The organism is Amycolatopsis sp. NPDC114484 (assembly GCF_055633755.1).
Genome location: NZ_JBVKDQ010000006.1, coordinates 1 through 57,671, shown reverse-complemented (window position 1 = coordinate 57,671; position 57,671 = coordinate 1). Strand labels below are relative to the sequence as shown.

Below are 57,671 nucleotides of genomic sequence, written 5' to 3'. Positions count from 1 at the left end.
TGACTCGACGAGGATCGTCGTTGGTCCCGCGGGCCCTTGACGACCCTGCCTCGGCTCGAGGAACCTCAGTCCGACCTGAGACGCATGTATCCGTGCAGGAGATCACCCTCCCGCTCGTCCCTCGTGTCACTGCTGCGGCACCTATTGCTTTGTTTCTGCACCGGCGCAGCAACTTTCGCCCGGCACCCCAGCCACAAGCCCCTGGCTGATCGATGACGAAATCCGGGCGACCTGCCCCCACGCCGCCGCTCCGGCCGAACACCGCCCGCTCGAAGCTGGATCCGACGATCGCGCGTGACAAGCCAGACCGACTTAGGTTCTACCCCCGGATTCCGGCTGATTGCCGTGCGGCGTCGGCGGTCGGTCGGTGAACTTCAGCGGCTGCCGCCTTGCCCGGGTGCTTCCTCGTCTGGACGAGTGATGTCAGGGTGCAGGCTTTTGAGTTCGCGTTTGATGTGGGGCGTGCGCACGGCCTTCCTGGCCAGCGCGAGCGTGTCGGCGTCAGGGTAGGCCGGCCACAAGTGCCACGTCATGCCGTCGCGCAGCCGCATTGTCTGTTTCGGCGAGGGCTCGATGGCGATGATCCGGCGAAGGATCCGCGTGAACGGCTCGCGGGTGGCAACTCCGCTGCGTACGGCTTTCGCGTGCAGGGCGTAAGTGAGCACCGTCAACTCGTCCAGTTCGCTCAGCAGTCCGGTGGCCTCGTCCGAACAGAACAGCATCAACAGTTGCTCGACCTCGCCGTCGTCGGCCAGCGCGCAAAGAACCCAGTCGCATCGTCTTGCCGGGCAAACCAGTCCGCGACCAGCCGATGCCCGACAAACCGTGCGTCCTGACCGCCGAAGGGCTCGAACGACGAGAGCCGGTCGCCGCGCACAGCGGCGGCGACCGGCTCTTCGATCAAGTGCGGTCAGACGGGGATGATGGTCCATTGCTGGTTGGGGTGGACGAGGTCCATCCATTGCTGGACGAGTGTCGCGTTTCCGGTTTGATTTCCGGCGGCTTCGATGACCTTGCCGGAGGCGACGTTGCGGAGTGCGACGGCGCTGCCGGGCGCGGTGGTGATTTCCCATTGCTGGGCCGCGCCGTAGTGGCAGGTGTACTGGGCGATGCTCGCGCCGTTGTCCGCGCCCGCGGCGTAGAGGTCGAGGCACTTGCCGGAGTTGCGGTTCTTCAAGGCGTATTTGCTGCCGCCGAGGTCGACGACGTCCCAGATCTGTTTGGGCGCGGCGGCGGAGCAGTCCCAGAGTTCGGCTCCGGCGAAGTCTGCTTTGGCGTCGTTGCCGACTCCGGCGATCTGGATGCAGCGGCCGGATTGGACTCCCTTGAACTCGACGGCCTTGGCGGTGACGGGGACGAGGGAGTAGGCGATGGTGAGGCTGCTTTCGCTGCTGTAGTCGATCCGTCCGCCGGCGAAGGTGTTGCGGCGGCCCTTGGGTAGGGGCAGTTCGTCGCTGGTCGGGAATCCCAGGAAAGACTTCTCCGCGCCGAGGGAGAGCCACTTGTCCCGGATGGCGCCGTAGACGGCGTGTGCTCCGGTGGCGGGGGACCAGTAAATCGAGGCTCCGTTGCTGAGGGTGAGGAATTCGCCCTTGCCGTCGGCGGTCTTGGCGGTGTCGGCAACGGGGTAGCCGAGGATCCCGGTTTCCTTGCCGAATTCCGCGTACTTGGCTCCGATGGCGCCGTAGACGGCCATGGCTCCGCCCGCGGGGGTGTAGTAGATGGATCCGCCGTCGAAGCGCTGGACGACTCCGCCGTCGGAGCCGAACGGGGTGGCTTCGGTGACCGGGTTGCCCAGGGGGCCGCTTTCGTAGTTCAGCGCGGCGTATTTCTTGTGGATCTCCCCGGTCACGACGCGCGTGCCGGCTTGTGCGGGGAGGTAGTAGATCGACGCGGTGCTGAAGTGGTTGTAGAGGACTCCGCCGGTGGGAGAGGCGGTTTCGTCGGTCGTCGGGTAGCCGAAGGCTGGTTGCCAGCGGTTGGCGATCTCGCCGTGGAACTCGTGCGCGCCGCTCTGCTGGCTCCATGCGATGTGCAGCATGCGTTTGTCCGCGGGACGGAGCACGTTGAGCGCCTGGCCCTTGGTTCCGACGAGGTCGAAGTCGTACTGGTCGTACACGGTTTGCTGCAGCAGCGTGTTCCCGAAGACGGCGAGAAGCTTGTCGAGCACCGGGCCGTTGTAGATGACCCCGACCGTGGCGCGTCCGTTGTCGCGGGTCAGGTAGATGCGTCCCTTCTCGTAGGGACGGTAGCCGGTGACGTCGGCGGTGAGGACCGGGTCGCCGGCCGGTTTGCCGAGCTTGGCCTGGATCTGCTTGTCGGCGTTGTAGTGCCGGTCGAACGGCGTGGGCACTTGCGGGACCTCGACGAACCAGGACGCGGGGGTCTCGATGCTGCGGAGCGTGGAGACGCCGGGGACATAGAGCCAGGCGTCGGGTGCGCTCGCGGGGCTGATGACGATCGTCCGGGTGCTGTCCTTGGCGTACTTGACGCACCAGGTCGATTCGTTCCGGAAACCGGGGGTGCCGTCCGTCGGGGCGACGTCCACGTTCGCGTGGTCGCCGGAACCCTCCCCCTGCCGCCAGTGCAGGTAGGAATTGGGGCGGACGGTCGACTCGAACGAGAAGCAGCTCGGGTTGCCCAGGCCCGGTGTGACGTTCCAGGTCATTTCCTGGTGAGTGCCCGGGCTCCATTTTGCGAGAGCGGCGGTGCTGCCGGTGTCGGCGAGGTAGCTGTCTGAGTCGGGCCGGACGTCGGTGCGGATCGTTTGGCGCTGGTGCTGGAGATGACCGGTGGCGACGAACTTGGTCCGGTCGAGGGGCTGCCCGGCGAGGGCGGCGTCGGCCGCGGCGACCAGGTCCGGATGGACCAGGCTCTTGGCGGCCCGGGTCCGGATCTCGGTGATGGCCGTGATGCGCGCGTCGTCTTCCTTCTTCATCTCCTTGTCGGAGTCTCGTTGGAACGCAGCTTGCGCGCCCGTGTCGACGTAGGCTTTCCAGTCGGCCGGGTTGGTGCTGAGGAAGGCTTCGTAGGCGGCGACGTAGACCTCGCTGTCCTTGGGCGCGCGTTTGAGGACTTCGCGCAGGAAGTTCTGGTCGGGCAGCTTCGCCAGGTCGTCGTCGACGGTGATGCTGATCTTCAGCGCGTAGGAGGCCGCGGTGACCCTGGCCTGACGGGCTTTCGCTTCGGCCTTCTGCACCTCGTCGCGGGTCGTGTCCTCGTCGATCAGGCGCTTGGTGTCCTTGGCGTGCTCGGCGATGATGCCGTCAGTGAGGAAACGCCACTGGTCCTCGACACTGCCCTTCAGCGCAGCACGGGCGGCAGCCTTGACAGCCATGTCCTTGTGGTCGTCGGCCTTGAGGTCGAGCAGCACGACGAAGTCGTAGACGGTCTTGTCCAGGTCGGTGTCGGTGACGGCGACGCTGATGGCGTGGGCGGCTCTGGCCTTCGCTTCGCGTTCCTTGTTTTGCTGTTGGATGCGTTCGGCGACGAGTTTCTGGTCGGCTGCGTTGGCGGCGGCCATGCCGGTCTTGATGTAGGCGGCGGGCGCGTCGTCGCCGGAGGTGAGCGCGTCGATGGCGCGTTCGCGCACGGTCTGGTGCAAAGGTGCGAGCGGGAGCGGCTTGTCCAGGTCGTCGGCGGCCCGGTACATCGCGGCGACGAAGTCGCGGTCGGACAGGATCAGCAGTTCGGGTCCGGCGACGATGCCCAGCAACGCGGCCGCGGTGCCTTTCTCCGACTCTGAGGACTGTCCCGCGGGCGCTGGGGCTTTGGCCGGCGCCGGAGTCAGATCGCCGCCGACAGCGAGGCGAATGTCCGGGCCGCCGTCGGCGGCTTTGGGCGCGGCCGCACCCTCGGCGGACGCGCTTGGACGTTGAGGGGTGGCGGTCGCGGCGATCGGAGCCGCCGTGGCGACGACGCCGACTGTGAGAGCGATGGCGGCCGCGCGGGCGAGATGCCGGCGCGGCCGCTCTGAATTCGGGACGGGCAAATGATCTGGTCGGGTCACAAGACTCCCCCTGCCGAAATGAAATAGCACACCAGGAATACGCACATGAACGCGCGACAAAAAATGATTCGATGCCCGTTGATTAGCGAGCGCCGAGACGTGTAATCACACCTTTACCGAGAGTGTGATCGGTCTAGACCATCGCCGCGTTACCCCTTGTGACGGTCGTCACATATACCCGTTCGGGGTGCCGTTTTCCTGCCATTGTTTCCACGTTCGGGTGATCCCGGGGTCGAGGGGAAGCAAAGGGGGACTCGGTGTTTTCACGCGCTCTAGCCGCCGGTGCCGCGGTCGCGGCATTGCTGACAACCGCTGGTGTCACGGATTCCGTCGCGGATCCGCTCACTGGCAGAGGAATTCCGGTTTCCCGGATTTCGGCGATCGAGGATTCGGCCTGGTATCCGATGGTCAGGCAGATTGCCCTTTACAACTCGGAGATATTAGTCCGAGTGGCGGCATGGAATGCGATTCGGTCGCCCGACGGGGAGGCCGCGCTGAAGGCGTTCGTGCTGACCGGCTTGGCGGAGGCCCGGCAGCGGTCTCAGCAGAACGCGGCCCGCAACCGGGACTTCGCGCAGCGGGTGCTGGCCTCCTACAGCGCGGCGTACTCGCCGGAGGTGCATGCTGAGGCAGACCGGGCGCTGCGCGGCACGGACGCGGACCGGGAACGATTCGCGCGCACGGGTTTCGCCGCGGCCAGGGCCAAGGATACGCAGGCTCGTGAGGCCGACGAGGCGCATCGGCAGGTGATTGCGCAGGCCGAGCGGGATTTCGTGGCGTCGTTGGCGCAGAACGATCCGGGCGAGCAGGTCCGGCTGGCGGCGCAGCACGCCCTGCGCCAGGGCAGCACCGACGCCGACATCCGGGAGTTCTACGCGACCGACTGGATGGCCGCGGCGGAACTGGATATCGAGTTCTTCCGGCAGCGCAGTCAGGAAGCGGGAGCGCGCTACTACGCGCTCATCCCGGGGCTGCTGGCCGATGCCCAGGAAGCTGAGAAGGAAGCGCTCGCCGCCAGCGGCGCGGCCGCGGAACAGGCCCGCGCCGTTGCCGCCCGGTCGTGGGCGACCACGAAGGAAAAGGCCGACGCCGCTCGTACGACGTGGGACGCCGAGCAGGCGCTGTGCGCGGAACAAGCCCGCTACTGGCAGTCCATTGTGGACCGCTACCCCGGGGAGACCGACCCGGTCTGGGTATCGATCACCGCGTCGGCGAAGAAGAGCCGCTCTGCCTGGACCGGCGAAGACTCGTTCGCGACCGGGCAAACGGTGCATTGGACCGACGTCTCAGGCCAGGCCCAGGCCGGGGTCGACCGGATGTCGAAACCCGCCTGAACCCGTTCTCCGCTGATCTTCCGCGGCTCCGCCGGGGCGGTGCCGTGCGCTCTGTTCTGTCGACGAGGGGTGCGTTGCTGTGCGCAGACTGTCCAGAAGACCGAGAAGACACGCCGCGACGACCTCCGGATGGCACCGGGGCCTCGTCGTCGCGATGACCGCCGCCCTGCTGGCCGTGACCGCGGGAGAGGGCGCGAACGCCGCCGCCGCGTCCGCGGCCGGGGCGATCCACGGGCAGTGGCAGCCGCCGGAGAAGAAACCGCCCGCTGTCGCGGCGCATGCGGCTGCGGCGGGGGAGCTGGACCCTGAGGACGCCGCGCTGATCAAGCAGATGCAGCGGGACTTGGTCACCGACATCGCCGACCACGACGAGGACCAGGAGGTCCGCGACGCCGCGCGGGAGACGCTGCGTCGTACCGATGCTGGCGACGCGGGCGCTATCGACGAGTTCTTCGCGCACGGCAACATGGACGCCAGGGCCAAGGCCAGGAAACGGAAAGCTGATGCGGACGCGGCCAACCGCGCGCTGATCGAGCCGCTGGCCGGGCAGGGCGGCCCTGAGTTCAACGCCGCTGTCGAGCGGGCGTTGAAGGGCGACGCTCACGATCGGGAGGCCTTCCTCGACTACGGGCGCGACATCGCAGCCGAGCGGGACCGCAAGAACGACGCTTTCGACAAGGCGTACAAGGCCCGGCGTCGCGCATACGTGCAGCTGGTCGCGGACCGCGGCGGGCCGGAAGTGTCGGCGGCGGCGAAAGCCGCGCTGGCGCAGGGGGATGCCGCGATCGAGCAGTTCTTCGCGACCGGGTATCTCGAGGCCGCGAAACGCGACGCCGACGCCCGCGAGAAGCATCTGGCGGATTTGGAGAGGCAGCGCAAGGAGGCCGAGGCCGCGTCCGATCTCGCTCAGCGCACGGCGCGGGCGATGACCGCGCGCCGGTACCTGCTGTCCGCCCACGCCGACGGCGTCCGCGCGCTGGAACGGGCCGCGAACGACATGACCGCTGCCGCCAACACTTCCCGCGACATCGCGAAAACCCTCGCCGCCGACCAGGCCGGGCACAGCTACCACCCGGAGCTGTACCAGCGGGCGAAGGACGAAGTCGCCCGCCATGTCGCCAACGCCGCCACCGACGCGCAGAACGCCCAGGCCGCCGCGGGTGCGGCGGTGGCGCAGGCGAACATCCTGGTGCAGAACGGGATGCCGCACGGGTCGGAATGGGCGAAGGTCGTGCAGGCGATGGGCGCGTCCGCGACCGCCGCGAAACAGGCCGCGGACACCGCCTCGCACGCCGTCGACGCGATCGCCGCCGATGCCGCGGCCACCGACGCTTCTGAGAAAGCCAAGGCGCACGAGGAGAACGCCCGCCAGTGGCGTGCCAACGCCGAGGTGAACGCGGCCGCAGCCAAGCAGTTGGCCCAAGCCGCCGCCGACCAGGCCGCCGCCGCGGCCACCGCAGCCGCGCGGGCCAAGCAGTCACATGCCGACGCGCTCGCCGCTTTGCATCAGGCGCAGCAGCACGCGCAGAACGTCAAGGACTCCCGCGCCGCCGCCGAACGCGAGCGCGACACCGCCGCGGCCAAACGCGCCGAAGCCGAATCCAACCGGCAGCAGGCCGCCGCGAAGCGCGCCGAGGCCGAGGCCAAGCAGCGCGAAGCCGCCCAGCAGCGCGACATCGCGGTGCGCGAAGCCAACACCGCCGCACAGAAACGCCGCGAAGCCGAAGGCCAAGCCGACATCGCCGCACAGAAACGCGGTGCCGCCCAGCAACAGGAACAGATCGCCGCCGACCGGAGCAAAGACGCCCGCCGCCAGGAAGTGGTTGCCCGCGACGCCGACACCGACGCCCGCACCCAGGAAGCCAACGCGAACCAGGCCCGGGACTACGCCGCCGAAGTGTCGAAGTCCGCGGAGACCCTCAAACGTAAGGCCGAGATCCTCGAGGCCCTTGCGCAAAAAGCACAGGGCATGGCCGAGGTGGCTCAGGCCGATAAGGACCGTGCCTGGAACGCCGCGCACCAGGCTCGTGCCGACGCCGACCAGGCTGCTGCGGCCGCGAGGCAGGCACGGTCGGACGCCGATGCCGCCGGCACTGCCGCAGCCAATGCCCGCAGCGCGGCGATCCAGGCGAACTCCGCGGCCAGCAACTCTCGCGCCGCGGCCGACCGAGCCCAGGCCGCGGCATCGCAAGCCCGCGCCGCGGCCGACGACGCCGAAGCCGCGGCCGAACGAGCCCGTGTCGCTGCCACCGAAGCCCAAGCCGCCGCGGCGCGGGCGGACCAGGACGCCACTCGCGCCGAATCCGAGGCCGCGCTCGTCCACCAGGCCGCGATGCGCGCCAACGCCGCAGCCGCCGACGCGACTGCGGCCGAAGCTCGCGCCGCGCAGAACGCCCGCAACGCAGCCGATCTGGCCCAGCAGACCGCGGTCAAATCCGCCCAAGCGTTGGAGGCCGCGCAGCGCACCCAGGACGAGGCCAATGCCTCTGCCGTGGAGGCGTCGACCGCCGCGCTGCAAGCGGGGATCGCTACTCGCGCCGCTGGTGCGGCGGTGCAGTCCGCGTCCGGCATCGCCAACCCGGCCGACTCCGCGATCGGGATGGCCGCGCCGTTCGCCGGCACCGACGTCGACGCAGACTTCGCGCAGAACGTCGCCAACCGGGCCCGCGACACCGGGGCCAGCCAGGTCGACGCCGCCCAGGCCGCCGCCAACGACGCCGCCGAACGCGCTCGTATCGCCGCCGAAGCCGCGAAAAACGCGGCCGGCGAAGTCGCCCCCGCCTACCAAGCAGCTGCTGACGCCGCCAACTCCGCCTCCGCTGCCGCCCGGTCTGCGGCCGACGCCCAGGCTTCCGCAGCCGAGGCCGCGAGGGAAGCCGCTGGTGCTCGCCAGGCTGCGGCCGACGCGAACGTCGTCGACACCCAGGCCCAGGCCGACGCCCAAGCCGCCCGCGCCGCCGCGAACCAGGCCGCCGCCGACGCCGCCCTGGCCGGTCTGTCCGCTGACCAGGCCGAAGCCGACGCCCGTGCCGCCCGCACCGCCGCGGACAACGCCACCCGGGCCGCCAACGAAGCCTCCGCCGCGGCCACCCGTGCCGCCAACGATGCCGCCGCCGCGCAACAGGCGGCAGCGCAAGCCGCTCGGGACGCCGAGGCCGCGCGTGCGGCAGCAGACCGAGCGGAGCAGCATGCCAAGGACGCCAACGACGCGGCCACCAACGCCGAAAACTACGCCCGCGACGCCGAAACCCGCGCGAAGAACGCCGCCAACGACGCCAAGGACATCCAAGCCGAACTCGCCAAACTCCAAGAGGAACTCCGCAAGGCCGACGAAGAAGAGCAGCGCAAGGCCGCGGAAGAGGCGATCAACGACGACAGCGAGGTCCCCGCACTCACCGCGGACGAGGAAACCGCCCTCCGCAAGGAAAAAGGCCAGCAAGGCGTCGACGACTACAACAACAACCGCGCCAAGGCCAACGCCGGCCTCATGGGGTTCATCACCGAACAAGGCGGGCAGGTCCTGCTCGACCTCATCGGCTACACCGACGCCAAGAAATGCTTCACCGAAGGCGACTTCATCGCCTGCATCATGACCGTTGTCAACGCCCTGCCCCTGTTCAAGTTCATCTCAGTCCTCTCCAAAATCCCCGACGCCATCTCCGCCACCGTCCGCATCGTCAAAGGCATCCGGTCGTTCAAGGACGCCGTCATCGCCGCCCGCCGCATCACCACCAACCTCCGCAACTACGTCCGGGGACTGATCAAGTGCCGCGCACCTGCGCTGGCTGGCGGAGGGGGAGAGACCTGCACCGTCGTTGACGCGGAGGAAGAGTTGAAGAGACCTGTTCCTGACGTCAAACCTGATCCTGGGCCCTTGCTCGACCCCGTCAAGGACAAGAAAAAGCTCGATGACTGCGCAGGCGGTACCATGGCCAAGGACGACCCCCAGTATCTGCCGCTGGAGTCGTTCACCTATCTCGGTACACCGAAACAGCGCGCACGCGGAGGCACCGTATGCATTACCAAGAGTGTGGAGGGAAGCGATTACCGGGCGACCCCGCCCGGATTCGACGGGAGCTCCATGCAGCGCGGCCATCTGATCGCCAACCGGTTCAGCGGCTCCGGATCGCTGATCAATATCGTTAACCAGTACATCGATGTAAACCAGATAGATGTCAAAGGGATTGAGAACCGCATCGCGGCGGCGTTGCGCACCAACCGTGAGATCATCTACCAGGTGCGTGCCCAGTACCCCAGCGATACCGCAGCAGTGCCACTGTGGATCTTCATCGACGCCATTGGCGACAACGGCTACGTCTGCTACGCCAACATCAAAAACGTGCGGCTGGGAGGCAAGGTCGAGCGTAAGGGATGCTACTGATAGCGTATTCACGGATTGCTCGTCGTCGAAGAGGTAGAAATCATGGTTCAGTCACGTCCATCGCGATCAATGGATGAGCTAGTCGAGGCTGCTTCTTGGTCTGGCGGTATAAAAAAAGGGCGAGACTGGGGTGTTGTGGAAGAGGGAATTGGGACCGCTCTTCCGGATGATTATAAGGAAATGATGGGTCGGTTTCCCTCTGGATTCTTCAGAAACGCGGTGTCTTTCGAGAACCCGATCGACTCCCGTGTCGACCTGGACGATTTCGTGCGGAACCGCGTCCAGCGGACGATCGGAGCGCTCGGCAATCCTGACCTGGAGTACCTTCAGTCCACCGATTACCATGTTTTCCCTCAGTCTGGCGGCCTGCTGCCGTGGGGAAATGATCTTCAGGGTGGCATCTTTTGCTGGCGGACCGAACCCGATGATCCGAACCAATGGCCGATAGCGTATTACAGTGCAGATCTCCTTAAATGGTTTGAACATGACGGCGGAGTGGTTGAGATAATTTGGGAAGTTCTCACGCATGCGGGTCGCGACAACATTCTCAGGCGCAATCTCGACCATGAGCAGCCCGTCTTTCGGGTTCCGTCGACGTACATGGGGGACGGCGAGTGGGTTGCGAATGCGGGTTACCGCTGATCGTCGAGGGCCGCGAAAGTGCGGTTCGATGTATCGAAGCAGCGATGCTGTGTGCATCCGGTAGGCCATCGGGCGAGAAATCGTTGTTTCCCGCCTATGTCCGGGATCGGGTTCACCGTGCTGTGAACCGTATTGCTGCTGGTTCGCTCAGGTCGCGGACCCGCGGATTGGGCTTTGCCGATCACTGCTCGAACGTGCCGAACGAGTGCTCGCAAGATCGCACGGACGGAATGCGACCGCAGGCTGCCGCCTAGCAGGTCTGTGCCGGCCTGCGGTCCCGGGCGGCAGCTTGCCGAAGCGATTGCGGTACTGGCGGGCGAAACGGCCTGGGTGGTAGAAACCTCTGCCGCCGCCAGTCTCCGGGAGAGCCGATGACCGAAGCCCATCCCCCGTCCCTCGTCGACGAGATCGCTCAAATCCTCGACTGGCACGACGAGTTCACGCCGGAAAAGGAGTGGTCAGACGTTGAACGCGAACTCCGCACACCGCTGCCAGTCGACTACAAAGAGCTTTTAACCCGCTTCCCGGGCGGCGTTTTCCGCAGGATCGTTATTCGCAGTCCGGTCGCGACTGAGAAGGCCTGGATTAAGTACAAGCGCGATCTTGACGAACTCCTAAACATCCTCGGCGACGAAGACCTCGAATACCTCGTCGACGTCGACTACGGTCTCTTCCCCGAACCGGGCGGCTTGCTGCCTTGGGGAAGCGACGGTCAAGGCGGAACCTTCTGCTGGATCACCGCATCGACAGACCCGGACACCTGGAAGATCGCTTACCACAGCCAAGGCGCTGACGAGTGGCGCGAACACCCGGGCCCGACCACGCGACTTCTCTACGAAATCCTGACAAACACCGGTGAAGTCAACCTTCTGAAGTGGGACTTTACCGATCTCCCCGTGGATTTCATCCCATCGCCTACACTCTAGCCGGGACTGTTTCGGGATCGGTGTGTCCGGCTCGACACGCGGGGCAGAATAGGGCGCGCGGCGACTGCTGGAATGGCCGGACGAGGGGCATATCTGGGCTCCGCGCTGGCAGAGCAACCGCAGCGTCGGCGTCCCGGACGGTTGTGAGGTTTCCCCCGCTCGCGTGCGTGGTTGCGGGTGGTCTAGGAGCGGGTGCCGATCTCGGTTTTGAGGGTGGCGAAGAAGGATTCGGCGGCGTTGTCGTAGCAGGACCCGGTCCTGCCCATCGAGGGCCGGATGCCGTGCGCGGTCAGGGTCTGGCGGAACTCGGTCGAGGTGTACTGGGTGCCGCGGTCGGAGTGGAACACCGCGCCCGCGTTGACCAGGCCGCGGTCCGCGGCGAGGGTGATCGCGTCGCAGACGAGGTCGGCGCGCATGTGCGGGGCGAGGGCGTGGCCGACGATTTCGCGGGTGTGCAGGTCGAGCACGGTGGCCAGGTAGAGCCATCCTTCGTCGGTGGGCAGGTAGGTGATGTCCCCGACGAGCCGCATGCCGGGGGCGCCAGCGGTGAACTCGCGACCGATCAGGTCCGGCGCCGGGGCCTGTCTTGTCCTGGCGGGTCAGCGACGGGGGTTTGCGCCGGGTGATCCCGGTGATGCCGCGTTCGTGCATGACCCGTTCGACGCGTTTGTGGTTGGCCGTTTCGCCGCCGTCGGCGCAGCTCGGCGGTGACCCGCGGGCTGCCGTAGGTGCTCTGGTGGCGGTGTGGATCCCGGCGATCTCGCCGGCCAGCCGCTCTTCTTCCCGCGCGTGTTGTTCGCGGGCCGGAGCGGCGGCGAGCCATTCGTAGAACCCGGGGCGGCGGACCTCGAGGACACGGCACAGCCGGGCGGCGGCATCACAGCCATCGGCCCGGACGTCCCGGCCTCATCCGGCGAGCCGAGGACGATCGGCACAGGAACCAGCCGCGCCCGCGCCCGCTCGCTGTCGCTTAAGTGGAACGTCTGGCACTTCGGCGGTCCGTCCCCACGGCCACGACGGACGCCGGAAGCCCGGCTCGGAGGGAGCCAACCAAGCCCGTGCCCCACTAGCACGCGCAGCCGTATCGGAGGCCGCATTGTCGAACCAGGTGCGGCTGGTGAATGTCGCCCCGCCGAACCCGGCGTCGCTGGTGAACGTCACACTGTTGAACCAGCAGGTTCCGATGAACGTCGCCCCCCTCGCAAGTTGTGCAGCGAACGCAGCCTTGTCGCATGTCGAAGAAACTTGGGGGTAATCACCCGATCGGCGACATGCTCTGGAGCAGAATCTGCGCACAATGCGAAATGGGGTCAGGGACTGCTCCAGGATTGCTCCAGCTACTGAACGGTAGCTGAAGTTCGAGACCATAAAACTCAAGATTTGGCGGTACGAAAAAACCGCCCTACCTGGATCATTGAATCCGGCGGGCGGCGTTTCGTCACTGTGGAGCTAAGGGGACTCGAACCCCTGACCCCCTCACTGCCAGTGAGGTGCGCTACCAGCTGCGCCATAGCCCCGAAGCAGAGGTGAACTCCGCATCTCGTATAGACATACAGTACACCCCGCCTTCCGGGCCTTCGGCAGGGGGTCGGTTACGTGCCGCAAGCGTGCTCGAAGGTGGCGACAAGCTGGTTAAACCCGCATCCTCACCTCCCCCTGCTGGCGTATTAGTGCAGGTCGACTGCCCTTCCTGACTTTTCTTCAGGTTTGCGTTGAGTGCAGGTGTGCCCGCGGTTACATTCCTCCGCAGTCACGACGTCGAGCCGACCTCTGCCCCGCAGCGGACCGTATTCCCGGCCGGGGTCGTCCGACAGTCCGTCTCGGCAAGGAGGTGGCGATGGGCCCCGAATCACGGAGAGTGGCTGCTCTAGTGCCGACACCTCCGAACCCGGCTGGCCACCTTCCCGAGCGGAACAGCGGAGCGCTGCCCTGTCCGCCCCGCTCGGCAACCGCTGAAGTGTGGTCCGGCCCAGTCATGGCGGTGAACACTCAGCGAGCCGCTACTCGATCGCCCGTCAGGTCTGTCCCGCTGGCCCGCTCGTACATCGGCAGCGGAACGAACGCGCACGATTGGCACTTTCACCTCACCCGCGAGGGCGATGTGGAGACGACCACCCGGCGCTCCCCGCTTCCTGTTTCGAAGGACGGGAACGCGCCGGGAACGCGCCGCGCCGCGGTCCCGCCGCGATTGCCGTTTCCCGAGGTTGACCCGCGATGGCCAGCGCATCCCGCCGCGGCGGTTGTCGATCTTGACTCCGGCCGGGACCGTGAACCGCGCCCGGCCGGACCGGCTGTCGACGGCGCGAAGCCTCAGCAGCCCGGCCGTCCTGACGACGCCAACCGGTCGTTCACACTGATCTCCGTGGGTGGCACTACTTCTCCGCCGCCGGGACAAGTGGACCTGGGGCCGAACGTCGTCGTTTTCGATCCGTCGATGCCGAGCGCGAGCATCCAGCGCAAGCTGGACGCGATCTTCGCGGAGCAGGAAAAGAACCAGTTCGGTTGCCAGCGCTATGCAGTGCTGTTCAGGCCGGGCACGTACTCCAACGACGTGAACGTCGGCTTCTACACCCAAATCCTCGGACTGGGCAGCACACCCGACGCCGTGACGATCAACGGTGCGGTGCACGTGGAGGCGGACTGGTTCCCCCCGAACAACGCGACCCAGAACTTCTGGCGCGGCGCGGAAAACCTGTCAGTGAACCCCGTCGGGGGCGCGGATCAATGGGCCGTCTCGCAGGCGAGCCCGTACCGGCGGATGCACGTCCGCGGCGACCTCCGCCTCGACCACGGCGGCGGCTGGTCGAGCGGCGGCTGGATCTCGGACACGAAGATCGACGGACAGGTCCGTTCCGGGTCGCAACAGCAATGGATCTCGCGCGATTCGCAGTTCGGTAGCTGGAGCGGGTCCACTTGGAACATGGTGTTCGTCGGAGTGGACGGCGCACCCGACGGCACCTTCCCGGACCCGCCCTACACGACGGTCGACCAGACCCCGGTCGTACGCGAAAAGCCGTGCCTTGAGATCGATGAGTCCGGGCATTACCGGGTGTTCGTACCGGCTCTGCGGACCAACGCGTCCGGGGTCACCTGGGAACACGACAGCGCGCCAGGTGTTTCGTTGCCGATCGACCAGTTCTTCGTCGCGAAGCCGGGTGCCACCGCGACTGAAATGAACGCGGCCCTGACGGCGGGCCAGCACCTGCTGATCACCCCAGGCGTCTACCACCTTGATCAGCCGCTGCACGTGACCCGCCCGGACACCGTGGTGCTCGGCCTTGGCATCGCGACCTTGGTGCCGGACGGCGGGATCACCGCGATAGACGTCGACGACGTGGACGGAGTGAAGATCGCCGGCCTGCTGATCGACGCCGGAACGACCTCGTCGGCCACGCTCATGCAGGTCGGCGATCCCGGGGCGGACGGAGACCATTCGGCGAACCCGACCTCGCTGCACGACGTGTTCTTCCGCGTCGGCGGTGCTGCCGCGGGCAAAGCGCGCACCAGTCTCGTCGTCAACAGCAGTGACGTGATCGGCGACCACCTGTGGCTCTGGCGAGCCGACCACGGAACTGACGACAGCGACGTCGGTTGGAGCTTCAACACGGCAGACACCGGCCTGGTCGTGAACGGCGACAACGTGACCGTCTACGGGTTGTTCGTCGAGCACTTCCAGAAGACTCAAGTGGTCTGGAACGGAAACGGCGGGCGCACCTACTTCTTCCAGAACGAGATGCCCTACGACGTCCCCGACCAAGCCAGCTGGATGGACGGTGAGACGGAGGGCTACCCCGCCTACCAGGTCGCCCCGGACGTGACCAGCCACGAGGCTTGGGGCCTGGGCAGCTACTGCTTCTTCAGCACGAACCCGTCGGTGGCCTGTTCGCGCGCCTTCGCCGCCCCGGCCGTCCCGGAAGTGCGGTTCCACGACATGGTGACGGTTTCGCTCAACCACCAGGGAACGATCACTCACGTGATCAACGACGCCGGCGCGACCACCCCGGCGGCCACGAAACCGGCGAACTTGGTGCGCTATCCGTAGCCACCACCTGAGCAACCGGTGCCCGCCGCGGTGGCGGCCGTGGCGGGCACCGGTCCCTGGTTCTGTTGCTCGCCACGAGTGCTGGCGGGACACCGTAGGCTGTGCCGTGTGAGCCAGCCGATCCTGATGACCGTCGACGACGACCCCGCCGTTTCGCGGTCGGTGGCGCGCGACCTGCGTCGCCGCTACGGCAAGGACTACCGCGTCATCCGTGCCGACTCGGGTGCCGACGCCCTCGACGCCCTTCGCGAGATCAAGCTGCGCGGCGACGCCGTCGCGGCGATCCTCGCCGACTACCGCATGCCGCACATGGACGGCATCGTCTTCCTGGAGAAGGCGATGGACCTCTTCCCGAACGCCCGGCGCGCGCTCCTGACGGCCTACGCCGACACTGACGCCGCGATCCAGGCGATCAACGTGGTCGACGTCGACCACTACCTGCTCAAGCCCTGGGACCCGCCCGAGGAGAAGCTGTACCCGGTCATCGACTCTCTCGTCGAGACCTGGCTCGCGGTCGGCGACCGTCCGGTGGAGGAGACGAAGCTGATCGGGCACCGATACTCGGCACCGTCGTTCCGGATGCGTGACTTCCTCGCTCGCAACGCCGTGCCTTACCGGTGGTATTCGGTCGACGACGAGGAAGCTGGCCGTCTCCTCCAGGCCGCTGGCGCGTGCGAGACCGACATCCCGGTCGTGGTGACGCCGGACGGCACGGTGCTGAAACAGCCGTCGGGAAGCGAAATCGCCAATGCGGTGGGCCTTTCCACCCAGCCCGCGCAAGACTTTTACGACCTGGTGGTGATCGGCGGCGGTCCGGCCGGACTCGGTGCCGCGGTGTACGGCGCTTCCGAGGGCTTGCGAACCGTGCTGGTCGAGCGCAAGGCCACCGGCGGCCAGGCCGGAACCAGTTCCCGGATCGAGAACTACCTGGGCTTCCCGGACGGTGTGTCCGGCGCACAGCTCACGGATCGAGCCCGCCGCCAGGCGCAGAAGTTTGGTGCCGAAGTGCTCACAGCGCGCGATGTCGTGGGCTTGGAAGCGCGCGGATCGAGCCGTGTCGTGACTTTCGGCGACGGATCCGAGATCGCCGCGCACTCCGTGATCCTTTCCAGCGGCGTCAATTACCGCGCGCTGGAAGCCGAGGGAATCGCGGAGCTGACCGGCCGGGGCGTTTACTACGGCTCCGCCGCGACGGAAGCACCTGAGTGCTCGAACGACCACGTGTACATCGTTGGCGGCGCGAACTCCGCGGGGCAGGCTGCGGTGTTCTTCGCCCAGCACGCCACTGACGTGACATTGCTGGTGCGCGGCGCGTCGCTGGAGTCGTCGATGTCGCACTACCTCATTGAGCAGATCGCCGCCATCGAGAACGTCCACGTCCGCACGCACACCACGGTGGTCAAAGCTCACGGGGACGATCACCTCGAGTCCATCACGGTCTGCAAAGACGGCGTGACCGAGAAACTGGACACCGAACACCTCTTCATCTTCATCGGAGCCGCTCCGCGCACGGAGTGGCTGGGGAAGGGCGTCCTCCGGGACGCCCACGGATTCGTCCGTACCGGACCAGACCTCGTGGAAGAGGGGCGTAGGCCACCGGGATGGACCCTGGACCGCGATCCGCATTACCTGGAGTCGTCAGTGCCCGGCGTGTTCGTGGCCGGAGACGTGCGCTCGCAGTCGGTGAAACGCGTTGCGTCCGCCGTCGGCGAGGGCGCCATGGCCGTGACCCTGGTCCACCGTTACTTGGAGGAACAGTGACTCAGCCCGCCTTGCCGCGCGAGGAACTGCGCGGCCTGTTCTTGTTCGAGCATCTCTCGGACACCCAGCTCGATTGGATCGAGCAGAACGCGGTGCGCGAGGAGTTCAAGGCTGACTCCGTGGTGATCCGCGAGGGCGATCCGGCCACCTGCTTCTACGTCCTGCTCAACGGCGCGCTGCGGATGACCCGCGTGGTGGCCGGTGCCGAGGTCGAGATGAAGCGGTCCGATCAACGCGGTTCCTATTGCGGTGCAACGCAATTCCTGGCGTACCAGGACAGCGAAGCCACCTACGGCGCGACGATCTATGCGGTCAGCGACCTGACCTTCCTCACGCTTCCCGCCGCGGAGTTCGCCGTCGAATTCCGGCAGTGGTTCCCTATGGCGGCGCACCTGCTGGAGGGGATGTACCTCGGCTGGCGCAACACCGACGCTCTGGTGTCGTCGCGGCGCAGGCTCGTCGCGCTCGGCGAGCTGTCCGCCGGGCTCATGCACGAACTCAACAACCCTGCCGCGGCCGCAGTACGGGCGACCGCCGCGCTGCGGGAGCGAGTCGCGGGCATGCGGCACAAGCTGGCGATCCTGGCGAAGAAAGACATCGACCCGGATCTGCTCGAGCTGCTGCTCGACGTGCAGGAACGCTTGGTCAAGCAGGTCGGCGACGCGCCCAAGCTCTCCGCGATGCAGCAGGCCGACCGTGAGGACGAGATCGGCGACTGGCTCGACGACCACGGCATCGACCAGGGCTGGGACCTCGCGAGCATCTTCGTCGCGGCCGGGCTCACCCCGGAGAACCTCGACCACGTTCTCGAATCGGTGGGCGAAGGACTGCTCGACGGTGCGATCCGCTGGCTCGCGTACGCGCTCGAAACCGAGATGTTGATGGGCGAGATCGAAGACTCGACCAGCAGGGTGTCCACGCTCGTGGGCGCGGCGAAGCAGTACTCGCAAATGGATCGCGCACCGCACCAGTTCATCGACGTCCACGAGGGACTCAACTCGACCCTGGTGATGATGTCGGGCAAGCTCGGCGAAGGTATCCGCGTGGTCAAGGAATACGACTGCTCGATCGACCGGGTGCCCGCCTACGCCGCCGAACTGAACCAGGTGTGGACCAACATCATCGACAACGCTGTGGGTGCCATGGGCGGCGAGGGAACCCTGACCCTGCGCACCTGGCAGGTCGGCAAGCAGGTGCGCGTCGAGATCGGCGACACCGGACCGGGAATCCCGGAAGAGGTGCGCCAGCGCATCTTCGAGCCGTTCTTCACCACCAAAGGCGTGGGCGAAGGCACCGGCCTCGGGCTGGACATCTCGTGGCGGATCGTCGTGGAACGGCATTCGGGCGACATCAAAGTGACGTCGGAACCGGGCGACACCCGGTTCGAGGTCTGCCTTCCGGTGGAGGAACAAGCGTCGCTCTGAACGCGTGCTTGCCTGCGGATACCCGGCATGGGACCGGGGTCTTCGGCTTCTTCGGAGCAGTTCTGCGGTGACTGTCATCGGTGGCATCCCCTCGGAGCGAATTGACGGCTCGATTCCGAGGTTAGCCGACCGCACCGACAGGATTTCCGGCTGATTTCGCGTTTCCCTTGTGCGCCAACGGTTTTCGATCTATCCCCGATCGAGTGATGATTACGAACGGATGTTCGAGCACTCTGGATCACGGCAGTGCTTCATCCATTGCTCGGGCCCAGACGGGGCCCGGTGGGTGCCGCTGCCGGTTCAGGGGAGGGACCGTGATCCGAATCCGGGAAGTGTCAGTGTCATTGCCGCTGTCGTCAGCCAGGTCAGCATGTCCGGCAACGGAATCCGGGCGAGCCGTCCGGGCCATTCGTCGGCTGCGATCGTCAGCACGAGCTCGTCTTCGTCCGGACGGATTCCGGTCAGCCGCAACCCTTTCGGCAGATCCGGGAGCGGAAGCACGATCGGCCGGATCCGCTTCGGCGGACGCCTCGCCCACCGTCCGAGGTGGAGCGCGGCCGGGGTCAGCACTATTGCTTCGTCTTCGATGTCTGCGACGAGGGTCAAATGCCCCCAGCGCGGATGCTTTCGCCAGCGCACCCGGAACCCTTCCGGATGCGGCGTCGCGATCAGATCGGGACGTGCCGCGGCAACCCGATCCCGCACCACAGCCCCGCTCACTTCTATCTCGAGTTCGACAGATCCGGGAATCACCGCTGGGGAAGGCAATCCTCGAAGCCGTACGTCCTTGGCGAGCACGGTTACGCGGCGCAGCGGAATGCGTTCGACGTCTGACTGCACAGGCGTGTCGGCAGTTGGCCGACTCGCCGAGTCGGCTTCGCGGCTGGTGGACGGCCGCCCGGAGTTCCGCCGAGAATTCGGTTGTTCGGATTCGCGCGGTTCCGCGTTTGATGCGTCAGGTGCCGAGGTGGGTTTCCGCGCTGCGGCACCTGGTGTGGCTCCCGTGCTTCGGCGATCACGGTGCGCCTGAACAGAATCCGATGATGCCGTGTTCTCTCGTGGGCCGGATGGGCGCGCGGCAGTTCGGTCGTCGCCGAGGTGCTCGGCGCGACCAGACGCAAGACCAGCCGTGTCCGGTGAGCCGTCCGTGTTCCTCGGCTCGTCGACGGGAGGTCGCGTGCCCTTCTCAGCAGGCGCACCGAATGCACCCGAAGTGGTCGGGGCCTTCGTTCCGCCACGCGCGTTCGACGCTGCTGCGGCCGCTCCGTATCGAGGTGAGCCAGCAGTGCCGGCAGGGCTGCCAGCGCCGTGCTCAACGGGGGCCTCCGAACTGCTCGGAACGGGCCAGTCGACGTCTTCCGCGACAATGCGGACGTCTCCCACCCGGCCGGTGGCCAGGCGAAGCGAGTCCGCCGGGTAATCGAGTTCGGTGAGGGTCAGGCCGACTTCGTGCCCTTGCACGGTTGTCGTAAGGCGACGGCCCACCAGTTGCTCGGTGAAAGTTCGGGCGAGCGCGGCGGGAGTCGCGGGCACCGCAGGCAGCAGTGCCCGGCCCGCGGCGGCCAGGCCCGACAGTTCGGGCCAAGGCACCCAGGCATCGAACCATCGGCCTTCGCTCATCCGGCCATCGTATGGCTGTCCCGTGGCGACCGCTCCTCGCTGTGGCATGAGCCGCGTAACGGAGCGGAAAGGGTTGACCACGCAACAGTCGACACGGCACGCGCAGCGGCCCTGGCCATCCTGGCCACCACCAGCCGGAATCCTGGGGGCGAGACGCTTGACGTCGCGTCCAGCACCCGGTCGGCAGGCGAGCGAACTAGGCTTGGCGAATGTCTGAACACGACCCGGAGCCGCCCGGCATCGAGACGGTCGAAGACCGCGTCTACCGGCGGGAAGACTGGTACGCGGAGGAGTTCACGACGCGGCGGTTCGTGCGCTGTGAGTTCCACCAGGTCGATCTCACCGAGGCCGTCACGCGCGGTGTCACCTTCCTGGACTGTGTGTTCGGGAACGTCCAGTTCAACGCTTCGCGGCACACCGACTCGGCGTTCACCGGATGCGTGTTCAAGGGATGCAATCTCTTCGACGCCGAGTTCACCGGATGCAAGCTGGTCGGCAGCCGATTCCAGGACTGCGACCTGCGACCGTTGCGCGTAACGGGCGGTGACTGGTCTTTCGTCGGATTGAACGGTGCCGACCTGCGTGGAGTCACGTTCCAGGGTGTCCGGATGCGCGAAGCGGACCTCGCCAAGGCGAAATGCTCGGGTGCCGTGTTCACCGACGTGGATCTGTCTGGGGCGGAACTGCAGGACATCGACGTCACGCGTGCTGAGCTGCGAGGGAGCGATCTATCGTCGCTTGACCTGACTCGTGCGTCGCTGACTGGCGCGATCGTGTCCCCGGAGCAGGCAGCGGTTCTTGTCACGTCGCTCGGGTTGAAGGTCCGCGGGTAGTCTCGCGTTCAGAGGGCCGAACTGTCGGGTATGTCTGGAAGGGAGCGCGATGGGAGTCGTCACCCCAGGCTTCACCGGACGCGCCCGTGGCGGCGACCCGCGACTGCCGCCTGGGCAGTATCTCGCCGAAGACTTCCCGGTTCTCTCGGCCGGGCCCACCCCTCGGGTGAGTACCGAGCGGTGGGAGTTCGCGGTGGTAACCGAAAGCGGCGAACGCCGCTCGTGGTCGTGGCCGGAACTGATGGCGTTGCCAAGCGAGAAGATCACCGTCGACATCCACTGCGTCACTCAATGGTCCAAACTGGACACTCGCTGGCGTGGCGTCCCGGTCGACGCGCTCGTTGGGGACCTCGATACGGCCGCTGATTACGTCATGGCGCATTCCTACGGCGGCTACACCACAAACCTTCCGCTCGCGGACCTCCTCAGCGGGCAGGCATGGATCGCCTACGAGTACGGCGGCAAGCCGCTCACCCCGGAACACGGCGGCCCCGCCCGGCTGCTGGTGCCGCACCTCTATTTCTGGAAGTCCGCGAAATGGGTACGCGAGCTGCGACTCGCTACGAAGGACGATCCGGGCTTCTGGGAAACAGCTGGCTACCACGACTACGGAGATCCATGGCGGGAACAGCGGTATCAGGGCGACTAGCGTGGCGCGTCGCCCGGCTCGCGGAGATCCGGCAGGAGACACCGACCGCGCGCACCCTGGTCTTCGACATCCCGGGCTGGCCGGGCCATCTAGCGGGACAGCACGTCGACGTTCGTCTCACCGCAGCTGACGGTTACACCGCGCAACGCAGCTACTCGCTCGCCGCACCGGCGAACGGAGACCGAATCGAACTGACAGTGCAGCGGATAGCCGACGGCGAAGTGTCCGAGCACCTCACCGGCCCATACGCGATCGGAGACCCGGTCGAGATCCGTGGCCCGATCGGGGGCTGGTTCGTATGGCGTCCCACCGATGCGGCACCGGTGCTGCTTGTCGCCGGTGGCGCAGGCATTGTCCCGCTGATGTCGATGATCCGGGCTCGTCGCGAAGCCGGCAGCAAGGCACTGTTCCGACTGGTCTATTCGCTGCGCGCCCCGGCGGAGCTGTACTACGCCGAGGAACTTCGCCGACCATACGCAGGCTTGGACATCACTTACGTCTACACGCGAGAGCTTCCGGAAGGCCAGTCCGGCATTCCGCGGCGCATCGACGTCGCGACGTTGAACACCGCCGCATGGCCGGCTGAATTCGATGCCACCACGTACATTTGCGGGCCGACCGGGTTCGTCGAAACTGCTGCGGACATCATGCTTGCCCTGGGTCATTCGCCGCAGTTGATCCGGACCGAGCGTTTCGGCCCCAGCCGAGACTGAGTCCGGCCACGAGTCAATGCACGGTCGGCTTGGCGAGCAGTTCGCGCAGGGTCGCGAGCAGTTCGCGACGGTCTGCGGCACCGAGTTTGCCTCGGATGCGGGCCATGTGGTGTTCGACAGTCTTGCCGGAGATGAAGAGTTTGCTGCCAGCTTGTTTGTAGGTCAGGCCGTCGACTACCAGGCGGGCGACCTCCAGTTCTCGTTCGCTCAGCGCGCTCAAGCCTGTCGCAGCGCCCGGTGCCGGGGTGGAGGATTCAAGACGTCCGGTCGTGCCTTGGAACTGCCGAGCTGCTTCGAGGAGCTGGACCATCGCCTTGCGGTCCGAGGTGCGGATCGCGGCTTGGCCGGCCAAGCGGGCAGCGTCCCAGCACAAGTCCAGCTCGTGAAGTTCCGCGGCTGCTGCGGAGATTTCTCCCGGATCGAACGTGCCGCTGAGCACGGAAAGCCAGCACCCGGCGGCGCGGGCGAGCGCGGCTGGGTAGCGGCCGCACTCCGCGAAGCGATTCAGCGCTGCCAGTTGGCGTTCGGCAGTGGCGCGGTCTTCCGTGGTGATCGCGGCGTGCAGTTCGTGCCAGCACAGCGAGACCGTCCACAAAGGAGGATTGCCGAGACGGTCCAGCATGGCGTGAGCGCGCTCTAGCCGTCGGGACAGCTTGGCGTGCGCACCGGTTCGAGCTGCTGCGATTGCCAATTCGCCCAACGGCAGCAGCGTGAACAAGTCCACTTGCTGACGCATGGACGCCTGATACGCCCGCTCCCACGACTGTTGCAACCCGACCAGATCGCTCGCTCGCCGGGCGAGGCCGAGTTCCAGGGTTGCGAAGAACAGTTCGTCGCGGGCCTCAAGTTTGGTGCCAGCAACAGCGTCTCGGTGTTCAGTCGCAGCGGCGAGATGGCCGCCGGTCATGGCGACCCAACCAAGCAGCAGCCGATGCCGGGTGGCAAGCAGGTCGCCGCCGACGCTGCTGGCGAGTGCTCGTTCCAGCACCGATTCTGCGAGCGCCAGTTCACCAGCATGCAGACCGGCGAGTGCGGCGAGCGCGGCCGGACTGTCCGGAAGTGGCGCGCCGCCGACCGCCGGTTCGAGCATTGCTGCGGCACCTACGAGTGTCGGCAATGCCTCTGTCCCGCAACCGAACACCGATTCCACGATCCCGTTCGCTGTTCGCGCTGCGGCACCGGTGAACAACGTCGGCGCGACGCCCGGCATCGGGACGGTGGCGACAGCTTGGCCGTCGGTGGTCTGACCGGTTCCGACGAGGGCGATCGTGGCGAACGCATCGACCGCGCCAGGGCCCACCCAGCGATAGCTCTCGCCACTTTGTTGGGGCGACGTCGGGAGAGGGGCATTCCCGTTGGAAAGGTAAGTGCTCGGTGCCGCGGAAGCGGGATCGATGGCGGCTCCGGCAGCGTTCGCGCTGGGGACCGTGGAGGCTTGAAAGTGCGTCGAGCTGGCTGGCGTGGGGTTTGCGGGTTGCCGGCCCGTTGTTGTGGTGTTGGAGTTTTCGTTGCCTGGTGGGGTGAAGTTTGCGCCGTTGCTACCGGCGTCGGGTGCTTGGGTGGCCGCGTGTTGACGCGACCAGTTGTCCGTGGCTGCAGCCCAGCGGTACAGCTCTGCGGTACGGGCCAGTTCGCCGCGGTGGGCCAGGACCGTCGCGGCGATCTCGGCACCGGCTGCCCGCGCTTCGGGGTCTTCGCCGGACAACATGCCGTCGCCTAGGCGGAGGGCGGTGTCCAGGTCACCGGACAGCGCGGCGGCGCGGGCCCAGCCAGTGGTAGTCGCGGCGTCACGGGCACCGGCTTCGGCTGCGGCTTCGAAGAGGCGTGCGGCGTGCTTCGGGTCCGTGGGGAGTGCTTCGCTTGCTGCGGTTGCGAACGCGGCTGCTGCGGAGGCACCGGAGCTGCCGGCGTCGAGGAGCGAGGTCGCGAGGTCAAGTACGGGTAGGCCGCGAGTCAGCTGTGCTTCCACGAGTTGTTGCAACACCGCTAGGCGTCGGGCTGTCGGTCCGTAAGCGCGTACTGCTTCGGCGGCGGCAGGCAGGAGAGTGTCTTCAGCGTCGAGGAGACCGGTAGCGCGGGCTCCGTCGACGACTTCGGGCAATTCGTCTGGTGTGCGCTCCAGCAAGGAACAGAGCAGGTCGAGGTTGCGGGCCGCGCCGGCTTCGGCGGCGATGAGGTAGCGGAGAACGTCGTCGTCTAGCGCGGCGAGTTCGGCGCGGAAGTCGGCGAGACGGGCGGTTACAACGCGTTCGACGAGGCGGGGGACGCCGCCGGTGCTTGCGTGCAGTGCGGAGGCGTCCGCACTGCGGCCGGTGAGTTGTTTCGCGAGCTTGCCGACTTCGTCGACGGTCAGCGGCGGCAGCATCAGCGTTTCGCCGAGCGCCCGCAGTGCTTGTGCGCGAGGGTTCGGGCGGTGTGCCACCACGAGCGGTCCTTCTTTGGCGGTGGCGAGCATGGTGAGCCTGGTCAGGTCTTCGTCGTCGAGCTGGTCGGCGTCGTCGACGACGGTGGCCTCGACGCCTGCCTCGCGGTAGCTGCGGTCGAGGGCACCCAGCAAGGCAGTCTTGCCGTAACCGCCCGGGGCCACGACCACGAGCCGGACTGGGGCCGCGGGGGTGTCGGCGAGTTGTTCAAGGAGGCGGCGGGCTGCGGGGTGGACGGCGTCGTTGCCGGTTTTCGCCAGCAGTGCGTTCAACAGTGACCTTCACCGGAGGGAGTTGTGGCTGGGTGGGCGCACGAACTCAGGACAGGGGGACGGGGAGAAGCGGGTTCCTTGTCCGCGGTCGCTTCGTGTGACGTGAGGACCGCGATCAGGATCGAGGAGCTGATCGCCAGCACCGCCGCGGCGGCGGCGAGTGGTCGCCAGCGACGCATCAGTTTGGCAGCGCCCTCGGGCTCCGGCAGCGTGAACGGAGCGATTTCCACCGGCGGCCGCTCGGGTCTCTCGGGAAGTTCGGGTTCTCGGTCTACTCGCGGCAGCAAGGTGGTTTCGGGGGCGGGGGCCTCCCGTCGCGCGAGGGGCCTCGTCCGTTGGCTGGCGAGGATCCCGGCGCCGATGGCGGCCGTATCCGCAGGCTGAGGGCCGGTGAAAAACGGGCAGGGCAGGCGTCCAGGGCGGGCGCCCTGACCGGGCTCGCCGCAGAACACGATGCCGGCCAGCGACTCTGGGGTGACGTTGGCCGCCTGCGCGAGACCGAACGCGGTCGTGATCGCGGAACCCGGGGCGACGCCTTCGGTGCTGGTCCGGGCGATCCATCCGCTGGCTCCCGAAGCGGTCGCCAAAGTAACGGTGACGCCGTCCGCGCCGAACTCGCACACCGCGGCCGTCCGGTCGCCCGCGCCGGGCTCCGGGAGGTGGGCGTAGAGCGCGGCGATCGCACTGGGAACGAGGGTGACCGCGTTGAAACCGGACTCCGTAAGCGACTGGCGCAGAAGGTCGCGTCGGTAACCGCCCCAGTCACCGGGGTGGGTGACGACGAGCTGGCGCGGCGGCCCGCCGGTCTGGCCGGCCGCTACGTCGGCGATGCCTTCGACGAAGACTGTCGTCAGGGATTCCGGGGTGAAGGGTTCGCTGCCGATGAATACCGGCACGTCGTCGCCGACGCGGCGGTGGAAGCCGGTGATCAGCCGGGACGGCACGGCGGCACCGGCTTGCGTGGCCGCGTCGCCGGTGAGCAGGTAACCCTCGTCGTCGAGGAAGAGTGCGGTCGCGGTCGCCGGGGAGGTCTCGCCCAGCCACAACGGCTCGGGATCGTCCCACCGGTCACCTTGCCTGCGGCGGAGCGCGGCGTGGGTCCGGGCAGCGCCGAGGTCGATGCCGAGCACATAGGGCACCGCCGCTTCCTCCCTTCGTCGCAGTCAGGGTTCGGCCAAGGGGCGTAACTCACTGAACGGATACGCATCCTCACCCGTTCGGGTCAGACGAGCAAGAGTGGGGTGGGATTTAACCCAACCGGGTTCCGCGTGTCCGATCCCCTAACTCCCTAACGATCTCATATCGACCCCCTAACGGCTGAGCGAGGCGCGACTGGGTGTAAACCCCGATGTGAGCGGGGGTGCCCCGTCCCTACCTTGGGCGCCACGCCCGGCCGGGGAGGGCCGGGCATTCCCCGTAATCACGACAAGTGGAGATCCCCCAATGGATTCGGTGCAGACTCTGCACGACTTCACGCTCACCTTGCTCCAGGACCCGTCCGCGCTCGCCGCTTTCGGCCAGGACCCGCAGGCCGCGCTGGCCGCTGCCGGGCTGGGCGACATCAGCGCCGCCGACGTGAACGAGGTCGCGCCGCTGGTGCTCGACTACGTCCCGGTGGACCACCTGGCCTCTCTCGGCCACCTGCCCCAGGCGGGCGACCTGACCACTGCGCTCGGCGAGGGCCCGCAGGGCGCGATCGAGCAGCTGCAGGCGCTCACCGCTTCGCTCGGCGGCGCGGCGGCGTCCGCGGGTGCGCCTGAGCTGCCGGGTCTCGGCGAGCTGCCGGCGGTGCCGGGTGTGGGTGAGCTGCCCGGTCTCGGCGAGCTGCCGGGCGCGGGTGCGCTGCCGGCCGTCGGCGACCTGCCTGGTCTCGGCGAACTGCCCGTCGTCAGCGACGTGGCTGGCGGTGCTTCGGCGCTGCCCGCGGCCGGTGAGCTGCCGGGCCTTGGCGACCTGCCCGCGGTGCCGGGTCTGGGCGAGGTCCCGGGTGTTGGCCAGCTGCCTGGTCTCGGTGAACTGCCGGGTGCCGGTGCTCTTCCGGGCGTCGGCGCGCTGCCTGGTGTCGGCGACGTCGCCAGCGCTGTTCCGGCGCTGCCGGTGGCTGGCGAGCTGCCGTCGGTTCCGGCTGTGCCGGGCATCCCGGCCGCTCCGGCCCTGCCCGCGGTGCCGGGTCTCGGCGACGTGCAGAACGCTGCCGCGTCGGTCACCGCGCTGGTGCAGAACCCGACCAGTGCACTCGCCCTGGGCAACGACCTGGCCAGCGGGCTGGACTCCAGCGCCGTCGCGCAGGCGAGCGGGCAGGCGGCCGCCGCGGCCGACGGTGCCGTCTCGCAGGTGCAGCACGTCGGCGGCGAGCTTGCCGCGGCTTCGCCGGTCAACGTCAGCGACCTGCCGGTCGCGAACTCCGGCGCGCAGATCGCCGACCACGCGACCGAGGCTGGCGGCGGGGTTGCCGGGCACGTCAGCGACGCGGTCGGGACTGTCACCGATAACGTCGGCAGCCTGAGCAACACGCTCAGCGCCGATGGCCTGAACCACGCTGTGAACGGTGTGACCCAGCAGGCGCACTCGCTCATCTCGCACGGCGACGCCGAGCGTTCCGACGCCGCGACCGAGACGCACACCGGGACCGACGCTGGCGTCGGCATGGTGCACGACACCGTCTCGACGGTCTCCGACCTCGGGCACCAGGGCCTCGGCCTTGACCTGCACGCCGGTGCGGAGACCTCGCACGGCGGCGGCGAGCTGCACATTTCCCTCTGAGCAAGGGTAATTCGGGAGTGGCTCCGCGGTCTGGGTGCGACCGCGGAGCCACCACCCGGTTCGGATACTCCCCGTACACAGGGGACACTGGTTCGCCGTGACGGCTCCAGCTTGGCTCGAAGTGCTCGCCGAGACCTCGGACGCCTGCCGGAAGCACGGCCGCGAAGACCTGGCCCAGCGCCTTCGACGGCGTCAGGACCGGCCGCCGGGAGGCACGCGCGTCGCGGTGCTCGGCTTCCCCAAACAAGGCAAGGGCTACCTGGTCAACGCGGTGCTGAACGCGCCGGTCTGCCCGGTCGGCGACGCGGCGACGCCCGCGGTCCCGATCGAAGTCGGGTACGCGGCCGAACCCGGCGCGACGCTTGTCGGACGCGCTGACGAACGCATCCCGGTCGAGATCGAGAAGCTGACCGGCGAGGTCGGTGCGCGGCCGGCCGGGTCGCTGCGGCGGGTCGAGGTCGGGGTCCCGCGCGATTTGCTGTCCGCGGGACTCGTGCTCATCGACACCCCGGCGATCGGCGACCCGAGGTCGCCTCGCACGGCTGCCGCTCTCGACGTTCTCGCGGACGCCGACGCGGTCATCCTCGTTTCCGACGCTGCCGCTCCGCTGGATCAGGCCGAGCTGGCGTTGGCGCATCACATCCGGACGTGGTGTCCGCACGTGGTCATCGCGCTGACCAAGATCGATGTCAGCGCCGGATGGCGCACGGTCGCCGAACAGAACCGGACCGCGTTGTCCTCGGCGGGGATCGACTCGCCGGTGCTGCCGGTGTCCGCGACGGTTCGTTTCGCCGCGGCCAAGGGCGGCGATCAAGATCTCAACGTGCGGTCCGGATTTCCGGAGCTGCTTTCCTGGATCGCGACGCAGGTTTCGCGGCCGGCTGAGAGCACGGCCGCGTTGCTTGCCGCGGTGAGCGTGCGCGCGGCGGCAGCGGAACTGGTCGAGACATTGCGCGCGCGGGCCGAAGCGGCGGGGCAGGAAGCAGGCGTCGACCAGACGACGCTGCTGCAACGCTCCCAACGTCGCGCCGACGAGCTGCGCCGGCGCAACAGCCGCTGGCAGAACCTGCTGTCGGACGAGATCGCCGACCTGCAGTCCGACGCGGAGTACGACCTGCGCGAACGCACCCGGAAGATCGTCGAGACGATCGACGAGACCTTCGACCGCGGGGACCCGGTGAAGGTGTGGGACGAGTTCGGGCCGTGGCTCGACAGCACGCTCGCGGAAGCGGTCGAGACGACCTATACGTTCGCGGCCGAACGCGCGGAGTGGATCGCCCAGGCGGTGGCGGTGAGCTTCGGCGCGCAGTACGACCTGCCGGAACTGGCTTTGAACGACTCCGGCGCCGACCGGATCGCCGAGGTCCGGCAGCCGCGGATCGAGCGGTTCAAGATCGGGCAGAAGGCGTTCACCGGCTTGCGCGGTTCGTACGGCGGCGTGCTGATGTTCGGCCTGGTGACCGGGTTGGCGGGGTTGCCGTTGATCAACCCGGTGTCGATCGGCGCGGGCGTCGCGTTCGCGGCGAAGACGATCAGCGACGAGGGCGGCATGCGGCTGCAACGTCGGCAGGCGGTGGCCAAGATGACCGCGCAACGGCATGTCGATGACGTGTTCCTGCGGTTCAGCAAGGAATGCCGCGACGCGATCCGCCATGTGCAGCGACGGTTGCGGGACCACTTCACCGAACTCGCGGACAGTCTTGCCGACGAGCTGACGCGGGAACGCGAGATGATCATCGCCGGGTCGGCTGAGCGGGAGCGCCGCAGCGCGTCGCTGCGGCGGGAGATCGACCGGCTCGCGGGGTTGCACAAGCGGGCTGGGGAGTTGGGGATGCTGGCTAATCGGGTGCCTAAGGAACTGCCTGCGTGACCTGGGCTGACTGAGCGCGGTGTGTTCGGGTAGTGCTGGCGGGGCTTGGGGATGCTGACCACTCGGGCATCGGAAGAGTTGCCCGCTTGACCTCGGCTGACTGAGTTCCGGTAGCGCTGGCGGTTCGCGAGTTGGCGAGCGAGATGCTGGCTGATCAGGTGTCGAGGAGTGCCTGCGCGACTTCTCGGGGATGGTTGGGCACGGCGTGCTTGGCGGTACTAGCGGCGCGCTGGGGCTCGCGCGCCGAACAGGCCCCGAGGAGCTGCCTGCGTGACCTCGGCCTGGGAGGGCTGGACGCGGCGTGTTTTGGTCATGCTGGTGGTTTCTCCGGGATTGGTCGAGCTGAGCCTTCGGCGGGATTCAGTGCTGGGCGAATGATGTGCGGCTGCCGAGCGCTGGGGCGGGGGTTGCTGAGCGGCTTTCCGCATCGTGGGAGTGAGTTGGTATTCGGTGTGCTGAGGCGTTTGCTGCGGGGCCGAACGGCTTCGATCGCGAGAGTCGAGTCGGGGATGCGGCTGCGTGGTGGTTCGGCCGCGGGGAATGTGGCGTTCTTGGCGGTTGAGGGTGTTTCGGGAGTTGTCGGCCGGATTGGTGGTGGCCGGATTCGGCGGTCGGTGAGCGGGGCGCTGCCGGGTAGTCGAGGATGTGCGGGACTGTTTCGGGTGGCGTGAGTCGAGTGAGGAGTGGTGTCGCGCGTGGTCGAGGACGTTCGGGCGCTTCTGGCGGATGCTTGTGCGTACTACCGCGACAGTCCGCGGGCTTCGGCGTTGCTGGGGGAGGCGCTTGATCATCTCGATGAGCCGCTTCGGGTGAGCATCGGCGGAACGGCGGGGACGGGGAAGTCCACGTTGGCTGCGGCGTTGGGCGATTGGCCGACGCGGGCGTTGCGGGATCTGGAATTTCTCGATGCGCCGCATCCGTCGACGCTTACTGACGCGTCCGTACAGCTGCTGCGCCATCTTGAGCCCGAGCAGTTGGCGACGTTGCGTCCGACGGCACCTTCAGCGTTCGCGCGGCAGACGGCCGTCGACACGATCCTTGTGCTTGCGCGCGCGGACGAGACGGGCGCGGGGCGGATTGACGCACTGCTTACCGCGAAGCAGATTGCGCGGCGCGCGTGGCGCGAAGATCCGCTGTGCAGCGGATTCCAAGGCGTGATCGCGGTGGCGGCGCAGCTTGCGTACGGGGCGCGCGCGTTCACTGATGACGAGTTTGAGCTTCTCGCGGCCTTCGCTGCTGTGCCGCGTGAGGAGCTGGAGCGGTACCTGCTGTCGGTGGATTCGTTTACTGATCCGGCGTTTCCAGGACCGGTGTCCGTCGAGACGCGACGGTCGTTGGTGGTGCGTTTCGGGCTGTTCGGGGTGAAGCTTGCGCTGACGTTGATCCGGACGGGCTGTGACGACCGGGTGAAGCTGTCGACGGAACTGGTGCGGCGTAGTGGTCTTGGCGAGCTTCGCGACACTATTGCGGGGTGTTTCGCCGCGCGTGCGGACGCGTTGCGTGCGCGGACGGCGTTGATTCGGCTGGAGACCGTGTTGAACGCGGAGCCTCGGCCGCACAGCGATCGGCTTGCGGCGCGGGTTGAGCGGTTTTCGGCTGGTGCGCATGACTTTCGCGAGTTGCGGCTGATCGCGGACATTCGCGGCGGGCGTACCGCGCTGGCGGGGGAGTCGGCGGAAGAAGCTGTGCGGTTGCTGGGTGCGGAGGGGACGGAGCCGGAGGAGCGGTTGGGGATCGCGGCGGGTACGGATCCGCGCGAGATGTATGAAGCCGGTCTTGACGCGGTGATGCGGTGGCGGCATGAGGCCGAGCGGCCGGACCGGGCGCTGGCGGAGCGGGCTGCGGCGCAGGTTGTGGTGCGTAGCGCGGAAGGGTTGCTGGCGCAGTTCGTTTGACCGGGGGAGTGGACCGGGACTGTTGAGAACCGGTAGGCCAGCCGCGCGGGACAGCCGCCTGGGGCAGCCGCCTGGGACAGTCGGCCGGGGCGGTTGACAGGGGTTGTTGGTGGGGCAACTGACCGGATGGTTGGTCAAGACCGCTGGTGGGCGGACCGACCACGGCTGGCGACCAGGGCGGTCGGTCGGGACGGCTGATCGAGACGGTTGGTGGCGACGGCTGACCACGGCTGGCGACCAGGTGGCTGGCCGGGGACGGCTCGTGGGATGACTGACCGGGGCTAGTGATTTAGGGCGGTCGGCCGGGGCGGTTGTCTGGGAGAACGGGCAGGGCGACCGCTCAGGGCGATCGACCAGGGCAGTTGACCGGGGCAGTTGACCGGGGCGATCTCGCAGGGCGATTGGCCGGGGTGACTGATCAAGGTGGTTGGCCAGGGGCGATTGGCCAGGGCGGCCGACCAGGGTGATCTGACAGGGCGACTGATCAAGGCGGTTGGCCAGGGCGGTTGACCGGAGCGATCAGGCAGGGCGACTGCCCAGGACGACTGATCAGGACGACTGCCCAGGGCAGTAGGCCAGAGCGATCCGGCAGGGCGGTCAGCCAGGGGAGGCGGAGCGTCAGGCGTTGCCCAGCACCCGTCCGATGGTGAGTTGCAAGACGACTCGCTGCGGGTTCTCGCGCGGCTGCCGGTATCGCTGGGCGTAGCGCTCCTCGGCGTCGCGGACCGAGGCAGCATCGTCGAGGAGGCGGATTCGGCCTTCCAATGTGGACCAGGTTCGGCCCTCGAACTGGCACACCGCGGCGGCCAGTCCGGTGTCGCCCGCGGCGCGGATGAGGCGGGCTTTGTACGACGTCCCGGAGGCGATCACGCGGGCGAGGCCTTGTTCGAAGTCGACCGTCACGCCCACCGCCACTACGTGCGGCGTTCCGTTCGGGCGCACCGTCGTGAGCGACGCGAGCCGCCGTTCGGTCCAGAACTGGCGGAAGCCCTCGTCGAGTGTCATGTCCGCACGCTAGACGAGACAGAATTTCAACTGCTTGTTGACCTCTTTAACAACCAGTTGTAGCGTCCTGCGGAACCAACGACGTCCTGGAGGTTCCGCATGTCGTCGCTTCGTTCCCGTGCCTGGCAGGCCGCTCTGCTGGGCGGCCTGCTCGCGTTCACTGCCGCCTGTGGAGGAGGTCCTGACGGGGCCGGCGGCGGGCAACAGCAGAAGCAGAGCGCTATTCCGGACAACACCGCTCTACTTGGCGCGATCAAGGCTGACCCGCAGCTCGCCGGAGCGTTGCCGCCGGCTGTGGCGCAGGCTAAGACGTTGCGGCTGGCGTCCAATATCCAGTCGGCACCGAACAATTTCTACGCGGCGGACGGCAAGACGCCGATCGGCTACGAAGTCGATCTGGCGAAGGCGGTCGGGGCGAAGCTCGGGGTGACCGTCGCGTACCAGGATCTCGCGTTCGGTTCGCTGATCACGAGCCTGCAGTCCGGCCGTGTCGATCTCACCATGGCGGCGATGAACGACACCAAGGAACGCCAGCGGCAGATCGACTTCGTGGACTACTTCTCGTCCGGCATCACGATCATGATCCGCAAGGGCAACCCCGACGGCATCACCGGGCCGGACACGTTGTGCGGCAAGAACGTGGCAGTCGTACAGGGCACCAGTCACCAGAAGTTCGCCACCGCGCAGAGCGCGAAGTGCACGCAGGCGGGCAAGCCGGCCATCACGGTGACCGCGACCGACAGCGACAACCAGAACCAGAATCAGCTGCGCACCGGTCGCGTCGCGGCGATTCTCAACGACCTGCCGAGCGCGGTCTACATCTCGCGCACCGCGGGCGACGGCAAGTTCTTCGAGGTCGTACCTGGCCAGCCGATCGAGGGCGGGCCGTACGGGATGGGGTTCGCCAAGAGCAACACCAAGCTGCGCGACGCGGTCAAGCAGGCGTTGCAGTCGCTCGTCGCCGACGGGACGTACGGCAAGATCCTGCAGTCCTGGGGCGTCGAGCAGGGCGCGATCAAGGAGGCGGCCGTCAATGGCGGAAGCTGAACCGCTGCCGATCGTCCGGCTGCGGCATTGGGGGCGCTGGGTCAGCGCGGCGGTGATCGTCGCGCTGCTGGTGCTGCTGGGTTTCGCGCTCGCGCAGGCGCAGATCGAGTGGGGTTCGGTACCCGACTTCGTCTTCTACCGCGTGATGGCGCTCGGGCTGCTCAACACCGTCGTGCTGGCGGTGATCGCGCAGGCGATCGCGATCGTGCTCGGCATCCTGATCGCGTTGCTGCGGCTCAGCGCCAACCCGGTCGCGAAGTGGTTCGCGGCGGCCTACATCTGGCTGTTCCGCGGGCTTCCGGTGCTGTTGCAGATCCTGATCTGGTACAACCTGGCGCTGATCTTCCCGACCGTCTCGATCCCGCTGCCCTTCGGCGGCTATCTCGTCCACGAGCCGACGAACGTGCTGATCAGCGCGTTCACCGCGGCGCTGCTCGGACTGGCGCTGAACGAGAGCGCGTACATGGCGGAGATCGTCCGCGCGGGGCTGACCAGCGTGGACACCGGGCAGACCGAGGCGGCGAAATCGATCGGCATGACGCCGGGCGCGACGCTGCGCCGGGTCGTGCTGCCGCAGGCCATGCGGGTGATCATCCCGCCGACCGGCAACGACTTCATCAACATGCTCAAGGGCACGTCGATGGCGTCGGTGATCGGCGTGACCGAGCTGATCCACGCGGCCAACAACATCTCGTCCAACAACCTGCTGGTGATGGAGACGCTGATCGCGGCGGCGATCTGGTACATGGTCGTGGTGACGGTGGCCGGCATCGGCCAGCACTACCTTGAACGATCGTTCGGGGCGGCTGACCGGAGTCCGGTGGCGCGGGCCGGGAAGGCGCTCAAGGGGATGCCGTTGGTGAGGGGTGCGCGTGTCTGAACCGCTGCTGAAAGCTGTCGGGGTCCGCAAGAACTACGGGCACACCGAGGTGCTCAAGGGCATCGACCTGGAGGTCCGCAAAGGACAAGTGGTGTGCTTGCTCGGGCCTTCCGGCGCGGGGAAGAGCACGTTCCTGCGCTGCCTCAACCATCTCGAGACGATCGACGGCGGACAGGTCTGGGTGGACGGCGAGCCGATCGGGTTCAAACTGCGCGGCGGCAAGCTGTACGAACTGCGGGAGAAGGACGTCGCACGGCAGCGCCGGGACATCGGGATGGTCTTCCAGCGGTTCAACCTGTTCGGGCACCGGACGGCGCTGGAGAACGTGGTCGAGGGACCGGTGCGGGTGCTTGGCGCCGATCCGGCGCGGGCGCGGAAAGAGGCGCTGGACCTGCTCGACCGGGTCGGGCTCGCGGACCGAGCGGGCGCTTACCCAGGGCAACTGTCCGGCGGGCAGCAACAGCGCGTCGCGATCGCGCGGTCGCTGGCGATGAAGCCGAAGCTCATGTTGTTCGACGAGCCGACGTCCGCCCTGGACCCGGAGTTGGTCGGGGAGGTGCTCGCGGTGATGGGTACGTTGGCTCGGGAGGGGATGACGATGGTGGTCGTGACGCACGAGATGGCCTTCGCCGCGGAGGCCGCCGACGAGGTCGTCTTCCTCGCCGACGGCGCGGTGGTCGAAACCGGGCCGCCGGAGCGCGTGCTGAAGGCACCGGAACACGAGCGGACGCGGCAGTTCCTCGCGCGGGTCCTCTCGTGACCCGGATCCCGCCTCGATACCTGCTCCAGTTCGACGAGCCCGCCGGCTACCTGGACTTCGCGCGGTTCGGACCGCCGTCGCACGCCGTGCTCGACACCACCGCGCGGCTGCTGGAAGCGACGACCAAGGCCGGTCCGTCCACTGTGGACGAGCTGATGCGGCAGGAGATCCGGGCGAAAGCCGCGGCCGCGCGGCTCTGCGGCAGCGACACCGACCACACCGTGCTGCTCCCGCACACCAGCCTCGGCCTGTTCCAGGCAGCGTTCAACAGCCACGGCGAAGTACTCGTGTCGGCCGCGGAGTTCCCGGCCAACACCTATCCGTGGGCACGCGCCGAGCAGGCCGGAAGGGTGCGGATGCGGCGGCTGGAAGGCGGTTATGTCACCGCCGACCGTCTCGCGGAAGCGCTCACGCCGGAAACCGCCGTCGTTTCGGTGAGCGCCGTCGACTTCCGCACTGGCTACCGGGCCGATCTCGCCGCGTTGCGCGAGGTCGTGGGCGATCGGCTGCTGGTGGTCGACGGGATCCAGGGCTTCGGGGTCGTCGACGCGCCGTGGGAGGTCGCCGACGTGCTCGTGGTCGGCGGGCAGAAATGGCTGCGGGCGGGCTGGGGAACCGGGTTCGCGGTGCTGTCCGACCGGGCGCTGGCGCGGATGGACCCGATCCTGTCCGGCTGGACCGGCGCGCGCGACCCCGGCCTGTTCGACAACGAGATCCACCCGGCCGACCCGACCGCGGCGAGCTGGTCGATCTCGAACCTCAGCCCGGTCACGTCCGGCGCGTTCGCGGCGGCGTTAGAACTGGTGGAGGAAACCGGCGTCGCGGCGATCGCCAGCCGGATCGACGAACGCGTCGGCGAGCTGGAGGACGTGCTGCGCTCGTTCGGCGCGGAGATCGTGTCAGCGACTGAACGGCGGGCCGGGATCCTCGCGTTCTCGTTGCCGGATAAGCCCGCGGAGCAGGTCGGAGCGGCGTTGACGGCGGCGGGGATCGCGGCGACGGTCCGTCCGGAACACGTCCGGTTTTCGCCGCACGCGTCGACTCCGCCGGCGGCCGCCGATCTGGTGCGGGACGCGCTGAAAACGCTGATCCGGCCTCGCCGGGTCGTGCCGGTCGCGTCGGCTTCGGGCACGGCGACGCATGAGCTGCTGACCGCGTTGATCCCGGCGGTGGACGGGCTGGCGGCGATGCTCGGGCCGGGCAACGAGGTGCTGCTGCACGACCTGTCGCGGCTGCCGGATTCGATCGTCGCGATCGCGGGCGGGCTCACCGGCCGCTCGGTCGGCGGGCCGATGACGGATCTGCTGCTCGGGCTCGTCCGTCGCGGTACGACGCAGGACCTGACCAACTACCGCACGCACAGTCCGGACGGGCGCGAGATCCGGTCGTCCACGTTGTTCTTGCGGGACGCCGAGGGCACGGCGATCGGTTGCCTGTGCGTGAACAGCGAACTGCCCGCGGCGGCGCAGACGTCGGAGGAACGGCGGGAGGAGACGTTCCTGCCGGACGTCGACAGCCTGCAGCGATTCCTCGTCGGGCGGGCGATCGGGAAGTCCGGGATCCCGGTGGAGCTGATGAAGAAACGGCACAAATCGGCGGTGGTCCGGGAATTGGACGAGGCCGGGTACTTCCTGATCAAGGACGCGGTGGACCATCTGGCCGGGCAGCTCGAGGTGACCCGGTACACGATTTACAACTACCTCAACGAGATTCGGGCCGGATAGCCGATCTGCCCGGGCTTGGTGCTGTCAAGCCCGGGCAGGTCGTGCGTGCTTACTTCAAGAACCTCTCCACCGCGTCCGTAGCCGCGGTGATCCCGCCGTTGGCCCGGATTTCCGCGCGCAGTTCGGCCAACCGCGCGGCGACGTCCGGCGAGCTGCTGACCTCGTCAACGGCTTCGCGGAGGGACTTGGCCGTCACTTGGTCCGCGGGCAGGTGCTTGCCGACCCCCAACGCCTCCAGTTGCGCGGCGTTGCCGAACTGGTCGACGGCCTGCGGGATGGCGACCGTCGGGACGCCATACCAGAGGGATTCCGTGCAGCCGCCCATCCCGGCGTGCGTGATGAAGGCCGACGCGACGTCGAGAATCGCCAGCTGTGGAACCGTTTCGTGTGCCTCGACCGACTCCGGCAGCGGGCCGAGGTCGTCCTTCGAGACGTGCTTGCCGATGGAGAGCACGACGTGCCAGTCATCGAATTCGGTGATGCAGTGCCGGTAGATGTCCAGTTGGTCGTTGTACGCGGTGCCGAACGACACGAGCAGCACGGGTTTTCCGTCGGACGGCGGCGTCCAGTGCTCGGCTGCGCGCGCCGGGTCGAGGCACGGGCCGACGAACTGGACGCGGTCCTCGGGCACGCGGTCGGCGTTCGGCTGCATCGCGCGCGGGATCAGCGACAGGATCGGCACCGGTCGCGCGAGCCAGGTCCAGCCGTCTTCGGCGACGCCGTTCTCCGCTAGCCATTCGGTGAACATCCGGTTGTAGCCCAGTCCGGACGGCGAGTTGCGGAGTGGTTTGAGGATGTCGGCGAGCTCTTCCTCGTAGCCGTCCCAGGCGACGTAGGTAGGGGAGAGCTGCACCGCCGGTACGTCGTAGCGGAGGCCGAGCAGCGGGGCACCGAGGCCGCCGATGTCGTAAAGCAGCAGGTCCGGGCGGTCCTGGTCGAAGGTTTCGATCAGCTGCGGGTGGATCGCGATGGCTTCGTCGAGGAAGACGCGCATCGCTTCGGCCGGGTCCTCCGGCCACTCCGCGTCCGGGCCGAGCGGGAAGATCGTGGGATGCGCGACGACGTCCGAGCCGGTCGGTTCGACCAGTTCGGCGAGCGGTTCGCCCACGACGTAGCTGACGCGGTGCCCGCGTCGCACCAGTTCGCGGATGATTCCGAGCGAGGGGTAGACGTGGGAGGGCGCGGAACAGCCGACCACGACGATGTGCTTGCCCATGAGGCGAAAGTGTCCTTTCCGGACGAGATGCGGTCCGGCACGCGAAGCGGGGGCCGCCCGGCGGCGGGCGGCCCGGAAAGTCGTGCCGGGATCAGGACAGGCGGCAGCGGGCGAAGATCGTCATGGACCGGGACGGTAGTGCGGCTGGTGGTGGGGAGCAACCGGATTTGCCGGGATCCGGGCGTTCAGGCTGCCTCGTCATCGTGCGCTTCCAGACCAGGCAGCCACTCGTCGAGCACCTTGCGCAAACGCCGTTTGGTCTCGTCGCGCAGCTGCCCGGTGAGTGGGTCTACGCAGTAACGCACCACCGCTTCGTGGCGTTCGGGTGCCTTGCACATCAGCACTGCCAGAATTCGGACGATCGGCACCATCCGCTTGACCAACCCCAGCCAGCCGAGCGGCATCAGCGGCTTCAAGTGCTTCCAGATGCTGTTCACCGCAGTCCGCACCACGAATTCCTCGAGCGGAAGCCGGTCGCTCGCCCGTCGGGACTCCAGAACGAGCCGAGTCACGAGCTCCGGAACTTTGCCGGTCAATTTCTCGACGGTGTTGAGACCCTCGGAAAGCACATGGGCCAGTTGCGCGAGCAAGTCGCACCAGAAGTGGTCTGCCAGGGCGACTTTCGTCGTATCCGGGATGGGGCCGTGATGGGCCCGTTCGATGTCTCGGCGGACCACGTTGGTGAGTGCGTCGCCGAGTTGCTCCACCTGGTCGACCGCGTTGAGCATCGGCGGCGCGGCCAGGGTCGCTTCGGCATCGCTGCTCTCCTTGGCCGCTGAAGGTCCGGGTGCCGCGCCACCCGGCGCCGCAGCTTGCAGCGGCGATTGACCACTCGGCGCTGGCTGCTCTGCCGAGGCGTCGGGTACTGCGGTTTCGACGTGCTCGACGGCCTGCTTTCCTGATGCACTCCGGTAACCAGTCGAGTGACGGTGATTTTCGTAGTCGGCGGCGAGCCAGTCGACGATGTCAGCGACTACGGATTTTATGGCAGCACTCTTTTTGGGGTAGCTGATCCGGCGGTTTTCCGGGCGGTGTCCAACCCACGCGGCTCGCCATCTTTCGTCGGCCTTCTCGCGCAGTTCGTCGCGTCGGATTGGAGTGCTGTCCTTGGCCAGTGCGACAGCGCCGGTCCAACCATGTTTGGCACCCATGCACATCTTGCAGGCGCAGTGCTGGCTTCCCGCGCGCTCGCAGCTGGCCCAATGTTTCACCAATCCCCCTCGGATTCGCGGTAACTTCTCATCATTCCGGGCCGTCTGGGAATTTCTCTACCGCTGGTTCGGCGAATTGCGCACGGTGATGCGAAATGGAACCTGAGCCGAAATGCTCCTGCCTTTCAGCGACGCCGTGGTTCGTGTGGGTGAGGGGCGGGCGCCGGTGTGTCCGGGTTGGGGCAGTGGTTCGTCCGTCCGTGCCCTGGGGTCCGCGCCCGGGCGGGGGACGTACTTGCCGCGGTGAACAACTCCGCAGCGCCCACCACTTTCCATCTCAACCTACTTTGTGTTACAAAGTTGAGGACAGCGAAGCACTGGGGGACGAGATGACAGAAGCGTTCAGGCTGACCGGCCTGGTGAAGCAGTTCAAGCAGGTCCGCGCGGTCGATGGCGTGTCCGTGACGGTGCGGCGCGGCGAGGTCGTCGCGCTCCTGGGGCCGAACGGCGCGGGCAAGTCGACCACTATCGACATGCTGCTCGGGCTTGCCTCGCCGGACGAGGGGAGCGTGCAGGTGTTCGGCGGGGCCCCTCGGGCGGCGCTCGACTCCGGGCGGCTCGCGGCGATGGTGCAGAACGGGTTCCTCCTGCGGGACGTCACGCCGGCCGAGCTGGTCGAGTTGCATCGGTCGATGTTCCGGAATCCGTTGTCGGCCAAGGAGGTTTACGAACGGGCTGGCATCGGCGAGTTCGCGAAGCGGCGGTGCGGCAAGTTGTCCGGCGGGCAGCTGCAGCGGGTTCGGTACGCCCTCGCGCTCACCGGCGACCCTGAGCTGCTGATCCTCGACGAGCCGACGGCGGCGCTGGACGTCGACGCCCGGCGAGAGTTCTGGGCCTCGATGCATGAGTTCACGGCGGCTGGGCGGACAGTCCTCTTCGCGACGCACTACCTCGCTGAGGCGGAGGACTACGCGGACCGCGTCGTGTTGATGCGGCACGGGAAAGTCGTCGCGGACGGGGCGGTCGACGAGGTGCGCGCGAATGTGTCCGGGCGAGTGATCAGGGCAGTCGTACAGGGCGCCCGCGAGGAAGCTCTGGCCGCGCTGGACGGGGTCGCCAGTGCACGCGTTCAGGGCGACCGTGCGGAGCTTGGCTGTACTGACTCCGACCTGGCGATCCGGGCGTTGCTCACGGTATTCCCGCAGGCCAGCTCGATCGAGATCACCTCCGCGGGGCTTGAGGAAGCGTTCCTCGCCCTCACCTCCGACGAGCCGCAGGGGGCGCTCCGATGAACCTCGTCTACCTCCGGCTGGAGATCCTGCGCATCGTCCGCAGCCCGCAGTTCGCGCTGTTCACCATCGTGGTTCCGCTCGGCATGTTCCTGCTGTTCGGCGGGCTGTTCGGCGACCAGGTCGGCGCGAACGGCATCCGGGCGAGCGTCACGACGATGATCAACATGGGCGCGTACGGCGCGATGAGCGGCGCGTTGTTCACCGGCACCCGGGTCGCGACTGAGCGGACTGACGGCTGGCAGCGGCAGCTCCGGCTCACCCCGATGCGCGGGCCCGGCTACCTCGCGGTGAAGATCGCGTCTTCGATGGCGATGGCGTTGCCGGTGGTCCTGGTGATCTTCGTGGCCGGCGCGCTGCGCGGGGTGCAGCTGACCGCGGCCCAGTGGCTGCTCAGCGGGGTCTCGTTGTGGCTGGGCGCGCTGCCGTTCGCGGTGCTCGGCCTGCTGCTGGGGCTGTTCGGCAAGGGCGACACGGTCGGTGCGATGACTGGTGCGCTGATGCTGCCGCTCGGGGTGTTCGGCGGGCTGTGGATGCCGCTCGCGTTCCTGCCGGAATGGATGTCCACGCTCGCGCACTTCTTCCCTACGTACTGGCTCGGCCGCGTCGGCACGCTCCCGGTCGATCACGCGGGCGGTCTCGGCCTGGCGGTCGGTGTGCTGGCGGCGTGGCTGGTCGTGCCCGCGCTCGTGGTGGTGCGGCGGTTCCGGCTGGGCCCGGTGAAGGTCGCGTGACGTGTTAGCTTCCGTGCTGCATGCGGGGTCAGTACGGGGGAAGGGCGGTCCGGGGTGAACAACGACGCGGGGGACCCCGTCGAGGACGAGAGCGAGCCGCTGTCCGCGGCGGAATCGCTCGAACTCATCGCCCGGCAGAACGAACGGACGCGCCGGGAGCTGCGAGTCAGCCCCGCGCGTCTGTTCGCCGTCTGGGCGTTCACCTGGCTCGTCGGCTGGGGCCTCGTCTATCTCTCCGACGACCGGTCGGCGGCGCTGCTTCCCGGCTGGGCCGCCGGGATCGTCGTCGCTGTGCTGATGATGGGCGCGATCTTCTACTCGGCTTGGCACGGCAGCAAACCCAGCCGGGGGATCCGCGGCCCGTCGCGGCGGATCGGCGCGATGTACGGCTGGTCGTGGGGGATCTCCTTCGCCGCGATGTGCCTGATCGACATCCGGATCACCAAGCTCCTCCCCGAAGGCTCCGATCTCGTGCCGCTGCTGTGGTCGGGCACGTCGCTGCTGCTCACCGGAACGCTCTACCTCGCGGGCGGGATGCTGTGGCAGGACCTGCGGCAGTACTTCCTCGGCGGCTGGATCATCGTGTGCAGCGGGGCGAGCGTCCTGGTCGGCGTGCCGGGCAACTTCCTCGTCCTCTCGCTCGCCGGCGGCGGCGGATTCGCGGTCGCGGCACTGGTCTACGTGGTGCGGCCCCGTGGCTGAGCTGCCGGAGCTCGATCCCGTCATCCACGCCCAGGCGCGGCTGCGCGTCACGGTCGCGCTCGCCGGGCTGCGGCCCGCCGACCAGATCACCTTCCCCCGGCTGCAGCAGTTGCTGGAGATGACCGCGGGCAACCTCTCGACGCATCTGCGCAAACTCGAGGACGCCGAGTACGTCGAGATCACCAAGGCCTACGAGCACCGCACGCCGGTCACGCTGGTGCGGCTCACGAGCAAGGGCCGGGCCGCGTTCGAGAGCTACACCAAGGCGTTGCAACGGCTCCTGGACGCTGGAACCTGACATGTCTCGTTGGGTCGTGCACTTGGACCTCGACGCGTTCTACGCCTCCGCCGAACAGCTCACCCGGCCGACGCTGCGCGGGCGCGCGGTGGTGGTCGGCGGCACTGGACACCGCGGTGTTGTTGCCGGGGCGAGTTACGAATCCCGCGAGTACGGCGTGCGTTCGGCGATGCCGATGTCCCAGGCGCGACGGCTGCTTCCGGCCGGCGGAGTGGTGCTGCCGCCGCGGTTCCGGTTGTACGAGGTCCTGAGCAAGCAGGTCTTCGATGTCGTCGGCGAGGTCGCGCCGGTACTGGAACGGATTTCGCTCGACGAGGCGTTCGCCGAACCGCCCGCCTTGGCCGGCGCGTCGGTCGGGCAGGTGACCGAGTGGGCCGAGAATCTGCGGGCGCGGATCCGTTCGGAGACCGGGCTGACTGCGTCGATCGGTGCGGGAACTGGCAAACAGGTCGCGAAAATCGGCTCGGACCGGGCGAAGCCGGACGGTCTGCTCGTCGTGCCGCCGGGGACTGAGCGCGAGTTTCTGGCCCCGTTGCCGGTGCGCGCGTTGTGGGGGATCGGGCCGGTGGCGGAAGCGAAACTGCGCACGATCGGTGTCCTCACCTTGGGCGAGCTGGCGGCGTTGCCGGAGCCGGACGCGGTGTCGATGCTCGGTGGTGTGGTCGGCCGCGACTTGCGACGGCTGGCGAGCGGATTCGACGACCGTCCGGTCGCGGAACGCGGCGAAGCCAAGCAGGTGAGCGCGGAGACGACGTTCGACATCGACGTGGTCGACCTCGTCCGGTTGCGCGCGGAGGTAAGGAAAATCGCGGCTGGCGCGCACGCTCGGCTGGTGAAAGCGGGGCGCGTCGCGCGCACGGTGGTGATCAAGCTGCGGCATACGGACATGAGCACCGTGACTCGCTCCGAGACCACCGCGTCGCCGACTGACGACCTCGAACAGCTCGCGGCTACTGCGGAACGGCTGCTGCTCGACCCGCAGGAGTTTGGTGGCGTGCGGTTGGCGGGGGTCGCGTTCAGCGGGCTTTCGGTGCCGCACCAGGACGCGTTGTTCAGCCTGACTGTGCCTGCTGCGACGGAGGAGCCGGTGGTCACCTCGACCGCGGCGCCGTCGCCGGGCGGGAGTGCGCCGGTGTCGTCGTCGGGGTGGCGTCCGGGTGACGACGTGGTGCACGCCGAGTACGGCACGGGCTGGGTGCAGGGCGCGGGGCACGGCCGGGTGACGGTGCGGTTCGAGACGCGCACGTCCGGCCCGGGCGTCGCGCGGACGTTCGACCAGACCGATCCGGCGCTGACTCGCGGACAGCCCGCCGACTGCCTGGCTTGAGCATTTCGCCTGGTCACGACCGGGGTGTTAACCCACAAGAGTGATGAGGAAGGATGTGCCGGGCAGTCGGGCAAAGGGGATCATCATGACGAACATGCGCCGCGCCGCCGCCCTCGCCGGGGTCGCGCTGATGCTGACGGCGTGTGGGAGCGAAGCCGCTCCGCAACGCAGCGGATCGCCCGCGGCCGGGCCGTCGTCGTCGGCGGCCGCTTCGCCGGATTCGTTCACCGTCGTGGCGACCGGCGACGTGCTGATCCACCCGCGGCTCACCGAGCAGGCCGAGGCGGACGGCGGCGGAAAGATCGACTACCGGCAGCTGTTCGCCGGGGTCAAACCGCTCGTGTCCGGCGCGGATCTGGGGATCTGCCACCTCGAAACGCCGCTCGCGCCGGAAGGCGGGCCGTACAGCGGGTATCCGTCGTTCAGCGCGCCGCCGGAGATCGCGGACGCGTTGAAGGACACCGGATACGACACCTGTTCCACCGCGTCGAACCACACGCTCGACCAGGGCGCGGCGGGCGTCCAGCGGACGTTGGACAAGCTCGATCAGACTGGGTTGAAGCACACCGGCTCCGCGCGTTCGGCCGGGGAGGCGGAGAAACCGCTGATCCTGGACGTTCATGGGGTGAAGGTCGCGCAGCTGTCGTTCGCGTTCGGGTTCAACGGGATCAAGCGTCCGGCCGGGAAACCGTGGCTGGCCAACGAAATCGACCCGGACGAGATCCTGGCCGCGGCGCGTGCGGCGAAGGCGGCGGGGGCGGAGGTCGTGATCGCCAGCCTGCATTGGGGTGTCGAGTATCAGCATGACGTGACTGCTGAGCAGAAACAGCTGGCGCAGAAGCTGACGGCGTCGCCGGATCTTGACCTGGTCATCGGGCATCACGCGCACGTGGTGCAGCCGTTCCAGAAGGTCGGCGGCAAGTGGGTGGCGTTCGGGCTGGGCAATGAGGTCGCTCGGCACGACGAACCGCGCGGGTCCACTGAGGAAGGGGTCGCGGCGCGGTTCCGGTTCAGCCGGGCCGGCGGGCATTGGGCGGTGGACGAGGCCGAATACGTGCCGACGCTGATCGACCTCGGGCCGCCGATCCGGTTGCGGGACCTCACGACTGCGCCGCCGAGCCAGCGGGGGAAGGAAGCGCTCGCGGATACCGATGAGGTGGTGCTTTCTCGGGGCGCTGGGGATGACGGGTTGAACCGGCCGGGGCGGTGACGGTTCGGGTCGGTGGCGCGTTGATGCCCGCTGGGGCGGGATCGGCTGCGTGTGCTCGAAGTTGTCGTGGGATGCGTTCAGGGCGGTATCAGGGCGATCGCCCTGGACGGACGATCGCCCTGGACGGGTGCCCGGGTAGGTCGGGCGGTCGCCCTGGGCGGGCGTTCGTCCGGGTTGGGCGTTTGCCCAGGGCAGGTGTCCGGGCAGGGCGGTTGCTCTGGTTGGACGTTCGCCTAGGGCGGGCGTTCGGGTAGGGCGGTTGCCCTGGACGATCGCCCTGGACGGGTGCCCGCGTAAGTCGGACGATCGCCCTGGACGAGTGCCCGGGGTAAGTCAGGCGTTCGCCCGGGTCAGTGGTCCCGGCGGGTGATCAGCTCGGCCAAAGCAGTCAGCTCGGCCGTAGCCCGTGGGGTCGGGTTGGCGGCGGTCAGTGCGGTTAACGCGTCGGTGAGCAGTTCGTCCGCCTGGGCGTGGCTCCATGCTCGGCCGCCGGCCTCGTCGACCAGCGTCGCGGCTTTGGCTAGGCAATCGTCCGCCAGCGGCTGCCGGTACAGCATCGACAGTTCCTGTCCGGCTGAGGTGCCGGACGTGAGCGCGGCGACCACCGGCAGCGACTTTTTGCGGCTGCGCAGGTCCGAATAGACCGGCTTTCCGGTGACCGCTGGGTCGCCCCAGATGCCGAGGAGGTCGTCTACGTGTTGGAAGGCCAGGCCTAGCGACCGGCCGAAGCGGCCGAAACGTTCGACGTGTTCGCCGCGGCCGCCGACCACCAGCACGCCTAGCGTGCACGCCGCGCTCAGCAGGGCCGCCGTTTTGCCTTGGGCCATTCGTACGCATTCCGCGACCTCGACGTTCGTCCGTTGTTCGAACGCCAGGTCCTCGTGCTGGCCGTGCAGCAGGTCCAGTACCGCTGTGCTCAGCAAGCGCGCGGCGGCGGGGCCGTCGGGGGACAGGACGTCGAAGGCCAGGGCGAGCAGGGAGTCTCCGGCCAGCACGGCTTGTCCGGTGCCGAACACGGTCCAGGCGGTGGGGCGGTGCCGTCGCGTGCGGTCGCCGTCCATGACGTCGTCGTGCAGCAGCGAGAAGTTGTGCGCCAGTTCGACGGCCACCGCGGCCGGGATCGCGTCCTCCGGGTCTCCGCCGCAGGCCTCGGCACAGAGCAGCGCCAGCGCCGGGCGCAGTGCTTTGCCTCCGGACGCGCTCGTCGCGGTTCCGGTCTCGTCCCACCAGCCGAGGTGGTAGCCGGCGATCCGGCGCATCGACACGGGCAGCCGGTCCACCGCCGCCCGCATCGCCGGTTCCCACCGGCTGCGGCTCCAGTCCAGCACCTCGGCCACGGAGCGGGTGCCGGTGCGGGCGTCCACCGTCGTCATCGTCGCATCGCTTCCCTGCGCGGCGCGGCGGCCAAAGTGGACAGTGCGGCGGGGTCGATGACGGTCACTGCGAAACCACCTAACGTCGAAAACGCCCGGGAACACGGAGCGACACAGTTTTTCCGGGAGTGGGCAAGGAATGCGAATCGAAAAGCGGCGCCGCGGATCAACATAGCAAGTGTGATCACCCCGACAATCACTCGATCGGGTAGCCGGGTCCGGTTCACCTGTTCGCCGAAGCTCCTTTTCGGACATCGCCGGTGCTGTTGTCAGGTCGACAACCAGGAGTGCGTCACGGTGGGTCTGCTGTCGTGACCCGGTCGTGTTCGCGGGGTTGGGATCCGAACCGTTTCCCTTGCGGGGAAAGGGCATTCGGGGGAACCGGTATCCGGCCACTGCTCCGATCCGGCGAACCGCGGCGGTGCCTGACGGCCACCAGGCTGAATCGCGCGTTCCGCCGTTGTCCGTTCCGGAATCGGCTGGATAGCGTCGGCCAGCGTATTTACCCGCGCGAAAGGAACCGGATGAACGTCTACGTGACCGGGGTGTTCTGGGTCGTCGGCGCGGCGATCGCGGCCGCGGTGATCGGCTACCTCGTCCGGCGCTTCGGCTGGGACGAGGGCCGCCGCGACAACAACGACGCCGCGGGCCAGGTGTTCACCATCGTCGGCGGGCTGCACGCGGTCCTGGTCGCCTTCGTGCTGATCTCGCTCTTCGACGCCGTCATGTCCACCCGCGAAGGTTCCTACACCGAGGCGGAAGGCCTGGTCGCCGCGACCTGGTCGGCTCAGGCGCTGCCTGGGGACACCGGCGAACAGGTGCGGCACCTCGCGATCGCTTATGCGACGACAGTGTCGAAGCAGGAATGGCCACGGCTCATCGACGACGGGCCGATCCCGGACACCGGCTGGACCCAGCTCGACCAGATGCGCCGCGTGGTCGCCAGCGCGCAGGCCGGGGACGACTGGACGAACGACCGCAAGAAGGACGCCGCCGCCCAGCTCTGGCAGGTCTACCAGGCCCGGCAGACCCGGCTCACCGGCGCGGAAACCGACGGCGTCGGCTCGGTCATGTGGTTCGCGCTCATTCTCGGCAGCGTGATCTCGGTGCTGCTGCCGAACCTCTTCGGCGGCACCCGGATGGCCGCGCACCTGGTGATCGTGTCGACGCTGGCGGGCACGATCGTCCTGCTGCTCTATGCGATCTACCAGCTGCAGAACCCTTACGCCGGCGGCGCGAACGTGCATCCGGACGCGTTCACCGGTGCGATCTCGCGGCTCGGCTGACCGGTGCGAGGTTCCCGGTACCTGACTGTGGTGGCCGCCGCGGCCGCGGTCGCCGGGCTGCTCGTCGCGTCCGGCTGGCTGGCTCCCGCGCGGCAGCGCGCGGCCGCGACGTCCTGCCGCGTGCTGCAGGTCGAAAGCCGCGACAGGTGGTCGTCCGACATCGTGCGGTTGACGTTGCCCTCCGGCGCTCGGAATCTGTTGCACCACAGTCCTTTCGCGCTGAATGCCATCGCGTATTCGGCGGCGCAGGATGTGACGTACGGCGTCGCCGACGGCCGTTTCCGCGACGGCTCGCACGCGGTGCGGATCGACTCCGACGGCGAGCTGACCGATCTCGGCCCGGTCGGCCGCGACACCCACCACGGAGTTTGGAGCTGGATCACCGGCGCGACGGCCGGGGCGATGTCCGGCAACTCCTGGTACGTGAAGCGGGCTACCAGTCTGTACACAGTGGACGTTGACCCGCGCAGCCCCGGTTATCTCACCGCGACCGGACCGGTGCTGCTGCATTCGTGGTGGCTCGCCTCGGGGGTCGACGATTTCGCGTACAACCCCGAGGACGGTCTGCTGTATGGGGTTTCGTCCACGGCAGAGGGCACGGTGGTCACGGTGAATCCGGTGAGCGGACAGGTCGCGAAGGTGCCAGGGGAGCGGTTCCCGGACGCGACTTACGGTTCGGTCGTGTTCGGGCCGGACCACAAGCTCTACGCGACAGCGAACTGGATCGACGGACGGAGCGTCACGTACCGGATGGACGGCGGTTCCGCGGTCGAGGTGAGCACTGGGCCGCCGTTGGTGCTTTCCGACGGTGCCGGGTGCTCGGCAGAGCCGCCACCCCCGCCGCCACCGCCGCCACCTCCTCCGACGACGTCGTCCTCGGCACCGCCGCCGTCGTCGTCTCCGATGCCTCCTCCCACGCGCTCGCCGACGCTTTCTCCCACGCCTTCGCCGACTCCGTCGACTTCGGCGAGCCCCACCCCGTCCTCAACCCCGCCACCCCCGCCGCCCCCGCCATCCCCGGTGCAGACCCAGCCGAATCCGATCGTGCCCACCCCCACCCCCACCCCGACCCCGACGCATCCCCCGCAGCCGCGGGACGAACTCATCCAGCCCATCCCGATGCCGCAACCCCCCGCGCCGCCGCGTGCCGCTCCGGTGAAGGCGAGCCAGAAACTTCCCGAGAAACGCGCGACGAAAGCGCGCAACAACGTGAAGAAGCAGCGTCGCTGGGGTGTCACGGCGATCCTGCTGATCGTCGGAGGAGGTGCGGTAGCGGCTCGAGCACGGCGCGCTCGTTAACGCGGCAGTCGTCTCGATGACCGCCGTTGTCCAACTCGGCCGTCAAGACTTCCCCGGGCGTCGAAACGACGCCAGAGGAGGAGAACGCCGATGAAACGCGTGAAGATCGGGCTGGTCGCCGGGGCGCTGGTGCTGCCGCTGGCCGCCGCGGGCCCGGCCGAGGCCAAGGGCCGTCCGGACGACCATTACCGGGTGCGGGCCGGGCACACGCTGCAGGTACGCGGCGATGCTCAGCGCGACGGTGCGGTGGTGCGGCACACCGACCCCGGGCACGGCGCGCTGGCCATCGGCCCGGACGGGGCGTTCCGCTACACGCCCGCCGCCGGGTTCACCGGACGCGACACGTTCACCTACACCGTCAGCGACGCGGTCCGGCTGTACCCGACGGACTTGCCGCCGCTCGGCACGATCGGCGGCGTCAAGATCACCGGCGGCGGATACGGTTCCGCGCTCACTCCGGTGCCGGGTTCGCGCGACGAGTTCTACGGCCTCACCGACCGCGGCCCGAACGTCGACGCGCCGGACGGGTCCAAAGTGGAGCCGATCCCGTCGTTCACGCCCGCCGTCGGGAAGTTCCGGCTCAAGGGCGGGAAAGCGGTGCTGGAGCGGAACATTCCACTGCGCGCAGCCGATGGTTCGCCGTACAACGGCCAGGTCAACACCCTCGCGAACACCGGCGAGACGATCGTGGACCTGAGCGGCAAGAAACTGCCCGCGTCGCCGAACGGCTACGACTCCGAGGGCTTGGTCGCCCAGCGCGACGGGACGCTCTGGGTGTCCGACGAGTACGGCCCGTTCATCACGCACTTCCGCGCTGACGGTCGCGCGATCGAGCGGCTCTCGCCGTTCGACGGTTCGCTGCCGAAGGAGCTGAAGAACCGCGTGCCGAACAAGGGCATGGAGGGGCTCGCGCTCACTCCGGACGGCCGGACGCTCGTCGGCGTCATGCAGTCCGCGCTGCAGCAGCCGGATCTCGCGAAGAAGCCCAGCAAGGTCCCGGCGCTGCGGATCGTGACGGTCGATCTGAAGACCCGCGCCACGCACGAGTACGCGTACCTGCTCGACAACCCGGACGAGACCGGCACCGCGGTCTCTGAGATCACCGCGCTGTCGGCGACCCGGTTCCTCGTGGACGAGCGCGACGGCAAGGCCGAGCCCGGCGCGTACAAGAAGCTGTTCGAGATCGACCTGAGCAAGGCGACTGATCTCGGCCCGGCGGCCAAGGTGCCGGGCGCGACCTACGACGCGGCCAAGGGCGGACTGCTCGTCGACGGCGGCAAGAGCATCGAGGCGTACGTCGGCAAGGCCACCACCGCCGAGGCTGCGGATGCTCTGAAGAAGGTTGGCGTGACGCCGGTTTCGAAGAAGCTGTTCCTCGACGTCGGCGGGCTGGTGACCGGGCTCGATCCGAATGGCGGCTTCTTCGGCCATGACAAGGTGGAAGGCGTCGCGACGACCGACGGCGGCCGCACCGTAGTGATCAGCAACGACAGCGACTTCGGCATCGACGGTGTCGCGAACTCGACGGCTCCGTACACCCTGCACGCCAAGACACAGCCGAACGGCCGCCAGGACGACGGCGAGTACCTGCAGGTGGACATGACGAAGCTGCCGGCGCGGACGCGCACGCTGACGGTGACCATCGAGGTGCGCTGAGCGGCGTCAGTACTTGAACTGATCCACGTTGTTCTGCGTGATCAGCAGGGGATCGCCGAGCAGGACCGTCCGGGTGGCCGCGTCGTAGCGCACCGCGGGAAGCTCCGGGCTCACGTTGTTGCTGGGCCGGAGCGAGGTGCCGGTCGCGAGCTGCTCGGCGGTCCAGGCGGTCAGGTAGCCGAGGGATTCGACGTTCCACAGCACCGTCATGGAGCAGGAACCGTCGACCAGGTACGGCTTCATCGTCTGCGGCGTGCCGGTGCCGACAGTGAATACCTGGCCGATCTTTTGCTGATCACGCACCGCCCGTGCGATGCCCGGCGTCGCCGTCGTGCACTGGCCGATCAGCCCGATGAGCTTCGGATGCCGGTTGAGGATCTCCTTCGCCAGCTTCGTGGCAGTGGTGGTGTCCTCGTCGGCGTACACCGTCTCGGCCAGCTTCGCACGCGGATAGCGTTGTGCCGCATAGGCTTTCTCGGCTTCGATCCACGAGTTGAGGTTCGCCGCGGTCCGCCCGCACGAGACGATCGCGTACTCGCCGGCCCCGCCGGTCTTCTTCATCAGCGAGTCGACCAGTGCCGAACCGATGCCCTCGGCCGTCGTCTGGTTCACGAAGACCTCGCGCTGCGAATCGGCGGCGTCGGTGTCCGTGGTGAGCACGTGGATGCCCTTCGCCCGCGCCTCCGCGATCGTCGGGGCCAGCTCCGCCGGATCGTTCGGGGCCACCGCGATGACGTCGACGCGTTCGGCGATGAGCTGCCGCAGGATCGCCGTCTGCGCCTCCGGGTCGACCGTCGCCGGGGCGCGGGTGAACCACTTCGCGCCCAGCCGTTCGGAGGCCAGTATGCCGCCGGCGTTCATCGCGTCGAAGTACGGGATCCCGCCGATCTTCGGCACGAAAGCGATCTTCGCCGGCTCCGGAGCCGAGTCCGACAGGACTGGCGAGCAACTGGCCGCCACCACCGCCGCGGTCGCCACCAGCGCCGCACCCAGCACGACCGTTTTGGTCCGCCCTCGCATCCCCCACCGTTCCCCGGCTACTTGCCCTGGCAGCCGAAGGTAGGGCCAGTGACGGCAGGGGGTCAACCGAACGCGATCAAACGGTTACGCAAACGAGTTCAACCGCTGGATGGCGCAGCCCCCTCTCCGCCCGCCGGACATGTCCCGTCCCCGGGCAGTTCACCGGTCAGCAGCAGGTAGTGCGCGGCCTTGTCGTCGACGCACGGGTTGGGCTCGTTGAGGTAGGCCGCGTGGTTGCCGCCGCCGTCGACGAGCAGGCTCGAACCGCGCAGCACCCGGTGCATCCGCTGCGCGCCCGCCAACGGCGTCGCGGCGTCGTCTTTCCCTTGCAGCAACAGGATCGGCGGCACCGGCACGGAGCCGATCCGGACCTCCGGCGACGGCGGGACCCGCCAGAACGCGCACGGGGCGCTGTACCAGCTGTTGAGCCAGGCGAACAGCGGCGCGGTCGTGGCCGACTTCGCGGTGTCCGCGTGCCAGGTCGCCCAGTTGCGCGGCCAGCCCGCGTCGGCGCAGTTGTAGGCGAGCTGGGCGGGATCGACCGCGTACTGGGCCTGTCCGGCGGCGATGTTCAGCCCGGTGGAATCCCCGCCCCGGTGGCTCGCGACCGCCTGCATCAGCGACGGCCAGGCCCAGTCGCCGTACATCGCGGACGACAGCAGATCGTCCAATTCGGACACTCCGGTCTTGCCGTCCGCCGGTGGTGCCGCGAGTTTCTCGCGCAGCTCGTTCCAGGAAGCCTTCACGGCGGACGGGGTGGTGCCGAGGTGATACGTGCTGTCGCGCCCCGCGGTCCACGCGAACAGTTGCTCAGCGCGCGCCTGCAGGGCCCCGTTTTGCTGGAACTGCGTTTGATACGTGGTGACTGTCGGATCGACGACGCTGTCCAGGATCATCCGGCCGGTGTGCGCCGGGAACAGCGTCGCGTATGCGGCTCCGAGCTTGGTGCCGTAGGAATAACCGAGGTAGTCGATCTTGTCCTTGCCGAGTGCTGCACGGATCCGGTCCATGTCGCGGGCGGCGTTCTCGGTGGTGACGTGGGGAAGCAGGTCTTTCCCGTTCTCCGCGCACTGCGCCGCGATCTGTTTGGCCAGGTCTTCGCGTTCGCGCTCTTGCTGAAGCCCGGCTGGCCGGTACGGCGCCGCCGGATGCGGCGTGAGTTTCGAGGTGCCGCCACAGGAAACCGGTGTGCTCGCACCGATTCCGCGCGGATCGAAGCTGAACACCGCGTACTGCTGCGCGACGTCCTGCGGCAATTGGCTGAACACGAGCTTCTCGGTGCCGAGCCCGGACGCGCCTGGGCCGCCAGGGTTCACCAGGAGGAAATGCGGCGCACTGAGACTGCCCATGCCGGACACGGTGAGGGTGATCTGCTTCCCGTCCGGTTTCGCGTAGTCGAGCGGCACCCGCAGGCTCGCGCACGACACTTGCCGGGGTGTCCCGGCCGGGCATTCGCCCCACTTGAGCGGGGACGACTGCGCGCTGGCCGGAGCGGTGAGGAAGCTTCCGAGGAGGAGAACGAGGACGAATGCGGTGGCGCAACGGCGCGCCGAGTTGATCACCACCCTTCCGGTTATACCGATTTGCCGAGGGCTTCGGGCGACGGTCATCACATCGGGCGACCTTGCGCCCTTGATACCCCGCAGGGGTATAGTCAACCGCATGAACGAGCACCCGCACGGAGCGTCTTGGTCCACCGCCGCCCAGGCGACGCTGCACTGCCTCACCGGGTGTGCCATCGGCGAAGTGCTCGGCATGGTTCTCGGCACCGCGTTCGGCCTGCACAACGCGGCCACCGTGGTGCTGTCCATCGTGCTGGCGTTCGTCTTCGGCTACGCCCTCACTATGCGCGGCGTGCTCAAGTCGGGGCTCGCGCTCGGGGCCGCCTTCAAGGTCGCGCTCGCCGCCGACACGGTGTCGATCGCGGTCATGGAGGTCATCGACAACACCGTCGTCGTGGCGATCCCGGGCGCGATGGACGCGGGATTGTCGAGCGGATTGTTCTGGCTGTCACTGGCCTTGTCGCTCGCGATCGCCTTCGTGGTCACGGTTCCGGTCAACAAGTGGATGATCGGCCGCGGTCGCGGGCACGCGGTCGTGCACGCCCACCATCAGCACTGAGGTTCAGCAGGGCGGCACCGGCGAATCGGCTCGGAGATAGGCCTCGGGCACATAGTGTCCAGGGCCGATCCGGTTCCAGCGCGTGGTTCCGTCCACCGCTTCGCCTCGCACGGAACACTCGATCGGCACCTGTGCGGAATCGGCGGCCAAACCGGCTGGCGGCGCGTCGGTGTCCGCCGACGAACGCACGACCAGCGGAGCCCCGCCGGTCACCACGCCGGCGGCCGGAGCGGTGCCAGTCCAGAGGAAAGTGACGTCCACGTAGCTGCTGCCTTTGAGGCCGAGGCCGTCCCAGAACGTGCCGTCGGCCAGGTCGAGACCGGCTGGATTGCGCACGGTGCGGCCGTGTTCGTCCTTGCCTCCGTTGAAGCCGTTTTGGTACGCCGCTTGTGCTTCTGGAACGCCTTGGGGCAGCGAACCGAACTGCGCGCGTCGCTCGGCGGGGTTCCAGTAGTCGTCGTGTTCGTTCCACGGCCCGACATCCCACACCGGTGCGTATTCGCAGCGCGCGCCGTCGGTGCGGCACACCTGGACGGTGAAGGTCCCTCTTCCCTTGGAAGACACCGTTTTCGTCGAGGGAAGCGCCACGAAATGGTCCCGTTCGGTGATCCGGTGCCCGCTTGAAGTGGTGCCGCCGACGAGCCCCTCGCGGGTCGCGTAGAGGCGGTAGGTCAGCGGTCTTTCCAGGACTCTTCTGCCGTGCTTGGGTTTGGCCGAGACGGGAGCCGGAGTCGACAAAGCGATAACCGCCACTGCGAGAAGGACGTGACCAGCCGCTTTCCTGGTGTTCATCAGCGCATCGTGGCCCGGCGCGCGGGATTGGCCGCGCACCTTCGCCCGCGCGTCAGGCGGACACGATCCGGTGCGGTCCGGTTTTGCGCGGCCGGTCGTCGACCGGGGCGTCGGCGGAGAGCTCCCGGCGGATAGCCCGGGCGCGTTCGACGTAGCTGCGGGACCGTTCGGGCTGGCTGAGCGCGGAGTGGAGTTCGCCGAGGAGCTGGGAGACATGGGCTTCGGAACGGCGGTCTCCGTTGCGGCGGTGCACGCTCAGCGAGTTCACCAGCAGCAGCTGCGCGTGCGCGAGATCGCCGCTGTACAGGCAGAGTTCGCCCAGGTTCTGGTTCGCGTAGCCGACGCAGTGGTCGTCGCCGAGATCGGTGAACACGGCGATGGCGCGCGTGACGTGTTCGCGCGCTTCGCCGAGGTTGCCTTCGCGTTGGTGCAGAAGCCCGAGTCGTTGCAGCGCGTGGGCTTCCCGGTGCCGATCGCCGATCTCGCAGGACAGTTCCAGCGCGTCGGTGTACCAGCGGCGGGCGGTCGCGTAGCACTTGCGCGCGACCCAGATCGACCCGATCGCGATCCGGATTACCGCTTCGCCATGCGGGTCGCCTGCTTCGCCGAACAATCGGAGTGCTTCGTGACAGGGCTCGAGTGCGCGGTCGGTTTGGCCTTGCATCCGTAACACCGTGCCGAGGCCGGCGTGTGCCTCGCCGAGACCTTGCTGATCGCCAATGCGTTGGTACAGCTCGCGCGCGGCTTCGAAGGCGACCATCGCGTCCGCGTCGTTGTCTTGGTACAGCAGGACTTGACCGAGGTTGCGCTGGACGACGGCCTCGCCGCGGAGCGCGCCTGCTCGGCGTGCCGCTTCCAGGGCGATCAGATGGGTGGCGTGCCAGTCGTCTTGGTGGCCGCGGAGGTCGAAGTACGGGGTGAGGGCGGCGGTGAGCCGCCAGGTCAGGTCGTCGAAACCGCGTTCGGCGGCCAGCTCGACGGCGGCGACACAGGTGGCGCGTTCGGCGGCGAACCAGGCGGCGGGGTCGGTCAGCAGGCGGTCCGCTTCCGGCGGCAGGGCTGGGTCGGTGTCGTCGTGGTACTGGCCGAAGAAGTGGATCGGCATTCGTGCGGCGGCTTCCACTGCCAGCGCTAAATATCCCTCCAGAACACGGCCGACTGCCTTGCGGGTTTCGTCGGGCTCGGCCAGCTCGGCGGCGTACACGCGCAGGAGGTCGTGCAGGCGGTATCGCGGTTGGCCCGCGACGTCGGTGGCCACGAGTTCCACCAAGTGTGCGTCGACGAGCACGTCGAGGACGTCGTCGGCGGACGCGCGGCCCAGGACTGCGGCGACTGCCCAGGCCGGGAATTGCACCGGGCCCAGCGCGCCTAACCGGCGGAAGGCCGCGGCGGCGGACATGGGCAGGAGGTCGTAGCTCAGGGTCACGCTCGCCCGGACGGCCAGATCGCCGACGCGCAGCTCGTCGAGACGGCGGTGTTCGTCGTGGAGACGGTCGGCGAGGATGCGCAGGGACCAGGTCGGGCGGTGGGTCAGTTTGGCCCCGGCGACGCGGATCGCCAGCGGCAGATGTCCGCATTGGCGCAGGATCGCGGCGGCGTCTTCGGGTTCGGCGGCTACTCGTTCGTGGCCGACGATGCCTTCCAGCAGGCGGGCGGCTTCCGGCTCGGGCAGCAGGTCGACGTCCACCGGGACCGCGCCGGGCAGATCCGGCAGGCGGATCCGGCTGGTGACCAGCACTGCGCACGCGCCGGCGCCCGGGAGCAGCGGGCGTACTTGGGCGGCGCTGCCCGCGTCGTCGAGGACGACGCACATTCGGCGGCCGGCGAGCTGGGAACGCAGCAGCGCGGCGCGTTCCGCCAGATCCCGGGGCAGGCCGGGATCCGGGATGCCCAGGGCGCGCAGGAGTTCGGCCAGGACGCTCATCGGCGAACGCGGGGACGACGAGGTTCCGGCCAGGTCCACATGCAACTGCCCGTCCGGGAAAACGGTGCGGACCGCGTGCGCTACCCGTACGGCGATTGAGGACTTGCCGATTCCCGGCGCGCCGGACAGGACGACGATCGTGGGGCGTTCGGCTTCGGCGTGCTGGCGGAGTTTCGCGACCAGGCGCTTGATTACCTCGCCGCGGCCGGTGAAATCTGGCAGGTCCAGGGGCAGCTGGCAGATCGGCGGAACCTTGGCGCACGGGACTTCGAGCGTGGTGCGGAGTTCGCGGAGTGCCGCGCCGGGGCTCGCGGACAGTTCGTCGGCGAGGGTTTGTTCGACTAGTTCGTACGCTTCCGCGGCTTCGGTGGAGCGGCCTGCGTCGCGGAGCGCGGTGATGAGGTGGTGCCAGAGTTCTTCGCGCAGCGGGTGTTCAGTGACCAGGGCGCGGAGTTCGGCGATGACTTCGTTGTGGCGGCCAAGGGTCAGGCGGGCGCGGAGGCGTTGTTCTTGCACTGCCAGGCGCAGCTCGTCCAGGCGGGCGACGGTGGGGCCCCAGGTCGGGTCGTGGGGGAGGCCTTCCAGCACTTCGCCGCGCCAGAGGGCGTGGGCTTCGTCCAAGAGGGTCAGGGCGGTTTCCGGATGGTCCTGGGTTTCCCAGGCCTGGGTGGCGAGGCGGGTGAAGACCAGGTGGTCGAGTTCGTCCTCCGGGACGGTGAGGAGGTAGCCGGAGGCTCGGCTGGTGATGCGGTCGGCCAGATCCGGGGAGGTTTCGGCGAGGCGGCGGCGGAGGGAGTGGACGTAGGTGCGGATGTTGGCGGCCGCGGAGCGCGGGGCGGTGGTCGGCCAGAGGACTTCGACCAGGGCTTCGGTGGACACGACGATGTTGGGCTGGAGGGCCAGTGCGGCCAGGAGCAAGCGGGGCTTCGGGCCGCCCAGCGGTACGGCCCGGCCCTCGGCGATGACCTCCAGCGGCCCCAGGATCCGGAAGGTCAGCGAAATCAATTTACCCGCCTTGGCGGCAAGGTCCCCATGGTCGGCATGCTAGGAGCGTTTGCGGCGGTTAGCTAGATCCACTTGGGGAGGAATACCCCATAAGGGGTGATATCGGGGGGTGGATGTCGCTGGGGTGAATTGGTTTCACGTGTGCGGGGCGGAGGGGGTGGCTCGTCGCCTGGCGGCGACGTTGCGCATCGTTGTTGCGTGGGGCACCCCGAAGCTTGATTGTGCTGACGGTCTGGGGTTGCTTGTCAAGGCGGGAAAGATGCCTTGACAAGCAACCCCAGACCGCAGGGAGGCT

General features: G+C 68.1%; 40 protein-coding genes, 1 tRNA gene and 1 pseudogene. 27 read left to right on the top strand and 15 right to left on the bottom strand.

The window, feature by feature from the left end:
- Positions 1–374: 374 nt before the first annotated feature.
- Positions 375–722, bottom strand: coding sequence for a hypothetical protein (locus ACZ7SW_RS17015; protein WP_470231349.1), 348 nt, complete (start codon positions 720–722; stop codon positions 375–377).
- 188 nt (positions 723–910) lie between these two features.
- The gene (locus ACZ7SW_RS17010; RefSeq protein WP_470231348.1) at positions 911–4,009 is read right to left on the bottom strand and encodes an RICIN domain-containing protein; all 3,099 of its coding nucleotides are present in this window, start codon (positions 4,007–4,009) and stop codon (positions 911–913) included.
- A gap of 449 nt (positions 4,010–4,458) precedes the next feature.
- On the opposite strand from ACZ7SW_RS17010, the gene ACZ7SW_RS17005 reads away from it, so the two are divergent.
- The 4 genes from ACZ7SW_RS17005 to ACZ7SW_RS16990 all read left to right on the top strand — a co-directional run bounded on the left by ACZ7SW_RS17005 (position 4,459) and on the right by ACZ7SW_RS16990 (position 11,292).
- Entirely contained in the window at positions 4,459–5,343 is an 885-nt protein-coding gene (locus ACZ7SW_RS17005; protein WP_470231347.1) for a hypothetical protein, read from the top strand.
- A 154-nt stretch (positions 5,344–5,497) separates the two neighbouring features.
- The gene (locus ACZ7SW_RS17000) at positions 5,498–9,724 is read left to right on the top strand and encodes a DNA/RNA non-specific endonuclease (protein WP_470231346.1); all 4,227 of its coding nucleotides are present in this window, start codon (positions 5,498–5,500) and stop codon (positions 9,722–9,724) included.
- A gap of 15 nt (positions 9,725–9,739) precedes the next feature.
- A complete protein-coding gene (locus ACZ7SW_RS16995; protein ID WP_470231345.1) occupies positions 9,740–10,366 on the top strand; it encodes an SMI1/KNR4 family protein in 627 nt (208 codons plus the stop codon).
- Between the two features lie 371 nt (positions 10,367–10,737).
- Positions 10,738–11,292 carry an SMI1/KNR4 family protein gene (locus tag ACZ7SW_RS16990; protein ID WP_470231344.1) on the top strand — a complete coding sequence of 185 codons (555 nt, stop codon included), beginning with the start codon at positions 10,738–10,740 and terminating at the stop codon, positions 11,290–11,292.
- A gap of 182 nt (positions 11,293–11,474) precedes the next feature.
- On the opposite strand, the pseudogene ACZ7SW_RS16985 reads toward ACZ7SW_RS16990, so the two are convergent.
- Positions 11,475–11,867, bottom strand: a pseudogene (locus ACZ7SW_RS16985) (DDE-type integrase/transposase/recombinase); the annotation flags it as partial.
- 869 nt (positions 11,868–12,736) lie between these two features.
- A tRNA-Ala gene (locus ACZ7SW_RS16980) sits at positions 12,737–12,809 on the bottom strand.
- Positions 12,810–13,726: 917 nt separating this feature from the next.
- Here ACZ7SW_RS16980 and ACZ7SW_RS16975 point away from each other — a divergent pair.
- From ACZ7SW_RS16975 to ACZ7SW_RS16965, 3 genes are all read left to right on the top strand, one after another.
- Positions 13,727–15,334, top strand: a complete 1,608-nt coding sequence (locus ACZ7SW_RS16975; protein WP_470231667.1) for a coagulation factor 5/8 type domain-containing protein — start codon at positions 13,727–13,729, stop codon at positions 15,332–15,334.
- Between the two features lie 108 nt (positions 15,335–15,442).
- On the top strand, positions 15,443–17,095 hold the full coding sequence (locus ACZ7SW_RS16970) for an NAD(P)/FAD-dependent oxidoreductase (RefSeq protein WP_470231343.1): 1,653 nt from the start codon (positions 15,443–15,445) through the stop codon (positions 17,093–17,095).
- Positions 17,092–18,519 carry an ATP-binding protein gene (locus ACZ7SW_RS16965; RefSeq protein ID WP_470231342.1) on the top strand — a complete coding sequence of 476 codons (1,428 nt, stop codon included), beginning with the start codon at positions 17,092–17,094 and terminating at the stop codon, positions 18,517–18,519. Before ACZ7SW_RS16970 ends, ACZ7SW_RS16965 begins: the two co-directional genes overlap by 4 nt.
- Positions 18,520–18,819: 300 nt before the next feature.
- Here ACZ7SW_RS16965 and ACZ7SW_RS16960 read toward each other — a convergent pair whose 3' ends face one another.
- Complete coding sequence (locus ACZ7SW_RS16960; RefSeq protein WP_470231341.1) at positions 18,820–19,359, bottom strand: DUF2993 domain-containing protein; 540 nt, start codon at positions 19,357–19,359, stop codon at positions 18,820–18,822.
- Positions 19,360–20,348: 989 nt separating this feature from the next.
- Between ACZ7SW_RS16960 and ACZ7SW_RS16955 the strand changes: the two genes are divergently transcribed.
- The 3 genes from ACZ7SW_RS16955 to ACZ7SW_RS16945 are packed head-to-tail and all read left to right on the top strand — an operon-like array spanning position 20,349 to position 22,334.
- Entirely contained in the window at positions 20,349–20,972 is a 624-nt protein-coding gene (locus ACZ7SW_RS16955; protein WP_470231340.1) for a pentapeptide repeat-containing protein, read from the top strand.
- A 49-nt stretch (positions 20,973–21,021) separates the two neighbouring features.
- Complete coding sequence (locus tag ACZ7SW_RS16950) at positions 21,022–21,621, top strand: sulfite oxidase-like oxidoreductase (protein ID WP_470231339.1); 600 nt, start codon at positions 21,022–21,024, stop codon at positions 21,619–21,621.
- Positions 21,591–22,334, top strand: a complete 744-nt coding sequence (locus ACZ7SW_RS16945; protein WP_470231338.1) for a ferredoxin reductase — start codon at positions 21,591–21,593, stop codon at positions 22,332–22,334. The genes ACZ7SW_RS16950 and ACZ7SW_RS16945 overlap by 31 nt, the downstream gene beginning before the upstream one ends.
- Positions 22,335–22,347: 13 nt before the next feature.
- Here ACZ7SW_RS16945 and ACZ7SW_RS16940 read toward each other — a convergent pair whose 3' ends face one another.
- Entirely contained in the window at positions 22,348–25,029 is a 2,682-nt protein-coding gene (locus ACZ7SW_RS16940; protein WP_470231337.1) for a helix-turn-helix transcriptional regulator, read from the bottom strand.
- A complete protein-coding gene (locus ACZ7SW_RS16935) occupies positions 25,026–26,168 on the bottom strand; it encodes an Hsp70 family protein (RefSeq protein ID WP_470231336.1) in 1,143 nt (380 codons plus the stop codon). Before ACZ7SW_RS16935 ends, ACZ7SW_RS16940 begins: the two co-directional genes overlap by 4 nt.
- Before the next feature lie 304 nt (positions 26,169–26,472).
- Between ACZ7SW_RS16935 and ACZ7SW_RS16930 the strand changes: the two genes are divergently transcribed.
- The 3 genes from ACZ7SW_RS16930 (at position 26,473) to ACZ7SW_RS16920 (ending at position 31,557) form a co-directional block, all read left to right on the top strand.
- Positions 26,473–27,792, top strand: a complete 1,320-nt coding sequence (locus ACZ7SW_RS16930) for an IniB N-terminal domain-containing protein (RefSeq protein WP_470231335.1) — start codon at positions 26,473–26,475, stop codon at positions 27,790–27,792.
- A 97-nt stretch (positions 27,793–27,889) separates the two neighbouring features.
- Positions 27,890–29,662, top strand: coding sequence for a dynamin family protein (locus ACZ7SW_RS16925; RefSeq protein WP_470231334.1), 1,773 nt, complete (start codon positions 27,890–27,892; stop codon positions 29,660–29,662).
- Positions 29,663–30,357: 695 nt separating this feature from the next.
- The gene (locus tag ACZ7SW_RS16920) at positions 30,358–31,557 is read left to right on the top strand and encodes a GTPase (RefSeq protein WP_470231333.1); all 1,200 of its coding nucleotides are present in this window, start codon (positions 30,358–30,360) and stop codon (positions 31,555–31,557) included.
- A gap of 618 nt (positions 31,558–32,175) precedes the next feature.
- Here the strand turns inward: ACZ7SW_RS16920 and ACZ7SW_RS16915 are convergent.
- The gene (locus ACZ7SW_RS16915; RefSeq protein WP_470231332.1) at positions 32,176–32,562 is read right to left on the bottom strand and encodes a pyridoxamine 5'-phosphate oxidase family protein; all 387 of its coding nucleotides are present in this window, start codon (positions 32,560–32,562) and stop codon (positions 32,176–32,178) included.
- Positions 32,563–32,661: 99 nt separating this feature from the next.
- Between ACZ7SW_RS16915 and ACZ7SW_RS16910 the strand changes: the two genes are divergently transcribed.
- Genes ACZ7SW_RS16910 through ACZ7SW_RS16895 form a run of 4 tightly spaced genes read left to right on the top strand, consistent with a single transcriptional unit; the run spans position 32,662 to position 36,973 of the window.
- Positions 32,662–33,609 (top strand): ABC transporter substrate-binding protein, encoded by a 948-nt coding sequence (locus ACZ7SW_RS16910; protein ID WP_470231331.1) that lies wholly within the window; start codon positions 32,662–32,664, stop codon positions 33,607–33,609.
- Entirely contained in the window at positions 33,596–34,489 is an 894-nt protein-coding gene (locus ACZ7SW_RS16905) for an amino acid ABC transporter permease (protein ID WP_470231330.1), read from the top strand. The genes ACZ7SW_RS16910 and ACZ7SW_RS16905 overlap by 14 nt, the downstream gene beginning before the upstream one ends.
- Positions 34,482–35,249 carry an amino acid ABC transporter ATP-binding protein gene (locus ACZ7SW_RS16900; protein WP_470231329.1) on the top strand — a complete coding sequence of 256 codons (768 nt, stop codon included), beginning with the start codon at positions 34,482–34,484 and terminating at the stop codon, positions 35,247–35,249. The genes ACZ7SW_RS16905 and ACZ7SW_RS16900 overlap by 8 nt, the downstream gene beginning before the upstream one ends.
- Entirely contained in the window at positions 35,246–36,973 is a 1,728-nt protein-coding gene (locus tag ACZ7SW_RS16895) for an aminotransferase class V-fold PLP-dependent enzyme (protein WP_470231328.1), read from the top strand. The genes ACZ7SW_RS16900 and ACZ7SW_RS16895 overlap by 4 nt, the downstream gene beginning before the upstream one ends.
- Before the next feature lie 49 nt (positions 36,974–37,022).
- Here ACZ7SW_RS16895 and ACZ7SW_RS16890 read toward each other — a convergent pair whose 3' ends face one another.
- Both ACZ7SW_RS16890 and ACZ7SW_RS16885 read right to left on the bottom strand, forming a co-directional pair.
- Positions 37,023–38,189, bottom strand: a complete 1,167-nt coding sequence (locus ACZ7SW_RS16890; RefSeq protein ID WP_470231327.1) for a macrolide family glycosyltransferase — start codon at positions 38,187–38,189, stop codon at positions 37,023–37,025.
- A gap of 185 nt (positions 38,190–38,374) precedes the next feature.
- Complete coding sequence (locus ACZ7SW_RS16885) at positions 38,375–39,400, bottom strand: hypothetical protein (protein WP_470231326.1); 1,026 nt, start codon at positions 39,398–39,400, stop codon at positions 38,375–38,377.
- A gap of 329 nt (positions 39,401–39,729) precedes the next feature.
- Here ACZ7SW_RS16885 and ACZ7SW_RS16880 point away from each other — a divergent pair, with 329 nt between their 5' ends.
- The 6 genes from ACZ7SW_RS16880 (at position 39,730) to ACZ7SW_RS16855 (ending at position 44,900) form a co-directional block, all read left to right on the top strand.
- Positions 39,730–40,632: an ABC transporter ATP-binding protein gene (locus ACZ7SW_RS16880; protein WP_470231325.1), complete on the top strand. Its 903-nt coding sequence runs from the start codon at positions 39,730–39,732 to the stop codon at positions 40,630–40,632.
- Positions 40,629–41,363, top strand: a complete 735-nt coding sequence (locus ACZ7SW_RS16875; protein ID WP_470231324.1) for an ABC transporter permease — start codon at positions 40,629–40,631, stop codon at positions 41,361–41,363. Before ACZ7SW_RS16880 ends, ACZ7SW_RS16875 begins: the two co-directional genes overlap by 4 nt.
- Before the next feature lie 54 nt (positions 41,364–41,417).
- Positions 41,418–42,065 carry a hypothetical protein gene (locus ACZ7SW_RS16870; protein ID WP_470231323.1) on the top strand — a complete coding sequence of 216 codons (648 nt, stop codon included), beginning with the start codon at positions 41,418–41,420 and terminating at the stop codon, positions 42,063–42,065.
- On the top strand, positions 42,058–42,363 hold the full coding sequence (locus ACZ7SW_RS16865; protein ID WP_344269543.1) for a winged helix-turn-helix domain-containing protein: 306 nt from the start codon (positions 42,058–42,060) through the stop codon (positions 42,361–42,363). The genes ACZ7SW_RS16870 and ACZ7SW_RS16865 overlap by 8 nt, the downstream gene beginning before the upstream one ends.
- A 1-nt stretch (position 42,364) precedes the next feature.
- Entirely contained in the window at positions 42,365–43,690 is a 1,326-nt protein-coding gene (locus ACZ7SW_RS16860) for a DNA polymerase IV (protein WP_470231322.1), read from the top strand.
- A 94-nt stretch (positions 43,691–43,784) separates the two neighbouring features.
- Positions 43,785–44,900 carry a CapA family protein gene (locus ACZ7SW_RS16855; RefSeq protein WP_470231666.1) on the top strand — a complete coding sequence of 372 codons (1,116 nt, stop codon included), beginning with the start codon at positions 43,785–43,787 and terminating at the stop codon, positions 44,898–44,900.
- Between the two features lie 350 nt (positions 44,901–45,250).
- On the opposite strand, the gene ACZ7SW_RS16850 is transcribed toward ACZ7SW_RS16855, so the two are convergent.
- A complete protein-coding gene (locus tag ACZ7SW_RS16850) occupies positions 45,251–46,273 on the bottom strand; it encodes a family 2 encapsulin nanocompartment cargo protein polyprenyl transferase (protein ID WP_470231321.1) in 1,023 nt (340 codons plus the stop codon).
- Positions 46,274–46,797: 524 nt separating this feature from the next.
- Between ACZ7SW_RS16850 and ACZ7SW_RS16845 the strand changes: the two genes are divergently transcribed.
- From ACZ7SW_RS16845 to ACZ7SW_RS16835, 3 genes are all read left to right on the top strand, one after another.
- Positions 46,798–47,559, top strand: a complete 762-nt coding sequence (locus tag ACZ7SW_RS16845) for a bestrophin-like domain (RefSeq protein WP_470231320.1) — start codon at positions 46,798–46,800, stop codon at positions 47,557–47,559.
- A gap of 3 nt (positions 47,560–47,562) precedes the next feature.
- Complete coding sequence (locus ACZ7SW_RS16840; RefSeq protein ID WP_470231319.1) at positions 47,563–48,858, top strand: DUF6923 family protein; 1,296 nt, start codon at positions 47,563–47,565, stop codon at positions 48,856–48,858.
- Between the two features lie 90 nt (positions 48,859–48,948).
- Complete coding sequence (locus tag ACZ7SW_RS16835) at positions 48,949–50,514, top strand: esterase-like activity of phytase family protein (protein WP_470231318.1); 1,566 nt, start codon at positions 48,949–48,951, stop codon at positions 50,512–50,514.
- A 6-nt stretch (positions 50,515–50,520) separates the two neighbouring features.
- On the opposite strand, the gene ACZ7SW_RS16830 is transcribed toward ACZ7SW_RS16835, so the two are convergent.
- A complete protein-coding gene (locus ACZ7SW_RS16830) occupies positions 50,521–51,534 on the bottom strand; it encodes an autoinducer 2 ABC transporter substrate-binding protein (protein ID WP_470231317.1) in 1,014 nt (337 codons plus the stop codon).
- Positions 51,535–51,632: 98 nt separating this feature from the next.
- Complete coding sequence (locus ACZ7SW_RS16825; RefSeq protein ID WP_470231316.1) at positions 51,633–53,099, bottom strand: alpha/beta hydrolase; 1,467 nt, start codon at positions 53,097–53,099, stop codon at positions 51,633–51,635.
- A 97-nt stretch (positions 53,100–53,196) separates the two neighbouring features.
- Here ACZ7SW_RS16825 and ACZ7SW_RS16820 point away from each other — a divergent pair, with 97 nt between their 5' ends.
- On the top strand, positions 53,197–53,655 hold the full coding sequence (locus ACZ7SW_RS16820) for a DUF4396 domain-containing protein (RefSeq protein WP_470231315.1): 459 nt from the start codon (positions 53,197–53,199) through the stop codon (positions 53,653–53,655).
- A gap of 3 nt (positions 53,656–53,658) precedes the next feature.
- Here the strand turns inward: ACZ7SW_RS16820 and ACZ7SW_RS16815 are convergent, their stop codons facing one another.
- Entirely contained in the window at positions 53,659–54,447 is a 789-nt protein-coding gene (locus ACZ7SW_RS16815) for a hypothetical protein (RefSeq protein ID WP_470231314.1), read from the bottom strand.
- Between the two features lie 52 nt (positions 54,448–54,499).
- Positions 54,500–57,376 carry an AfsR/SARP family transcriptional regulator gene (locus ACZ7SW_RS16810; RefSeq protein WP_470231313.1) on the bottom strand — a complete coding sequence of 959 codons (2,877 nt, stop codon included), beginning with the start codon at positions 57,374–57,376 and terminating at the stop codon, positions 54,500–54,502.
- Between the last annotated feature and the right edge of the window lie 295 nt (positions 57,377–57,671).

Excerpts from the sequence above, each read along its gene's own strand:
- ACZ7SW_RS17015 (WP_470231349.1), bottom strand. The coding sequence starts at position 722 with ATGCTGTTCTGTTCGGACGAGGCCACCGGACTGCTGAGCGAACTGGAC.
- ACZ7SW_RS17000 (WP_470231346.1), top strand. The coding sequence starts at position 5,498 with ATGACCGCCGCCCTGCTGGCCGTGACCGCGGGAGAGGGCGCGAACGCC.
- ACZ7SW_RS16990 (WP_470231344.1), top strand. The coding sequence starts at position 10,738 with ATGACCGAAGCCCATCCCCCGTCCCTCGTCGACGAGATCGCTCAAATC.
- ACZ7SW_RS16975 (WP_470231667.1), top strand. The coding sequence starts at position 13,727 with ATGCCGAGCGCGAGCATCCAGCGCAAGCTGGACGCGATCTTCGCGGAG.
- ACZ7SW_RS16955 (WP_470231340.1), top strand. The coding sequence starts at position 20,349 with ATGTCTGAACACGACCCGGAGCCGCCCGGCATCGAGACGGTCGAAGAC.
- ACZ7SW_RS16950 (WP_470231339.1), top strand. The coding sequence starts at position 21,022 with ATGGGAGTCGTCACCCCAGGCTTCACCGGACGCGCCCGTGGCGGCGAC.
- ACZ7SW_RS16945 (WP_470231338.1), top strand. The coding sequence starts at position 21,591 with ATGGCGGGAACAGCGGTATCAGGGCGACTAGCGTGGCGCGTCGCCCGG.
- ACZ7SW_RS16930 (WP_470231335.1), top strand. The coding sequence starts at position 26,473 with ATGGATTCGGTGCAGACTCTGCACGACTTCACGCTCACCTTGCTCCAG.
- ACZ7SW_RS16915 (WP_470231332.1), bottom strand. The coding sequence starts at position 32,562 with ATGACACTCGACGAGGGCTTCCGCCAGTTCTGGACCGAACGGCGGCTC.
- ACZ7SW_RS16910 (WP_470231331.1), top strand. The coding sequence starts at position 32,662 with ATGTCGTCGCTTCGTTCCCGTGCCTGGCAGGCCGCTCTGCTGGGCGGC.
- ACZ7SW_RS16905 (WP_470231330.1), top strand. The coding sequence starts at position 33,596 with ATGGCGGAAGCTGAACCGCTGCCGATCGTCCGGCTGCGGCATTGGGGG.
- ACZ7SW_RS16890 (WP_470231327.1), bottom strand. The coding sequence starts at position 38,189 with ATGGGCAAGCACATCGTCGTGGTCGGCTGTTCCGCGCCCTCCCACGTC.
- ACZ7SW_RS16880 (WP_470231325.1), top strand. The coding sequence starts at position 39,730 with ATGACAGAAGCGTTCAGGCTGACCGGCCTGGTGAAGCAGTTCAAGCAG.
- ACZ7SW_RS16875 (WP_470231324.1), top strand. The coding sequence starts at position 40,629 with ATGAACCTCGTCTACCTCCGGCTGGAGATCCTGCGCATCGTCCGCAGC.
- ACZ7SW_RS16860 (WP_470231322.1), top strand. The coding sequence starts at position 42,365 with ATGTCTCGTTGGGTCGTGCACTTGGACCTCGACGCGTTCTACGCCTCC.
- ACZ7SW_RS16855 (WP_470231666.1), top strand. The coding sequence starts at position 43,785 with ATGCGCCGCGCCGCCGCCCTCGCCGGGGTCGCGCTGATGCTGACGGCG.
- ACZ7SW_RS16850 (WP_470231321.1), bottom strand. The coding sequence starts at position 46,273 with ATGACGACGGTGGACGCCCGCACCGGCACCCGCTCCGTGGCCGAGGTG.
- ACZ7SW_RS16845 (WP_470231320.1), top strand. The coding sequence starts at position 46,798 with ATGAACGTCTACGTGACCGGGGTGTTCTGGGTCGTCGGCGCGGCGATC.
- ACZ7SW_RS16835 (WP_470231318.1), top strand. The coding sequence starts at position 48,949 with ATGAAACGCGTGAAGATCGGGCTGGTCGCCGGGGCGCTGGTGCTGCCG.
- ACZ7SW_RS16830 (WP_470231317.1), bottom strand. The coding sequence starts at position 51,534 with ATGCGAGGGCGGACCAAAACGGTCGTGCTGGGTGCGGCGCTGGTGGCG.
- ACZ7SW_RS16820 (WP_470231315.1), top strand. The coding sequence starts at position 53,197 with ATGAACGAGCACCCGCACGGAGCGTCTTGGTCCACCGCCGCCCAGGCG.
- ACZ7SW_RS16815 (WP_470231314.1), bottom strand. The coding sequence starts at position 54,447 with ATGAACACCAGGAAAGCGGCTGGTCACGTCCTTCTCGCAGTGGCGGTT.